The organism is Polynucleobacter sp. 86C-FISCH, from assembly GCF_018882415.1.
In the GTDB taxonomy this organism is placed as follows: domain Bacteria; phylum Pseudomonadota; class Gammaproteobacteria; order Burkholderiales; family Burkholderiaceae; genus Polynucleobacter.
In genome coordinates this window covers 1,825,904-1,882,120 of the sequence record NZ_JACVOL010000001.1, presented here as the reverse complement: position 1 = coordinate 1,882,120, position 56,217 = coordinate 1,825,904, and the positions used below count along the sequence as shown (strand labels likewise).

58 protein-coding genes and 6 tRNA genes (2 of these 64 only partly in view) are annotated in these 56,217 nt (G+C 44.9%); 32 read left to right on the top strand and 32 right to left on the bottom strand.

Annotation, left to right across the window (positions count from 1 at the left end; genetic code table 11):
* The 3 genes in view from carB to ICN10_RS09535 are tightly spaced (at most 56 nt apart) and all read left to right on the top strand, a layout consistent with a single transcriptional unit that may run on beyond the window.
* Window positions 1–2,534, top strand: the 3' portion of a protein-coding gene (carB, locus tag ICN10_RS09545) for a carbamoyl-phosphate synthase large subunit (protein WP_216214931.1). The gene continues 730 nt to the left of window position 1, outside the view; 2,534 of the gene's 3,264 nt are visible here — the last part of the coding sequence; the start codon falls outside the window, past its left edge; it ends in the stop codon at window positions 2,532–2,534.
* Between the two features lie 56 nt (window positions 2,535–2,590).
* The gene (gene greA, locus ICN10_RS09540) at window positions 2,591–3,067 is read left to right on the top strand and encodes a transcription elongation factor GreA (protein ID WP_068322970.1); all 477 of its coding nucleotides are present in this window, start codon (window positions 2,591–2,593) and stop codon (window positions 3,065–3,067) included.
* Window positions 3,067–3,540: a DUF4149 domain-containing protein gene (locus tag ICN10_RS09535; RefSeq protein WP_216214929.1), complete on the top strand. Its 474-nt coding sequence runs from the start codon at window positions 3,067–3,069 to the stop codon at window positions 3,538–3,540. The genes greA and ICN10_RS09535 overlap by 1 nt, the downstream gene beginning before the upstream one ends.
* Window positions 3,541–3,567: 27 nt before the next feature.
* On the opposite strand, the gene ICN10_RS09530 is transcribed toward ICN10_RS09535, so the two are convergent.
* The gene (locus ICN10_RS09530; protein WP_216214927.1) at window positions 3,568–4,194 is read right to left on the bottom strand and encodes a YhbY family RNA-binding protein; all 627 of its coding nucleotides are present in this window, start codon (window positions 4,192–4,194) and stop codon (window positions 3,568–3,570) included.
* A 126-nt stretch (window positions 4,195–4,320) separates the two neighbouring features.
* On the opposite strand from ICN10_RS09530, the gene ICN10_RS09525 reads away from it, so the two are divergent.
* The 7 genes from ICN10_RS09525 (at window position 4,321) to ICN10_RS09495 (ending at window position 11,281) form a co-directional block, all read left to right on the top strand.
* Entirely contained in the window at window positions 4,321–4,995 is a 675-nt protein-coding gene (locus ICN10_RS09525) for an RlmE family RNA methyltransferase (RefSeq protein WP_216214925.1), read from the top strand.
* Window positions 4,996–5,131: 136 nt separating this feature from the next.
* Entirely contained in the window at window positions 5,132–7,009 is a 1,878-nt protein-coding gene (ftsH, locus tag ICN10_RS09520) for an ATP-dependent zinc metalloprotease FtsH (RefSeq protein ID WP_216214924.1), read from the top strand.
* A 22-nt stretch (window positions 7,010–7,031) separates the two neighbouring features.
* Window positions 7,032–7,907 carry a dihydropteroate synthase gene (gene folP / locus ICN10_RS09515; protein WP_216215315.1) on the top strand — a complete coding sequence of 292 codons (876 nt, stop codon included), beginning with the start codon at window positions 7,032–7,034 and terminating at the stop codon, window positions 7,905–7,907.
* A 17-nt stretch (window positions 7,908–7,924) separates the two neighbouring features.
* Window positions 7,925–9,268 (top strand): phosphoglucosamine mutase, encoded by a 1,344-nt coding sequence (gene glmM / locus ICN10_RS09510; RefSeq protein WP_216214922.1) that lies wholly within the window; start codon window positions 7,925–7,927, stop codon window positions 9,266–9,268.
* Between the two features lie 98 nt (window positions 9,269–9,366).
* Window positions 9,367–10,194, top strand: a complete 828-nt coding sequence (locus ICN10_RS09505) for a hypothetical protein (RefSeq protein WP_216214920.1) — start codon at window positions 9,367–9,369, stop codon at window positions 10,192–10,194.
* Complete coding sequence (locus ICN10_RS09500) at window positions 10,191–10,757, top strand: chromate transporter (RefSeq protein WP_216214918.1); 567 nt, start codon at window positions 10,191–10,193, stop codon at window positions 10,755–10,757. The genes ICN10_RS09505 and ICN10_RS09500 overlap by 4 nt, the downstream gene beginning before the upstream one ends.
* A complete protein-coding gene (locus tag ICN10_RS09495) occupies window positions 10,754–11,281 on the top strand; it encodes a chromate transporter (RefSeq protein WP_216214916.1) in 528 nt (175 codons plus the stop codon). Before ICN10_RS09500 ends, ICN10_RS09495 begins: the two co-directional genes overlap by 4 nt.
* Before the next feature lie 8 nt (window positions 11,282–11,289).
* Here the strand turns inward: ICN10_RS09495 and ICN10_RS09490 are convergent, their stop codons facing one another.
* Entirely contained in the window at window positions 11,290–13,353 is a 2,064-nt protein-coding gene (locus ICN10_RS09490; protein WP_255536848.1) for a TonB-dependent receptor, read from the bottom strand.
* Window positions 13,354–13,468: 115 nt separating this feature from the next.
* Window positions 13,469–13,837, bottom strand: a complete 369-nt coding sequence (locus tag ICN10_RS09485; protein ID WP_216214913.1) for a hypothetical protein — start codon at window positions 13,835–13,837, stop codon at window positions 13,469–13,471.
* Window positions 13,838–13,897: 60 nt separating this feature from the next.
* Between ICN10_RS09485 and ICN10_RS09480 the strand changes: the two genes are divergently transcribed.
* The 6 genes from ICN10_RS09480 (at window position 13,898) to ICN10_RS09455 (ending at window position 16,488) form a co-directional block, all read left to right on the top strand.
* Window positions 13,898–13,974, top strand: a tRNA-Pro gene (locus ICN10_RS09480).
* A gap of 38 nt (window positions 13,975–14,012) precedes the next feature.
* A tRNA-Arg gene (locus tag ICN10_RS09475) sits at window positions 14,013–14,089 on the top strand.
* A gap of 77 nt (window positions 14,090–14,166) precedes the next feature.
* Entirely contained in the window at window positions 14,167–14,529 is a 363-nt protein-coding gene (locus ICN10_RS09470) for a hypothetical protein (RefSeq protein WP_216214911.1), read from the top strand.
* A gap of 65 nt (window positions 14,530–14,594) precedes the next feature.
* Window positions 14,595–15,278 carry a DUF3313 domain-containing protein gene (locus tag ICN10_RS09465; RefSeq protein ID WP_216214909.1) on the top strand — a complete coding sequence of 228 codons (684 nt, stop codon included), beginning with the start codon at window positions 14,595–14,597 and terminating at the stop codon, window positions 15,276–15,278.
* Window positions 15,279–15,287: 9 nt separating this feature from the next.
* Window positions 15,288–15,542 carry a hypothetical protein gene (locus tag ICN10_RS09460; RefSeq protein WP_255536847.1) on the top strand — a complete coding sequence of 85 codons (255 nt, stop codon included), beginning with the start codon at window positions 15,288–15,290 and terminating at the stop codon, window positions 15,540–15,542.
* Window positions 15,543–15,594: 52 nt separating this feature from the next.
* Window positions 15,595–16,488 carry an alpha/beta fold hydrolase gene (locus ICN10_RS09455; RefSeq protein ID WP_216215312.1) on the top strand — a complete coding sequence of 298 codons (894 nt, stop codon included), beginning with the start codon at window positions 15,595–15,597 and terminating at the stop codon, window positions 16,486–16,488.
* Between the two features lie 59 nt (window positions 16,489–16,547).
* Here the strand turns inward: ICN10_RS09455 and ICN10_RS09450 are convergent, their stop codons facing one another.
* From ICN10_RS09450 to wrbA, 4 genes are all read right to left on the bottom strand, one after another.
* The gene (locus ICN10_RS09450) at window positions 16,548–16,733 is read right to left on the bottom strand and encodes a hypothetical protein (RefSeq protein ID WP_015420997.1); all 186 of its coding nucleotides are present in this window, start codon (window positions 16,731–16,733) and stop codon (window positions 16,548–16,550) included.
* Between the two features lie 90 nt (window positions 16,734–16,823).
* The gene (locus ICN10_RS09445; protein WP_216214907.1) at window positions 16,824–18,239 is read right to left on the bottom strand and encodes an FAD-binding oxidoreductase; all 1,416 of its coding nucleotides are present in this window, start codon (window positions 18,237–18,239) and stop codon (window positions 16,824–16,826) included.
* A 4-nt stretch (window positions 18,240–18,243) separates the two neighbouring features.
* Window positions 18,244–18,630 carry a DUF2069 domain-containing protein gene (locus ICN10_RS09440; RefSeq protein ID WP_216214904.1) on the bottom strand — a complete coding sequence of 129 codons (387 nt, stop codon included), beginning with the start codon at window positions 18,628–18,630 and terminating at the stop codon, window positions 18,244–18,246.
* Window positions 18,631–18,638: 8 nt separating this feature from the next.
* The gene (gene wrbA / locus ICN10_RS09435) at window positions 18,639–19,256 is read right to left on the bottom strand and encodes an NAD(P)H:quinone oxidoreductase (protein ID WP_216214902.1); all 618 of its coding nucleotides are present in this window, start codon (window positions 19,254–19,256) and stop codon (window positions 18,639–18,641) included.
* A 22-nt stretch (window positions 19,257–19,278) separates the two neighbouring features.
* Between wrbA and ICN10_RS09430 the strand changes: the two genes are divergently transcribed.
* The 4 genes from ICN10_RS09430 (at window position 19,279) to ICN10_RS09415 (ending at window position 22,992) form a co-directional block, all read left to right on the top strand.
* Window positions 19,279–20,127, top strand: a complete 849-nt coding sequence (locus ICN10_RS09430) for a YhjD/YihY/BrkB family envelope integrity protein (protein WP_216214900.1) — start codon at window positions 19,279–19,281, stop codon at window positions 20,125–20,127.
* 79 nt (window positions 20,128–20,206) lie between these two features.
* A complete protein-coding gene (locus tag ICN10_RS09425; RefSeq protein ID WP_216214898.1) occupies window positions 20,207–20,662 on the top strand; it encodes a CBS domain-containing protein in 456 nt (151 codons plus the stop codon).
* Window positions 20,663–20,705: 43 nt separating this feature from the next.
* On the top strand, window positions 20,706–21,821 hold the full coding sequence (aroC, locus tag ICN10_RS09420; RefSeq protein ID WP_216214896.1) for a chorismate synthase: 1,116 nt from the start codon (window positions 20,706–20,708) through the stop codon (window positions 21,819–21,821).
* Window positions 21,822–21,834: 13 nt separating this feature from the next.
* Window positions 21,835–22,992, top strand: a complete 1,158-nt coding sequence (locus ICN10_RS09415) for an MFS transporter (RefSeq protein WP_216214894.1) — start codon at window positions 21,835–21,837, stop codon at window positions 22,990–22,992.
* Window positions 22,993–23,005: 13 nt separating this feature from the next.
* Here ICN10_RS09415 and ICN10_RS09410 read toward each other — a convergent pair whose 3' ends face one another.
* Genes ICN10_RS09410 through ICN10_RS09390 form a run of 5 tightly spaced genes read right to left on the bottom strand, consistent with a single transcriptional unit; the run spans window position 23,006 to window position 26,611 of the window.
* Window positions 23,006–23,800, bottom strand: coding sequence for a peptidylprolyl isomerase (locus tag ICN10_RS09410; RefSeq protein ID WP_216214891.1), 795 nt, complete (start codon window positions 23,798–23,800; stop codon window positions 23,006–23,008).
* A 45-nt stretch (window positions 23,801–23,845) separates the two neighbouring features.
* A complete protein-coding gene (locus tag ICN10_RS09405) occupies window positions 23,846–24,130 on the bottom strand; it encodes a BolA family protein (RefSeq protein ID WP_216214888.1) in 285 nt (94 codons plus the stop codon).
* A complete protein-coding gene (locus ICN10_RS09400) occupies window positions 24,127–24,675 on the bottom strand; it encodes a septation protein A (RefSeq protein WP_216214887.1) in 549 nt (182 codons plus the stop codon). Before ICN10_RS09400 ends, ICN10_RS09405 begins: the two co-directional genes overlap by 4 nt.
* Before the next feature lie 23 nt (window positions 24,676–24,698).
* Window positions 24,699–25,118, bottom strand: a complete 420-nt coding sequence (msrB, locus tag ICN10_RS09395; RefSeq protein WP_216214885.1) for a peptide-methionine (R)-S-oxide reductase MsrB — start codon at window positions 25,116–25,118, stop codon at window positions 24,699–24,701.
* A 26-nt stretch (window positions 25,119–25,144) separates the two neighbouring features.
* Window positions 25,145–26,611, bottom strand: coding sequence for a YdiU family protein (locus tag ICN10_RS09390; protein ID WP_216214883.1), 1,467 nt, complete (start codon window positions 26,609–26,611; stop codon window positions 25,145–25,147).
* A gap of 54 nt (window positions 26,612–26,665) precedes the next feature.
* On the opposite strand from ICN10_RS09390, the gene ICN10_RS09385 reads away from it, so the two are divergent.
* Window positions 26,666–27,148, top strand: a complete 483-nt coding sequence (locus ICN10_RS09385) for a PaaI family thioesterase (RefSeq protein ID WP_216214881.1) — start codon at window positions 26,666–26,668, stop codon at window positions 27,146–27,148.
* Between the two features lie 2 nt (window positions 27,149–27,150).
* Here ICN10_RS09385 and ICN10_RS09380 read toward each other — a convergent pair whose 3' ends face one another.
* Both ICN10_RS09380 and ICN10_RS09375 read right to left on the bottom strand, forming a co-directional pair.
* Entirely contained in the window at window positions 27,151–28,008 is an 858-nt protein-coding gene (locus tag ICN10_RS09380) for an NRDE family protein (RefSeq protein ID WP_216214879.1), read from the bottom strand.
* A 9-nt stretch (window positions 28,009–28,017) separates the two neighbouring features.
* The gene (locus tag ICN10_RS09375) at window positions 28,018–29,025 is read right to left on the bottom strand and encodes a folate-binding protein YgfZ (RefSeq protein WP_216214877.1); all 1,008 of its coding nucleotides are present in this window, start codon (window positions 29,023–29,025) and stop codon (window positions 28,018–28,020) included.
* A 20-nt stretch (window positions 29,026–29,045) separates the two neighbouring features.
* On the opposite strand from ICN10_RS09375, the gene mltG reads away from it, so the two are divergent.
* From mltG to ICN10_RS09345, 6 genes are all read left to right on the top strand, one after another.
* Entirely contained in the window at window positions 29,046–30,119 is a 1,074-nt protein-coding gene (mltG, locus tag ICN10_RS09370) for an endolytic transglycosylase MltG (RefSeq protein WP_216214875.1), read from the top strand.
* A gap of 11 nt (window positions 30,120–30,130) precedes the next feature.
* The gene (gene tmk, locus ICN10_RS09365; protein WP_216214873.1) at window positions 30,131–30,769 is read left to right on the top strand and encodes a dTMP kinase; all 639 of its coding nucleotides are present in this window, start codon (window positions 30,131–30,133) and stop codon (window positions 30,767–30,769) included.
* Complete coding sequence (locus ICN10_RS09360; RefSeq protein ID WP_216214871.1) at window positions 30,770–31,891, top strand: DNA polymerase III subunit delta'; 1,122 nt, start codon at window positions 30,770–30,772, stop codon at window positions 31,889–31,891.
* A 30-nt stretch (window positions 31,892–31,921) separates the two neighbouring features.
* On the top strand, window positions 31,922–32,707 hold the full coding sequence (locus ICN10_RS09355) for a TatD family hydrolase (protein ID WP_216214869.1): 786 nt from the start codon (window positions 31,922–31,924) through the stop codon (window positions 32,705–32,707).
* A gap of 2 nt (window positions 32,708–32,709) precedes the next feature.
* Entirely contained in the window at window positions 32,710–33,420 is a 711-nt protein-coding gene (locus ICN10_RS09350; RefSeq protein WP_216214867.1) for an ankyrin repeat domain-containing protein, read from the top strand.
* A 69-nt stretch (window positions 33,421–33,489) separates the two neighbouring features.
* Window positions 33,490–34,017 carry an ion channel gene (locus ICN10_RS09345; RefSeq protein ID WP_216214866.1) on the top strand — a complete coding sequence of 176 codons (528 nt, stop codon included), beginning with the start codon at window positions 33,490–33,492 and terminating at the stop codon, window positions 34,015–34,017.
* Here the strand turns inward: ICN10_RS09345 and ICN10_RS09340 are convergent.
* The 4 genes from ICN10_RS09340 to hyi all read right to left on the bottom strand — a co-directional run bounded on the left by ICN10_RS09340 (window position 34,014) and on the right by hyi (window position 37,076).
* Window positions 34,014–34,922, bottom strand: a complete 909-nt coding sequence (locus tag ICN10_RS09340) for a DUF3108 domain-containing protein (protein WP_255536846.1) — start codon at window positions 34,920–34,922, stop codon at window positions 34,014–34,016. The genes ICN10_RS09345 and ICN10_RS09340 overlap by 4 nt on opposite strands.
* Before the next feature lie 104 nt (window positions 34,923–35,026).
* On the bottom strand, window positions 35,027–35,596 hold the full coding sequence (locus ICN10_RS09335; RefSeq protein ID WP_370626206.1) for an HNH endonuclease: 570 nt from the start codon (window positions 35,594–35,596) through the stop codon (window positions 35,027–35,029).
* Between the two features lie 82 nt (window positions 35,597–35,678).
* The gene (locus ICN10_RS09330; RefSeq protein WP_216214864.1) at window positions 35,679–36,266 is read right to left on the bottom strand and encodes a YqiA/YcfP family alpha/beta fold hydrolase; all 588 of its coding nucleotides are present in this window, start codon (window positions 36,264–36,266) and stop codon (window positions 35,679–35,681) included.
* Between the two features lie 33 nt (window positions 36,267–36,299).
* Window positions 36,300–37,076, bottom strand: coding sequence for a hydroxypyruvate isomerase (hyi, locus tag ICN10_RS09325; RefSeq protein ID WP_216214862.1), 777 nt, complete (start codon window positions 37,074–37,076; stop codon window positions 36,300–36,302).
* A gap of 151 nt (window positions 37,077–37,227) precedes the next feature.
* On the opposite strand from hyi, the gene ICN10_RS09320 reads away from it, so the two are divergent.
* Window positions 37,228–37,830, top strand: coding sequence for a hypothetical protein (locus ICN10_RS09320; protein ID WP_216214860.1), 603 nt, complete (start codon window positions 37,228–37,230; stop codon window positions 37,828–37,830).
* A gap of 82 nt (window positions 37,831–37,912) precedes the next feature.
* Here the strand turns inward: ICN10_RS09320 and ICN10_RS09315 are convergent.
* The 4 genes from ICN10_RS09315 to gltX form a co-directional block, all read right to left on the bottom strand.
* A tRNA-Asp gene (locus tag ICN10_RS09315) sits at window positions 37,913–37,989 on the bottom strand.
* A 52-nt stretch (window positions 37,990–38,041) separates the two neighbouring features.
* A tRNA-Glu gene (locus tag ICN10_RS09310) sits at window positions 38,042–38,117 on the bottom strand.
* 32 nt (window positions 38,118–38,149) lie between these two features.
* Window positions 38,150–38,225: transfer RNA gene (locus ICN10_RS09305), tRNA-Ala, on the bottom strand.
* 78 nt (window positions 38,226–38,303) lie between these two features.
* A complete protein-coding gene (gene gltX, locus ICN10_RS09300; RefSeq protein WP_216214857.1) occupies window positions 38,304–39,710 on the bottom strand; it encodes a glutamate--tRNA ligase in 1,407 nt (468 codons plus the stop codon).
* A gap of 56 nt (window positions 39,711–39,766) precedes the next feature.
* Between gltX and ICN10_RS09295 the strand changes: the two genes are divergently transcribed.
* Window positions 39,767–40,732 carry an Hsp33 family molecular chaperone HslO gene (locus tag ICN10_RS09295; RefSeq protein ID WP_216214855.1) on the top strand — a complete coding sequence of 322 codons (966 nt, stop codon included), beginning with the start codon at window positions 39,767–39,769 and terminating at the stop codon, window positions 40,730–40,732.
* Between the two features lie 12 nt (window positions 40,733–40,744).
* Here the strand turns inward: ICN10_RS09295 and ftsB are convergent, their stop codons facing one another.
* The 4 genes from ftsB to ICN10_RS09275 are packed head-to-tail and all read right to left on the bottom strand — an operon-like array spanning window position 40,745 to window position 44,941.
* On the bottom strand, window positions 40,745–41,050 hold the full coding sequence (ftsB, locus tag ICN10_RS09290; protein ID WP_216214853.1) for a cell division protein FtsB: 306 nt from the start codon (window positions 41,048–41,050) through the stop codon (window positions 40,745–40,747).
* A gap of 18 nt (window positions 41,051–41,068) precedes the next feature.
* Window positions 41,069–42,355, bottom strand: coding sequence for a phosphopyruvate hydratase (eno, locus tag ICN10_RS09285; protein ID WP_216214851.1), 1,287 nt, complete (start codon window positions 42,353–42,355; stop codon window positions 41,069–41,071).
* Between the two features lie 51 nt (window positions 42,356–42,406).
* Complete coding sequence (gene kdsA / locus ICN10_RS09280; RefSeq protein ID WP_216214849.1) at window positions 42,407–43,270, bottom strand: 3-deoxy-8-phosphooctulonate synthase; 864 nt, start codon at window positions 43,268–43,270, stop codon at window positions 42,407–42,409.
* 9 nt (window positions 43,271–43,279) lie between these two features.
* Window positions 43,280–44,941: a CTP synthase gene (locus tag ICN10_RS09275; protein ID WP_216214847.1), complete on the bottom strand. Its 1,662-nt coding sequence runs from the start codon at window positions 44,939–44,941 to the stop codon at window positions 43,280–43,282.
* A gap of 111 nt (window positions 44,942–45,052) precedes the next feature.
* Here ICN10_RS09275 and ICN10_RS09270 point away from each other — a divergent pair, with 111 nt between their 5' ends.
* Complete coding sequence (locus ICN10_RS09270) at window positions 45,053–45,241, top strand: superinfection immunity protein (protein ID WP_216214845.1); 189 nt, start codon at window positions 45,053–45,055, stop codon at window positions 45,239–45,241.
* Between the two features lie 209 nt (window positions 45,242–45,450).
* On the top strand, window positions 45,451–48,036 hold the full coding sequence (locus ICN10_RS09265) for a bifunctional aconitate hydratase 2/2-methylisocitrate dehydratase (RefSeq protein ID WP_216214843.1): 2,586 nt from the start codon (window positions 45,451–45,453) through the stop codon (window positions 48,034–48,036).
* Between the two features lie 88 nt (window positions 48,037–48,124).
* On the opposite strand, the gene ICN10_RS09260 is transcribed toward ICN10_RS09265, so the two are convergent.
* From ICN10_RS09260 to ICN10_RS09250, 3 genes are read right to left on the bottom strand one after another with little or no spacing between them, the layout of a single operon-like run.
* Entirely contained in the window at window positions 48,125–48,880 is a 756-nt protein-coding gene (locus tag ICN10_RS09260; protein ID WP_216214841.1) for a spermidine synthase, read from the bottom strand.
* 11 nt (window positions 48,881–48,891) lie between these two features.
* Window positions 48,892–52,929 carry a phosphoribosylformylglycinamidine synthase gene (gene purL, locus ICN10_RS09255; protein WP_216214838.1) on the bottom strand — a complete coding sequence of 1,346 codons (4,038 nt, stop codon included), beginning with the start codon at window positions 52,927–52,929 and terminating at the stop codon, window positions 48,892–48,894.
* Window positions 52,930–52,950: 21 nt separating this feature from the next.
* Entirely contained in the window at window positions 52,951–53,625 is a 675-nt protein-coding gene (locus tag ICN10_RS09250; protein ID WP_216214836.1) for an ABC transporter ATP-binding protein, read from the bottom strand.
* Window positions 53,626–53,666: 41 nt separating this feature from the next.
* Between ICN10_RS09250 and ICN10_RS09245 the strand changes: the two genes are divergently transcribed.
* Window positions 53,667–54,299, top strand: a complete 633-nt coding sequence (locus ICN10_RS09245; protein WP_370626205.1) for an arylesterase — start codon at window positions 53,667–53,669, stop codon at window positions 54,297–54,299.
* 1 nt (window position 54,300) lies between these two features.
* Here the strand turns inward: ICN10_RS09245 and ICN10_RS09240 are convergent, their stop codons facing one another.
* From ICN10_RS09240 to lon, 3 genes are all read right to left on the bottom strand, one after another.
* Window positions 54,301–55,764: a peptidylprolyl isomerase gene (locus ICN10_RS09240; protein WP_216214832.1), complete on the bottom strand. Its 1,464-nt coding sequence runs from the start codon at window positions 55,762–55,764 to the stop codon at window positions 54,301–54,303.
* A gap of 107 nt (window positions 55,765–55,871) precedes the next feature.
* Window positions 55,872–55,947: transfer RNA gene (locus ICN10_RS09235), tRNA-Val, on the bottom strand.
* A 107-nt stretch (window positions 55,948–56,054) separates the two neighbouring features.
* On the bottom strand, window positions 56,055–56,217 hold the 3' end of the coding sequence (gene lon / locus ICN10_RS09230) for an endopeptidase La (RefSeq protein ID WP_216214830.1). 2,270 nt of this gene lie beyond the right edge of the window; only the last 163 of its 2,433 coding nucleotides appear in the window; its start codon lies off the right edge, out of view; the stop codon is at window positions 56,055–56,057.

The window sequence follows — 56,217 nt, the reverse complement described above, 5'->3', positions numbered from 1 at the left end:
TAGATCCGATGGGTGTGCACACTGGTGATTCCATTACCGTTGCTCCTGCACAGACCTTAACGGATAAAGAATATCAAATCATGCGTAATGCATCGATTGCAGTCTTGCGAGAAATCGGTGTTGACACTGGTGGATCAAATGTTCAGTTCTCGATCAACCCAGTTGATGGCCGTATGATCGTCATCGAAATGAATCCACGGGTTTCGCGTTCATCTGCATTGGCTTCCAAAGCAACTGGCTTCCCAATTGCAAAGATCGCTGCCAAATTAGCCGTTGGATACACATTAGACGAGCTTAAAAATGACATTACTGGTGGAGCTACACCAGCATCTTTTGAGCCATCAATCGACTATGTAGTAACAAAGATTCCACGCTTCGCGTTCGAGAAGTTCCCGCAAGCAGACTCACGCTTAACTACTCAAATGAAATCTGTTGGTGAAGTGATGGCTATTGGCCGCACTTTCCAGGAGTCATTCCAAAAAGCGTTGCGAGGCTTAGAAGTCGGTGTCGATGGTCTTGATGAAGTTTCTACAGATCTCGATGACATCATTAACGAAATTAATGAGCCGGGCCCAGACCGCATTTGGTATTTGGCTGATGCTTTCCGTATGGGCATGGGTCTTGATGAGATTTATTCTGAAACCAAAGTTGACCCTTGGTTCTTAGAGCAAATTGAAGAGCTCATTACGATTGAAGCTGAGTTAAAGCAACGCAAAATTGACAGTCTTACTGCGCCAGAGCTACGCTTTGTGAAGCAGAAGGGCTTCTCTGATCGTCGTTTAGCAAAGTTACTTGGTATTGATGCTGCCTCAGTTCGAGCTGCACGTCACCGCTTAAAGGTGGTGCCAGTCTATAAACGTGTGGATACTTGCGCTGCTGAGTTCTCAACAAATACTGCGTATTTGTATTCAACCTATGAAGCTGAGCATGGTGAGTGCGAGTCCAACCCAACCAATAAAGACAAGATTATGGTTTTGGGTGGTGGTCCTAACAGAATCGGTCAAGGCATTGAGTTTGACTATTGCTGTGTACATGCGGCCTTAGCAATGCGCGATGATGGTTATGAAACCATTATGGTCAACTGCAATCCTGAAACAGTTTCAACTGATTACGATACGTCTGATCGTTTGTACTTTGAACCATTAACTCTTGAAGATGTTTTAGAGATCGTAGCCAAGGAAAAGCCAAAGGGCGTCATCGTGCAGTACGGTGGCCAAACTCCTTTGAAGCTGGCATTGGATCTTGAGCGTAACGGCGTTCCGATTATCGGAACTTCACCTGACATGATTGATGCTGCAGAAGATCGTGAACGCTTCCAAAAGTTATTGCAAGATCTGGGCTTGCGTCAACCTCCAAACCGCACTGCGCGTGCTGAAGAGGAGGCTCTCAAGCTAGCAGAAGAAATTGGTTATCCATTGGTTGTGCGTCCTTCCTATGTTTTGGGTGGTCGCGCCATGGAGATCGTTCATGACGGTCGTGACCTAGAGCGCTATATGCGCGAAGCAGTCAAAGTCTCCCATGACTCTCCTGTACTGCTAGATCGCTTCTTAAATGATGCGATTGAGTGCGATGTTGACTGTATTAGCGATGGTGAAAAAGTATTCATCGGTGGCGTTATGGAGCATATTGAACAAGCCGGCGTTCACTCTGGCGACTCAGCCTGTTCCTTGCCTCCTTACTCTTTATCCGATAAAACGGTAGAAGAAATTAAGCGTCAAACTGCAGCGATGGCCAAAGGATTGAATGTTATTGGTCTAATGAACGTTCAATTTGCTATACAAAATGTAGATGGCAATGATGTTATCTATGTGCTTGAAGTAAATCCACGAGCTTCCCGCACCGTGCCTTTCGTTTCTAAAGCTACTGGTTTGCAACTAGCTAAGATTGCTGCTCGTTGTATGGTTGGTCAAACACTTGCTCAGCAAGGCATTACTGCTGAAGTGAAGCCTCCATACTTCTCTGTAAAAGAAGCGGTGTTCCCATTTAATAAATTCCCTGGTATCGATCCAATCCTTGGGCCAGAAATGCGCTCAACTGGTGAGGTGATGGGTGTAGGTAAAACCTTTGGCGAGGCTTTGTTCAAGTCTCAATTGGGTGCTGGTATTAAGCTGCCTAAGAGCGGAACCGTTCTTTTGACGGTAAAGGATAGCGATAAACCAAAGGCGATAGAAGTTGCCAAATTATTGCATCAGCTCGGTTTCCCAATGGTCGCTACTAAGGGTACTGCTGCTGCAATTGAAGCGGCTGGCTTGCCTGTAAGAGTGGTAAATAAGGTCAAAGATGGACGTCCTCACATTGTGGATTTCATCAAGAATGGCGAAATTTCTTTGGTATTCACTACTGTGGATGAAACCCGCACTGCCATTGCTGACTCTAGATCTATTCGTACCAGTGCTCAGGCTAATGGCGTGACTTACTACACAACAATTAGTGCGGCACGTGCAGTAATGGATGGTTTATTGGCTTCTCAAAATGGCAAGCTGGAGTCACTCGAGGTCTATTCATTGCAAAACTTACATCGGACGCTTATTTAATCTAAAATCAGCTTTTATGCGTAATTTTGCGCAAGATTTTAAGTTAGGTAAGCAGCATGAGCACAATTCCAATCACTAAACGCGGCGCAGAACTTCTTAAGGAGGAGCTGCACCGCTTAAAGCATGTTGAGCGTCCTGCAGTCATTATTGCTATTTCTGAGGCTCGCGCTCAGGGCGATCTTTCTGAGAATGCAGAATATGATGCCGCCAAAGAAAAGCAGGGCTTTATTGAAGGTCGCATTCAAGAGCTAGAAGGTAAGCTGTCTGCAGCCCAGATTATTGACCCTTCTTCTCTTGACGTTACTGGGCGTGTCGTATTTGGCGCTACCGTTGACCTCGAAGATCTTGAAGATGGCACGAAGTTGACCTATCAAATTGTGGGTGATGACGAGGCTGATATCGCTTTAAATAAGATTTCTATTAGTTCGCCAATTGCGCGCGCATTAATTAGCAAGGAAGAGGGAGACGTTGTTGCCGTTCAAGCCCCGGGTGGTAACCGCGAAGTTGAAATATTGGCCGTTCGCTACGTTTAATGATTCCAACATTTGCCCAGAGAATTTTTAACCTGCTTTCGGGTCTCTGGGTTGGCGGTTTATTATCGATTGGATTTCTTGTTGTACCGACGCTCTTTTCGAGTCTAGGGGATCGCCAGGTCGCTGGAATCGTCGCGGCAAGCTTATTTAAATCAACCGCATACATAAGCGTCCTAACAAGTATTGTTCTGATGGTGCTTGCCAATTACTTTGTACGCTTAGGTAAGTCTCAATATCGATTAGATCGCTGGATATTGCTAGGGATGCTGGCATGCGCAATAGCTGCGGCTTTTATCATTATTCCCTGGATGAATTCTTTGCGAGACCAAGCTTTGTATTTAGGTTTGTCTGTCCGCGAATCCACTCATGCTGTTCTTTTTGGTCGCTTACATGGCGTTTCAAGCGCAATCTACATGCTCCAAACTTTGCTGGGCATCGTCTTAGTGTGGCGCACAACAAAAAACGCCGACTAGCGGCGCTTTAACGAATCAAAAGAAGTCTTACGAGCCCAAAGATTTTTTCTTAGTGCTACTCATACGTACTTTACGTTTCTTAATGGGAGCTGGCGCTGCAGTAGCTTTTCTGTAACCAGGCGAAGACCAGCCAATTTTGGATTCTGCAGCTTCGGAGCGCAAAACTCTCTTCTTTGGCGTGGCGGACTTCACTGCAGCCGCACGTTCAAATGGTGACTTGTTAGATGCGGAGCGACGATCCGATCTTTCGGAAGTGCTAGTACGAACACCAGTTTTAGTTGCAGTGCGATTTGGCTGACGCTTAGTGCGAGGCGCTTGCAAAGTTTTTTTAGTCTGCTTGCTTGATCGACCTAAATTACTAAATGCTTCATCAACAGCATCTTTTGGTTTCCATAGCACTAATAATTTGCCGATATGTTGTACTGGAGCGGCATCTAATTTATCGCAGAGCTCTTCATAGATTGCAGTACGAGCCTCACGGTCATCACCAAAAACGCGAATCTTAATCAAACCATGATGATTGATGGCTAATTTTGCTTCTTTGATAACAGCAGGAGTTAAGCCATCACCGCCGACCATCACCACAGGACTTAAATCATGTGCGTCAGCTTTGAGGGATTTGCGTTGTGCGGGGGTAAGGATGAGTGCAGTCATGGGCTTGATGATAGAGCATTCACCAACAAAATCAGTCGAATAAAGCCAATTTAGCGCTTTTTTTCTAGATTCCTTTTGCTTTAGCTGGAAGAAACTAGGAAAATAGAGGGCGAAAGTGGGTAAGTTGTGGCAAAGAATAAATTTAATAAAAGTTGGTTGCAGGATCATTTAACTGATCCATATGTGAAGATGGCTCAAAAGGAGGGCTATCGCGCTAGAGCGGTTTACAAGCTCAGCGAAATTGACGAGCAAGATCATCTCATCAAAGCAGGCATGACCATTGTCGATTTGGGTAGCGCCCCTGGGAGCTGGTCTCAGTACACCCGCAATCGCCTAACTGAGCTTGGTAAAAGCAATCCGAAAATTGAGTCCGGCAAACCAGATGGTCAAATTATTGCGATTGATATATTGCCCATGGAAGATATTGCGGATGTGAGCTTTATTCAGGGTGATTTTCGTGAGGATGAGGGGCTTGCTGCGCTTGAGGCCTTATTGCCTAAAGAGGCCGAAGGAAAAGTGGATTTAGTCCTTTCGGACATGGCCCCTAATTTATCTGGTGTTGGCGTTGCTGATGCCGCCAGAATGGCCTTTTTGGCTGAAATAGCCTTAGATTTTGCTGTGGCGCATCTTAAGCCTGAGGGTGCTTTATTAATCAAGTGCTTTAACGGTAGTGGCTATAGCCAGATTGTCGAATCCTTTAAAAAGGTGTTTAAAACCGTAGGCCCTCGCAAACCTAAGGCATCAAGAGCCCGTTCTTCAGAGATATTCCTACTTGGAAGAAACCTCAAACCACCCAAATAATGACCAAAAACCCTGAATTTGTAGGGGGTTTATTAAATAAATATGCCATTAGCTCTTGAAAAAGGGTGGTAGTAGAATCAAATACTTAGGAAGCGATTTGCTTTAACTCCTGGATCAATCCAGAAAAGGACTCATTTTGAACAGCAATATGTTCCAAAAAATCGGTGTGTGGCTCATTGTGGGCTTAGTGCTTTTTACTGTTTTCAAGCAGTTTGATAAGCCTAAGGACCAAACTCAGGTCACCTATTCACAGTTCATGGATGACGCTAAAGCCGGAAAAGTAAAGCGCGTTGATGTGCAAGGTCGCACATTACAAGTGACGCCCGCTGATGGTGCTAAATATTCCATCACCTCTCCAGGCGATATCTGGATGGTAGGTGATCTCATGAAGTATGGAGTTCAAGTTACTGGTAAGGCGGACGATGAGCCAAATATGTTGGTCTCTGCTTTGTACTACCTTGGGCCAACTCTCTTAATTATTGGCTTCTGGTTTTTCATGATGCGTCAAATGCAGGGTGGAGGCAAGGGCGGCGCATTCTCATTTGGCAAATCAAAAGCGCGTTTGATTGATGAGAACAGCAATACAGTTACTTTTGCTGATGTTGCTGGTTGCGATGAGGCAAAAGAGGAAGTCTTTGAATTAGTAGATTTCTTAAAAGATCCTCAGAAATTCCAAAAACTGGGTGGTCGCATTCCTCATGGCGTGTTGCTTGTTGGTCCTCCAGGTACCGGCAAAACCCTTTTGGCACGTGCCATTGCTGGCGAAGCAAAAGTTCCGTTCTTTTCGATTTCAGGTTCTGATTTCGTAGAAATGTTTGTTGGTGTTGGTGCTTCACGTGTACGTGACATGTTTGAAAATGCCAAGAAAAATTCTCCTTGCATCATCTTTATTGATGAGATTGATGCAGTTGGTCGTCATCGCGGCGCCGGTATGGGTGGCGGCAACGATGAGCGTGAGCAAACATTGAATCAAATGTTGGTTGAGATGGATGGTTTCGAGAGTAATAGCGGCGTGATCGTTGTTGCTGCAACCAACCGCTCTGATGTATTGGATAAAGCATTACTCCGTCCTGGTCGTTTTGATCGTCAAGTTCATGTTGGCTTGCCTGACATTCGTGGTCGCGAGCAGATCTTGCAAGTGCATATGCGTAAGGTTCCTATCGATCCTGATGTAAATGCGGCTGTATTAGCGCGCGGAACACCTGGCTTCTCTGGTGCCGACTTAGCAAACTTAGTCAATGAAGCTGCATTGTTTGCTGCGCGTCGCAATAAGCGCTCGGTAGATATGAAGGACTTTGAGGACGCTAAAGACAAGATCTATATGGGTCCTGAGCGCAAATCTGCTGTGATGCGTGAAGAAGAGCGCCGCAATACGGCCTATCACGAGTCTGGCCATGCTGTAGTAGCCAAAGTGTTGCCTAAAGCTGATCCTGTGCACAAGGTCACCATCATGCCTCGTGGCATGGCACTGGGTGTTACTTGGCAACTTCCTGAATTCGATCGCGTGAACCTTTATAAAGATCGCATGTTGGAAGAGTTGGCCATTCTGTTTGGCGGCCGTGCTGCTGAAGAGGTTTTCTTGCACTCCATGAGTACAGGAGCATCAAATGACTTTGAGCGTGCAACTAAGATGGCTCGCGATATGGTTACTCGTTATGGCATGAGCGATAGCTTAGGCACGATGGTTTATGTTGATACCGAATCTGAAAGTATTTTTGGTCGCAATAGTACTAAGACCGTCTCTGAATTGACTCAACAAAAAGTGGACGCAGAAATTCGTACGCTGATTGATAGTCAATATGCTTTAGCGAGATCAATCTTGGAGCAAAATCGTGACAAGGTTGAGGCTATGGTTGCCGCATTGCTTGAGTGGGAAACACTTGATGCAGAGCAGATCACTGACATTATGGAAGGTCGTCCACCACGGTCACCTAAGCCCCCGCCAGCAACCCAGTTTGGTAATTCAGCTGGCACGCCTGGTCCCGCTACCGGTAGTGCGCCGGCAACGGCATAAATAGGAATTGCTTTAGCCTTTGATGCTAAATCAAAGCATTCAAACTAAGCCCACAACATGGTGTTGTGGGCGTTTTCTTTTTGATTTTGCTAAACGTAATCGCCCAATAGTCATGGGCATTCTGAATGCCACGCCAGATTCATTTTCAGATGGCGGTAAATTTAGATCCCCTAAAGATGCAATTGCACAAGCTGAACGCATGCTTGCTGATGGTGTTGATCTCATTGATATCGGCGGCGAATCAACCAGACCTGGTGCAGAACCCGTTGGACTCCAAGAAGAGCTTGATAGGGTGCTCCCTGTAATTGAGGCGCTCAAAGATTGCGGAGTTCCGCTTTCAATCGATACCTACAAGTCAGAAACAATGCGGCAAGCACTTCATGCGGGTGTGGATTGCGTCAATGATATTTGGGCACTTAGACAAAGTGGCGCTGTTGACGCTGTATTGGAAAGTCAAAATTGCGGCATTGTATTGATGCATATGCAACGCGATCCTCAAACGATGCAATTTAATCCTGAATACATCAATGTAATTGCCGAAGTAAAACAGTTTCTAAAAGATCGAGCTGACTTCTTAATTTCTTCTGGCATTGCAAGCGATCGCATTGCTATTGATCCAGGCTTTGGATTTGGTAAGAGTCTGGCGCACAACCTCAATATGTTGACTAATTTTGCTGAATTTTCATCATTGGGGCTTCCTGTATTGGCAGGTATCTCTCGCAAATCCATGATTGGCAAAATAACCGGTAAGGACACTAATGACCGAGTGGCCCCCAGCATTGCTGCGGCCATTATGGCGGCAGATCGTGGAGCCACTATTGTTCGGGTTCACGACGTAGCCGAGACGGTTGATGCTCTAAAACTATGGGAAGCCATTCAAGTAGATATGTCTGCCTAAGTTTTATAATTAATCATATGAAAAAACAATACTTTGGCACCGACGGAATCCGAGGAGAGGTAGGCCAATTTCCTATCGTTCCAGAATTTATGACTCGCTTGGGTTATGCGGCTGGCAAGGTGTTGACGCGCAATGCTAAGCCAGGCGAACGTTGCAAGGTTTTGATCGGTAAAGATACCCGCGTTTCTGGATACTTGTTGGAGGCGGCATTGGAGGCAGGATTTGCAGCTGCTGGCGTGGATGTGATGCTTTGCGGCCCCATACCAACACCAGGAGTTGCTTATCTCACTAGAGCCTTACGCTTGTCTGCAGGATTGGTAATTTCTGCCTCTCACAATCCCTATCAAGATAACGGCATTAAATTTTTCTCTGCAGAAGGGGATAAATTTTCAGATGACTTTGAGTTTGCTATCGAAAAAGAGTTAGAAAACCCAATCGGCTGCGTAAGCTCTAAAGATTTGGGTAAGGCTTTTCGCTTAGATGATGCGGCAGGTAGATATATTGAGTTTTGTAAATCAACTGTTCCTGGTCACCTTAATTTAAAGGGATTGAAGATCGTAGTTGATTGCGCTAACGGGGCTGCCTATCATACCGCTCCACATGTTTTCCATGAGTTGGGTGCTGAAGTAATCTCTATAGGCGTTCATCCCAACGGTCGAAACATTAATGATGGTTGCGGTGCTACCGCGCCTGCAGCTTTGATTGCAAAAGTTCAGGAAGTAAAAGCTGATATTGGCATAGCCTTGGATGGAGATGCTGATCGCTTGCAAATGGTTGATTCATCCGGTAGATTGTTCAATGGTGATGAGTTGCTTTATGTGTTGGCAAAAGATCGCGTTGACCGTGGCGACAAGGTTGGTGGTGTCGTTGGCACATTGATGACCAATCTGGCCGTTGAAAATGCCATCAAAGAGCTCGGCATTGGATTTGAGCGTGCCAATGTTGGCGATCGCTATGTTTTAGAGGTTCTCAAAAAGAATGGCTGGCATGTCGGTGGAGAAGGCTCTGGCCATTTACTTTGCTTAGATCGCCATTCAACAGGTGATGGCACCATCGCAGCGCTACAGGTGTTAACTGTAATGAGTCAATCCAAGATGAGCCTTGCGCAGCTGTTGGATGAAGTTAGCATTTTTCCTCAAGTACTCCTAAATGTCAGGTTTAAGCCTGGCTACGACTGGAAGTCTGATGAGGCCCTTAAAAAACAAATTTCTTTGGTTGAGAATAATCTCAAAGATATCGGTAGGGTCTTAATTCGCGCTTCTGGTACCGAACCTTTATTGCGTGTGATGGTGGAGACTAAGGATGGCGCGCTAGCCATGAACGCCGCCAAAAGTATTGCTGATTTAGTGCCAACTGCTTAATAGAATCAATGTTGTAAATTGTTTTCACGATAAATCATAATTTATTAAGATTTAGATGTGACCGGATGGAGATAAGCTCAGGCTTTAGAAAGGTTTTTATGAAAATGCACCCATCTATTACTAATAGAGAATTTAAGCTCCTAATTAAACCCAAGGGTCTTGATCGTCACGCCAGAATATTAGCTCTTAGCCAGCAAATAATTAAATTCTGCAAAAAAAGTAAGGTTAATTTTTTTCATCTTGATAACGCAAATACCGGGTTGCGTAATATTTATTTTTATGACACACCTGGAGAGGATTTGCGTCAAAATAATATTATTTTACGAGTACGTGAATCGCGGCAGAATGTCTGGGTTGATGATTATGCAGAAGTTACCCTCAAGTGTAGAACCCATGATATGGATCATGCATCCAACTTTAATCCGCAGCCTCAAAAGAAAATTAAATCGAGATCACGATTTAAAGAGGAAATTTTACGCGGCGATTCTTTAGGATCTCGTCGCCAAATATTTTCAAATAATGCAATATTAGATGCCATTCCGATTGATGATTTATTTGACAGGACCCTAAGTAGTATTTGTAAATTTTTCCCCGGCATAGCAACTCTATCCATTGATAAGAATACCCCTGTAAATATAGTTGGCGGACCTAGCAATAAGATTCTGGAGGCTTGTTTGCCATTGGGTAATTTAGTTTTTGGTGATGGTGTTCAGGCTCACTGTGAGATTGCTATTTGGATGAAAACAGCTGGAGACCCCATTGTTGGAGAGCTAGCCTTTTCGTACAGAGTAAATGATGAAAATCGCTCCCAACTTAAGGCTCATAAGCGCGCTGATAAGTTTTTTAAAAAGTTACAAATTGAATTAGCTGATTGGCTGGAGATAGGAAGCACTAAAACTGCATTGATTTACGGAAAGCCTGAATGAGCTCTTCGTATTCAGTTGAGTCAAGCAATCCACCCAGTCTTTACGACCTTTTTTTTCAATTTTTAATTATTGGAGCTGTAAGCTTTGGTGGGGGCATTATTGCTTATGAGCGCATTCTTTTAGTAGAAAAGCGCAAGTGGCTTTCACCGGATGAATTCATGGCTTATCTAGCTATTAGCCAAACCATGCCAGGACTTAATTCAGTCAATATGGCTGTCTTATCCGGGGATCATTTGCGCGGCGTCTTAGGTGCCGTTACTGCAACACTGGGTTTAATTTTGCCGGGTGGCTTATTTGTATTGGGCATGGGTGTTCTTTACGCAAATGCCTCTGACCATCCGCTGGCTAATTTGGTTTTGATTGGCATTGCAGCTGCAGCAAGTGGCTTGCTAGCGGCGATTACTTATCGAATCGGCGGTAGTAATTGGCGACATCTCAAATCGCTCTTCATTATTATTGCGACCTTCTTGCTGATGAGCGTTGCTAAGTTATCTTTACCACTGGTTCTCCTCATCATGGCGCCTATTGCTATCTATCTTTATCGACCAGGTAAGGGTGTATGAGTCTTTTAATCAATCTAGCCCTAAGTTTTTCTTTACTATCGCTTTTGGCGGTAGGGGGAGGCACTGCAGTCTTACCAGAAATGCAGTCACTACTATCCCATCGTTTTGGAATAGACCACACCCAATTTGTTCATATCTATAGTTTTGGTCAATTAGCACCTGGACCCAATATGTTGATGGTCTTGGTGATTGGCTACCAAATAGCCGGCCTCTTGGGCGCTGGCATTGTTTTGCTTTCTTTCTTTTTGCCTTCTAGCGTTCTGTGCTTTTACATCGGCAGGCTATGGAATCGGTTTGGTGAGAGCCCTTGGCGACGAACGATTCAGAATGCATTAGAGCCGATTTCTATCGGCTTAATGGCATCCGGAGTCTACGCAGTGGGTAAGGCATCGATCATTAGCCCGATTACCATGACTCTTAGCTTAATCACTTTTTTCCTTATCCTGAGAACCAAGATTAATCCGGTCTGGCTTATTCTTGGTTCTGGAGGGTTTGGAGCATTGCTGATGACTTATTTGAGCTAGCTAAAAACTTAGAAGGTTCCTCGTAGGCCAACCATTAGGCTTCTTCCGGGTTGGGGGGCATAAAGCCTGACAGCCATTGGCGTGGTGGCGTACCGAATTTGCTCATTGAGTAAATTCTTGAGGTTCATATACACAGTCCAATTGACGTCCTTAATTTTCTCCGTATAAGAGATTCCGGCATTCAATAGGTTGTAGCTTGGAGCTGGCCCTTGTTCCCAGCTTGCTAAACGATTTTGTTGATAGCTATAGATGTAGCTAGCATTCGTGAGCCAGCCATCTCTTTGATGAGCAATTTCAGCACCTAGTCGAGGTGCTGGTTGCAATGGAAGGTTTCCTCCGGCATCAAACGTTCCCTGAGAGGCGTCGCCAAAGATCCTGCCTCCAAGACCTGGCTCTCGCCAGTTATAGGTAATTTCACCTTCGATACCTTTAATGGTTGCGGCAGCTTGCTGTGCAGTCACAACGCTAAAACCGTCGCCTTCCTGGCCACCATTATTGATGGCATTTCCTGTGTAGTAGCCGTAAATATAGTTATTAAAACGATTGGCATAGATACTAGCTTTGCTACGAAGAATGCCTAAACTCTTTTGAAAGTTGAACTCCAGATTGTTGGAGACTTCCTTGCTTAAATTAGGGTTGCCAATATCAAATGTTGCCGTTGATTCATGAGCGCCATAAGAGTACAGCTCTTGTGCACTTGGAGCACGTTGGGAAACTGTGTATGCCACACCCAATCCATGACCTTGCATAAAATTCCATAGACCGCCAGCCGAATAAGACATCAAATTGAAATTACGGTCTTGCAAAGTAATTCCCGGTGTAAGGGTGCCAGCAGTTGTGTCTTGAGCCTCTAGGGTTGTGGCTGTGTTGGGATTTTGAGCCACTTTGTTGTATCTCAGGCCAAGACTGCCTTGCAGACTATTCCATTTGCCTTCCTCAATCCAAAATAGGGCATTGGAATTTGTTTTGGTAGGGGGAACAATTGCATAACTTCCAGTGCCTACCTCTGTAGCATTTAAGGACGCAGCTGTTACTTGAGCGCCAAACGTACCTTTCCAGCCAAGTAGGGGGTTATGAGTTAGCTCGAACCGCGCTTCATTTGCTAAATTTTTCCAAAGGGCAGCTGCTTCGCCTGCATTATTAAATTCTGTGTGGTTGTAATTGGAGTTTGCGGCGCTGAATTTAAATGATGAGAATCCGCTAAATGGGTCACGTGTTTGGTGCTGCAAGTCATAACGATTTTGTGACTGGTTTATTGATCCACCTTCGGGCGTTGGAATTCCATAGTTATTATTTAGTCGCTCGACAGAAACGCCGGTGTACCCAGATTTACCAATATATGAAACACCGATACCTAAATTATTTTGATTGCTAAAAGTATTGGGTAATTTCCCAGTGTAATTATTGCCACCATTTCCTTCTGGTGGAACTGTCCAACCACCGACAGGCTCACCTTGTGATTGTGTGGAGCTGCCAGGAATTGAATAATTATTTGCGTTATTGATTGCGGTATCCACGTGAACGGCAACTGATCCAATGGCCCCATCAACTTCAATGGATCCAGCGCGACCATTATTTACAGTTTCATAACTAGTATTGAATGCACCGGTTGGTCGATCGGGTAAATTTGTCAAGATTCGGTCATTGACAACGTTTACAAGACCGCCGCTAGAGCCCGAGCCATAGAGGAGGGCTGCTGCACCACGCAATATCTCTACTTGATGGGTGTTTTGCATATTGTTACCAACAGCATGATCTTGGGAAATATTAGATACATCCCCGACTGATAGTCCGTTTTGCAGAATTTGTACGCGCGAGCCTTCTAGACCTCGAATCACGGGTCGTGATGATCCTGCGCCATAACCAGTTGCTGATACTCCTAACTCATTCGCCAATGTTGCGCCCAGGGTGCCGCCTAATTTGTTTGCTAACTCATCTCCCTGGAGTATCTTTGTTGGCGTCAAAATACTTTGTGTAGCTTCTTGACTGCCAGTTGCAGTAATCTCAAGACTGGGAGTTTGATTTTGTGCAAAGGCATAAGAACTGAACATGCCACCCACTAGCACGCACATAATGCGCCGCTTTAATAATTTCTTACACTTCATTTGAAACCCTTTAATTCTTGCAACCAAATGATGGAAGCAAATAAATCATTAGCTAGATTCTGGATCTAGCCTCTATACCGATTTATGAAAGAAGGGTTGGTGGCGCTCTTGATTGATAGTGCTCAATAAAGGCTTGAGCTATGTAGTAGGTATCGAACCCGCCAGAATGATTGGCATGGTTTTTGTGTACTGCGGGAGTGGCAGTATCAGTTGCAACAAATCCAGCCAAGGTAAGCGCATCGAATAAATGACATACATCTGAATTGTGATTTTGAGATGGTGCGGCATCAACCGCAATCGAGCTTATTTCAGTTTGGGCTTGGAAATTCGCATGAGAAATGCTATGAGATAGGCCTATCCAGCGGGTTCCCAGCAAGCAAAATGCAAGCAAAACAATGCTCAGGGCAACTTGAATTTGCTTCTTAAATTTGCTTGAAAAATAGGCAACCATGGCATGAATCTTACAGGATTTGCCTGCAATAGCGCTCTCGGTGTAGAATATCGATTCCGTCGGAGTGTAGCGCAGCCTGGTAGCGCACCTGCTTTGGGAGCAGGGGGTCCAAGGTTCGAATCCTTGTACTCCGACCACTTTCTCTTTGTTTTACGATTTTCAGTCCCAGTACTCACTGCCTATAGCTCAGCTGGATAGAGCAACGCCCTTCTAAGGCGTAGGTCGCACGTTCGAATCGTGCTGGGCAGGCCACCCCCTCATTTGATCGTATGCTCTAAATTGCGGCCTAAATGCCTTTTATATGGTTTGCAGTGGCATAGAATGCATCGATGAATATTATTTCCTTCAAGATTTGCTCATTGCTGAGCCTTATTTTTTTGCTTTGTGCGTGCTCGGCAGCTAAATTGGAAGCTAGACTTGAAGCCAATCCACAGTGCAAAGATGTTGTTAATCCAAAAACAGGTGCTCTCATGCCGTGCCCCGGATCTGATAAGGCTTTCTATAGAGACGTTGGGTTAGCACCTGCAAAGGCTGTGCCTGTTGCAAATAGCCCAGTCACCACCACTCCTGCAGCAGCTACTCAAGGCATTGCAGCACCAGAACCTAGGACAATTAATCCCACTCAATATGATTGCAAGCCTCAGATTCATAAAAAGACTGGTGGAACATTGCCTTGCCCCGCACCAGAATAATTTGAAGTAGGTATGATCTTCTGTATTAGAACTCTCTAACCAAGCAATAAACCCATGGAAATGCTATGAAAAAAATGAATGTATGGCTGGTCTCTTTTGCAGCAGCATTTGCTTTGGCTGCCTGTAGCAATGCCCCGAAACTAGCGACTGAATCAATGCCGAGATCTGGATTCCTTCCTGATTACAACCTCTTGGTTCCGATGGCGACAAGCGATAGCGACACGCGTGTTTGGAGATATCGTGTTTCTGGTGTAAACCCAGGAGCATATACAGCTGTCATTCTTGATCCAATTTACTTGAATCAAAATGCAACCAAAGATGTCAGTCTTGAGTTGATTAATAAAGCAAAAGCAGCATTACAGGAATCGATGGTTGAGGCTGTAAATTCGCGCGGAAATATTCGCATTGTTACCAAACCCGGTCCAGGAGTGGCGCGTATTTCAGTTGGTATTACTGGCGCAGAAAGCCAAGCAAACAGTTTGCAGCCTTGGAACTTCACTCCTATTGGTTTGGCTATGAATGCCGCTGCTTATGCCGGTGGTGTTAATGCTAAAACACCTGCACTTTTAGTCGAAAGTAAAATTACTGATAGTCAATCTAAACAACTATTGGGCGAGGGTTTAATTACCATTCAAGGCGAGTCCTTCCGCACAAATGCTGGATCCGCAGATTCTTTCATTGCCATGGCGAAAAAGGTAGTTCGCACTGCATTAGAAACATCAGCCAATCCAACTCCAACGGGTAAATAAGTAGCCCACATGAAAATGCCATCCTTTGCCTTAGCCCTCAGTCTTCTGCTGGCAGCGCCTATATTGGCTCATGCAGATGAAGCATCTCGTGACCAGGAAATTGTTGAGCGCTTTGCAAAGTGCGACACTAATAAAGATGGGAAGCTAACCAAGGAAGAGGCAAAAGGTTGTATGCCACGCATCTATAACAACTTTAGTTATATTGATTCCTCTGGCAAGGGTTATGTTACTGTTGCTGAAATTCAGGCAATGGCAAATAGATAATCATGTGAAAACTTAAGAGCCTCTGTCGAGGCTCTTTTTTATTGGGTGAATGATGGCAGTTTCTTTTCCTGGTTTTACAGAAAATAAGATTACCGTTTCATCGGATGACGGTCCAATTGAAATTGCTTATTTAGTTGGTGGTAGCGGTCCACCTTTATTGTTATTGCATGGCTTTCCTCAAACCAAAGCAATTTGGAGTCAAGTTGCTCCTGTGCTGGCGAAACATTTCACTGTTGTCGCTGCTGATCTAAGGGGTTATGGCGCATCTTCAAAGCCTCATGGCAAAACAGACCATTCCACTTATTCAAAACGTTCAATGGCGGCAGATCAACACTCGCTAATGCAAGCGTTGGGATTTGATCAATTCTTTTTGCTTGGGCACGATAGAGGTGGGCGGGTTTCTCATCGTTTGGCTCTAGATTTTCCTGAGAGCGTACTTCGTCTAATGGTTCTGGATATTTCTCCCACATTAACGATGTATGAAGGCTCAACCATGGCGTTTGCAAAAGGCTATTGGCATTGGTTCTTCTTAATTCAATCCGAGCCAGTGCCTGAAACGATGATTGGTGCAAACCCAGAGTATTGGTTAAAAAATCATATGGGTCGCCATGCGGGTACGGGTATATTTTCTGCTGATAGATGGGCTGAGTATTTGGCCGGCGCTAGTAACACTCAATGCATGCATGCAATGTGCGAGGATTATCGCGCTGCAGCCTCAATTGATTTGATTCACGATCGCTCAGATCGAGCTTCGGGCAATCAATTAAAAATGCCTCTAAAGGTGCTTTGGGGGGAGCATGGACTAGTCAATCAGTGCTTTAAGCCACTTGACGACTGGCGAAGCGTAGCAACGAACGTCACAGGTAGAGCCGTTCCCAGCGGTCATTACATCCCAGAGGAAATCCCGGATCTATTAATAGATGAAGCCAGGGACTTTTTCAGGTAAAAACATCGAAGTAAAACAAAAAACCCTAAATAAATCAGTTATTTAGGGTTTTTTAAACATCACTCTGGGTGAAAGTTGTTGCTAGCCATGAAGCTGATAGTGCGTTCAAAGCCTAGGATGCGGATATAACGCCAGGCGATATCGCGATATTTGCTATCTAAATAGCCAATCGCTACTTCAGGCGTCCTTTTGGACAAGTCGATCTGTTGAATTGCACGGGCCCAACGTTTGAGTCTTGTTGACATATTTGTCACCTCCATGACCATACAACGCATGTAAAAGGGGTCGAGATGACATGAATTACAAAATATTTATCAAAAAACTACTTAATTTCCTTAAATGGAGACAACTTTATGGGGATTAAGGATATTTTGGGGGTCTAGAGCGGTTTTGAGGGCTTTCATAAGGTCATGAGCAACCTCGCCCTTGTGAGCCCTTAGGCCATCTAATTTGAGCTGTCCAACCCCGTGTTCCGCAGAGATGGAGCCTTTGCATCTCTCAACCTGGCCATAGACCAGCTCATGTATGAGCTTTTCATTGGTTTCGTTAAAGGTTTTTGGGTCTGCGCCTAAGGGCGGGGCGATGTTGTAGTGCAGATTCCCGTCGCCAAGATGTCCAAAATTGATGATTCTGACACCCAGAAACTTTTCTCTCATTAATTCATCTGTCTCCCGAATAAAGCTATCAAGCGAAGAGAGGGGGATGGTGATGTCATGTTTCAGATTGGCGCCTTCTTCGGCTTGCGCAAGCGTGATGTGTTCACGCATATGCCAAAAAGAATTAGCTTGAGTTAGGTTGCTGGCGATTATCGCATCGCTAATAATTGACTTCTCAAAAGCATCCTCCAGAATGGTTTCAAGAAGTTGCCTGACGTGTTCTTCGCTTTCGTGATCCGACAATTCAATCAAAACTGTATATGGCGGATTTCCTTGCAAAGGATTGGCCATTTGCGGAAAGTGCTTTTCATTCAAATCCAGCGATTCTCGAGTCATCATTTCAAAACCCGTAAGCAAAGAGTTTGCCCGTTTTTGAAAGAGAGTTAGCAAAGCAATAGTCGATGCAATGTTCTCGCAAGCAACTAAGGTTGTCCATTGCGAAACGGGTAGGGGGTAAAGCTTCATAACTGCTGCCGTGATAATGCCAAGAGTACCTTCTGATCCAATGAATAGATCACGCAAGTCATAGCCTGTATTGTCTTTACGCAATCCTTTAATACCGTCCCAAATCTCTCCTTTGGCAGTGACTACTTCAAGCCCCAGGCATAGATCCCGAGTGTTTCCATAGCGCAAAACATTAGTGCCGCCCGCATTGGTTGCGAGGTTGCCGCCAATCATGCAGCTACCCTCAGCACCAAGACTAAGCGGGAAAAGATAGCCATTCTCTACAGCCTTTTCTTGTACGGATTGCAAGATGCAACCAGCCTCGAGGGTAATCGTTTGGTTTGCGATATCAATCTCGCGAATTTGCTTCATTCGCTTGAGACTAAGTATCACTTGCTTGCCACTATTGTCTGGAGTAGCACCACCACAAAAACCAGTATGCCCACCTTGTGGAACCAGTGCAATTTGGTGCTGAGCACATAACTTTACGATTGCTGCAACTTCATTGCTGGTGCTAGGCAATAGAACAGCAAACGCTTTTCCGGTATATCGTTTTCGCCAATCAGTTAAGTAGGGTGCTTTATCTTCATCTTGAGTCAAGATATATTTTGACTCAAGAACCTCGGATAGTTGATTGATGAAGTTTTGCATTGCTTTATTTTTCTGCAGAAATCTTTTTTAAAGCTTTGGCCTCTTTTTTAATTGGCTTTAAATACATTAACAAGCAAACAAAGCCAATGGTTGCGATTAATGTTTCAATCGCGGCAAGCCAGAAGTTAGCGCCAGTTTCTAGGATGCGCACTAAGCCTTCAGTGACATAAAGCAAAATCAACATTGAGGCCCACTGCATGGTGTAGACATTTCCCTTCCATAGGCCGGGAATGGCAAACAACAAAGGAATGCCTTTAAGTATTAGCCAGGATCCACCAGGGCGTAGGGGCGAGATGAACCACTCCCAAGCCACACAAAGAATGAATAAATCCACAAAGGCAGCAGTAGCTATGAGTAGGTAGGGATTCTTATCAAGGATCTTTTTAATCATGATGCGCTTTAAATGCCTTGCTTTTTATTGAGGTACAGCATTAAAGCTGTTTCGGCTAAACGCTTTCCTTGAGCCTTAGCTAAACGCTGTTCTTCAAGACTGATGGGTGCACGACCATCTGCATGGGCAAGATGGGTAACGCCGTAAGGGCTGCCGCCTGTGTTGGATGACATCAGATCCGGTTCGCTATATGGGATACCCATCAACATCATGCCGTGATGAAATAGTGGAATCATCATCGTCAATAGAGTACTTTCTTGTCCGCCATGCATGCTGCCAGTGCTGGTAAAGACGCAGGCAGGCTTACCAATTAAGGCGCCATTCATCCACTCGGATGAGCTGCCATCCCAAAAGTATTTCATGGGGGCTGCCATATTGCCAAAACGGGTAGGGGACCCTAATGCAAGTCCAATGCACTCCTGTAGGTCTGAATACTCCACATAAGGTGCCCCATCTTGAGGCACGGAGGCTTCCGTTGCTTCACAAACGGTAGAGATAGCGGGAACTGTCCTTAGGCGGGCATTTACCCCTTGAACGCTTTCAATGCCCTCGGCTATCAAGCGCGCTAGGTCCTTTGTTGCACCATAACGGGAGTAGTACAAAACTAAAATATCGGGTTGGCTCATATTGATCTCTTATGATACGGCGATGCGCCTCATTCGTAACCCCCAATTATGGCTCTCTCTTGGAAAAGAGATCTGGGAGCGCAATCGTGGTCAAAATTTAAAGCAAATTGCTGCGAGTCTAGCTTTTACAACGACCTTATCAATGGTCCCCATGGTGACTATTGCCACCATGTTAATTGGCTACTTGCCAAGCGTTATTCAAGTCAAAAATGCCTTTAAAACCTGGCTATTGGATACCTATATGCCTGGCGGTATCAATCAACAAGTATTTGTTTACTTGGATCAGTTTTCTTCACAGGCCAAGGGCTTAACATTCGTAGGTTTGGCGGGTCTAATCATCACCACAATTATGACTTTGGCGGTGATTGAGGGTGCCTTTAATCAAATTTTTAAGGTCAACAAAAGTCGACCGCTCTACAAAAAAATTGCTATTTACAGTGCCGCAACAATATTAGGGCCAATACTTCTAGGTATTGGCATCTACCTCAGTGGCGTTTTATTTAGTGCATCAGAAGGTTGGATCAGCGCGGTATCTTTTGGCTTTCAAATGGTTGCGACTATTGCACCCATTTGCTTAGCGATTGTGGTTTATGCAGTTGTCTATAAAGTGCTGCCATATGCAAAAATACTTTGGCGCGATGCCTTCACAGGGGCTTTGGTAGCCGCCCTAGCTTTTGAATTAATGAAATTTGGCTTTGCGATTTTCTTGAGTAATACCGCCTTCTATAAGACGGTTTATGGAGCTTTTGCTATCTTCCCCTTGGGTTTGATGTGGATTTATATGACCTGGTGGATTACCTTGACCGGTGCAGTCCTTGTGGCAAATCTTCCTGAAATCCGCAGTGGCTTCATTAGGGTTATTCGTTACTAAAAGTAATGACTTAACCCTTGATTCAGGGTGGTCTTAAGTCTATATTGAACACATACATGCATTGTTTTTTGGAGATCAAATGAAAGTTCGTGACATATTGCGCGTTAAGGGCAGCACCCTTTTTACGGTAGCTCCAGATACAGCCCTGCAAACGGCGGTTCTGGTGATGAGCGAACACGATATTGGCTCCCTAGTTGTCATGGAATACGACAAGCTGGTTGGCATTCTGACTTTCCGAGAAGTCATTGCCGCATTAGCAAAGCATCATGGCAAGCTTGAGGGATTGCAAGTTAGCTCAGTTATGAATCAAAAGCCTTTGACATGCAATATGGAAACTGAGATTGATGAAGTGCGTCGCATGATGTTGGTTGACCACGCCCGTTATCTGCCGGTAGTCGATCAAAAGATGTTGATGGGCGTAATTTCTTTCTATGACGTTGCAAAATCCGTAGTTGAAGCCCAAGACTTTGAAAATACAATGCTCAAAGCCTATATTCGCGACTGGCCAGAAGATACCGAAAAAACAGCTTCTTAAGCCGTTCTGACCATCATTTTCTGACAAATGACATAATGTCGGTATGTCAGGAAATACATTAGGCCTTCTCTTTACAGTCACCACTTTTGGTGAATCCCATGGTCCGGCTATTGGAGCAGTGGTTGATGGCTGCCCACCGGGTATGGAGCTTTCTGAGGCTGATATTCAGCTCGATTTGGATCGACGTAAGCCAGGCACTTCAAGACACGTTACTCAGCGCAAGGAAGAGGATAAGGTTGAAATTCTTTCTGGTGTGTTTGAAGGTAAAACTACCGGCACTCCGATCGCACTATTAATTCGCAATACTGATCAACGCAGTCAAGACTATGGCGATATTTTGCAGACCTTTAGACCAGGTCATGCAGATTATGCATACCAAACTAAGTATGGCATTCGCGATCCTAGAGGTGGCGGAAGATCTTCTGCGCGCTTAACAGCCCCAGTTGTAGCTGCAGCAGCGATCGCAAAAAAATGGTTGCATGAAAAATATGGCACTGAGTTCTATGGCTACATGAGTCAATTAGGCGAACTGGAAATTCCATTTAAAGACGCAGCAGAAATTGAGAAGAATCCTTTCTTTGCTGCAAATGCAGAAATGATTCCTCAGCTTGAGACATATATGGATGACCTGCGCAAAGCAGGGGACTCTTGTGGCGCGCGTATTGAAGTTCGCGCTCGCAATGTGCCAGTCGGTCTAGGCGAGCCATTATTTGATAAGTTGGATGCTGATATTGCGCATGCCATGATGGGTATTAATGCAGTAAAGGGTGTTGAGATTGGTGCCGGCTTTAAATCTGTTGCTCAGCGTGGTAGCGAGCATGGGGATGAGTTGCACCCAGATGGTTTTGCTACGAACAATTCTGGCGGAACTCTTGGCGGGATTAGTACTGGGCAGGATTTACGCGTATCCATTGCGATCAAGCCTACCTCAAGCATTATGAGTCCTAAACAGTCAGTAGATCTAAATGGCAAACCCATAACCGTTCAAACGAAGGGCCGACACGACCCTTGCGTTGGTATTCGCGCAACCCCGATTGCCGAGGCAATGCTAGCTCTAGTGTTGATGGATCATGCTCTTCGCCATCGTGCTCAATGCGCTGATGTGCTAGCATCTGCTGCATCCATTCCAGCTGCGCAACCTGGATCTTTTCGCGATTGATTTGGCTAATTAAATGACGCCTTCGCTTCGCTGGGCCTTCGGGTCCTTTTTCTTTTTATATTTCGCTTATGTTGGATTGGTATCACCGTACGCAAGCCTCTTCTTTTTAGAGAGGGGGTTTAGCGTCATTGAGATAGCGGCGCTGATGTCCATGCTGCAGATCACCAGAATTGTTGGCCCTTTCTCCTGGGGTTGGTTGTCAGACTATCTATCTAATCGTATTGGCATTATTCGTTTTTGCGCCTGTCTGGCCGCACTCATTTTCTTATGCATTTATTTTTTACAAGACTACATTGGGTTTTTCATTTGGATGTTTGTTCTGCACACCATCTTGAGCAGTTTGATGCCCCTGGGTGAGTCCGCCACTATCCATGCTTTATACAAAGACAATTCTTTTGATAAGCGCTATGGACGCTTGCGCTTATGGGGTTCAATCGGCTTTATAGCCATGGTTCTTGCCGCTGGTGAATTATTTCAGCGCAAAACTATTGAGTTATACCCAATCGTGGGCACGGTCGTTTTATTTGCCTTAGCTCTAATTACCTTTTGCCTGCACGAGCCAAAGATGGAGCGACGCAAAATGGTGAAAGGGGAGTTGTTAATAGTGCTCTTTAATCCTGACGTTCGCTGGTTTCTGTTGTCCGGTTTTTTTATGATTTTTGCGCATGCCGCTTTATATGTTTTCTATTCCCTATACCTGTCAGATCTCGGATACGACAAATTTCAAATAGGGCTTTTCTGGGCTCTTGGGGTTGCTGCAGAAGTTATTTTCTTTTACTTTCAAAGTAAGGTGCTGAGCAAATTAGATGCTGAAGTTATTTTGCAAGCAGCCTTTGGTATTGGCGTTATTCGTTTTATCTTGATCGCCTTCTTGCCCATCACATCGGTCTTAATTGTGGCGCAATTAATGCATGCCGGTACATTTGCCGCTCACCATAGCGCTGCCACTAAATTATTGCAGCGTTGGTTTACGGGGCCAGTACAGGCTAGAGGCCAAGCCTTAATGGCAACTATTTCATATGGTTTGGGTGGAACGCTAGGTGGTCTATGTGCTGGCTGGATATGGGAGGCGTCACAGCCTAGAGATGTTTTTGTAATGTCTGCATTTGCATGCGGACTGGCGGGCATGGCAATCCAAAAACTCAGACCGCGACGTTACCCCGCCAGATAAAACTTTAAGCTTCTTATTGAACCTTAGCCTTGGCGCGTAGTTTTTGCATCATCTCTGCAAATTTGGCTTTTTGCCAATTCTTATCAGACATGATCATTTGCTTAAGCTGATCCTTCATTTCTTCCATACTCGGGGCTTTTACATCACGAGAATCGACCATCTTGATGATGTGCCAACCGAATTGAGATTTAACAGGCTTATCTGTAATTTGACCGTTCTTCAGCTGAACCATTGCCTTGGAAAACTCTGGTACTAGCGCTTTATCGCTTACCCAGCCAAGATCGCCACCATTTTTAGCTGAGCCCGGATCCATTGATTTAGCCTTAGCAATCTCCTCAAAATTAGCGCCGGCCTTCAACTGAGCAATGATTGCTTTTGCATCTGATTCCTTTTCAACCAGGATGTGCTCAACGTGATATTCCTTGCCAGTGTATTGAGCTTTAACAGACTCATAGGCCGCCTTAAGATCAGCCTCGGCAACACCTTCCTTTTCAACAAAATCTTCGAACACAGCAGATACCAGCACACCAATACGTGCTTGCTCCAACTGCTCACGAACAGCTTCTTTTTGAATAACGCCACGTTTGTCGGCCTCTTGCAAAATAAGTTCACGAGTCACAAGCATCTCGCGCGCCTGATCGCGTACTTGAGGGTTGTCCGGTTGGCCCGAACGTTGAACCAATTTATCAAGCTGCGCTTTTGGAATGGATTTGCCGTTCACGATGACTGCATTTTGCGCATACGCACCTGAAGTCAAAAGGGAGGCGCTAAGAAGGCTGATTGAAAGTAATTGATGTTTAGTGAACATAGTATTTGATAGATTAATAAAAGATAGGACTATTTTAAGGCAGCCTTATTTAGAAACTTCATCTGGTGCTAAAGCAACAATGGTTAAAGCATGAATTTCCTTGGGAATATGGCGATTTAGGGCGGCATAAACAGCTCTGTGACGAGCCACTAGGTTTAAACCCTTAAATTCCGGCGCTATTATTTCTAGCTTGAAATGACCGCCACCGCTAGCTGAGCCAGCATGGCCTGCATGAAGATGGCTTTCATCATCAATCACTAAGGACTGAACCTGAAAAGCTTTGCGCAAGTCTTGGTCAAAAGCTGCAATTCTTTGTTGATTCACATTCATTCGCTGGGGTGCTCCATATGTTTTGAGAGCCAAACTCCTTGAATAATGACAAACAGCAGCAATAACCCAGTGCTACCAAATAACTTAAAGTTGACCCAGGTTTCCTCAGAAAATTCAAAGGCGATATAAAGATTGAGGGCGCCCATCACAAAAAAGAATGCAGCCCATGCCATATTGAGCTGATGCCAAACAGAATGAGCACTTTTTTCTTTCAGTGTTACCTGCTTGCCCATCAACACCTGTATCCAGTTTTTTTGAAAAAATTGCGCGCTAATAAAAAGGGCGGCAGAAAAGAGCCAATAAAGCGCGGTTGGCTTAAGTTGAATGAATGTCTTGTCGTGTAAAAAAATAGTCAAGCTACCAAACACAACAATCATCACCAAACTAATCCATTGCATAGCATCAATTTTGCGATGGCGATAATAGACCCAAAGTATCTGGCCAATGGTGGCAATCATCGCAACAATTGTTGCTGTGTAGATATCGCCAAGCTTAAAGGCGACAAAAAATAGGATGATGGGGAAGAGGTCGAATAGAAATTTCATAGATAGATTATCCCGGTATTTAGTTACTTGTCCGTCTTTACCGGAATTGCATTGGAATTTGGCTCAAAACTTAAAGAAGCTGAGTTGATGCAATAGCGCAAGCCAGTTGGCATAGGCCCATCTTCAAATACGTGACCCAAATGAGCATCGCAATGAGCACAGCGGACCTCGGTGCGAATCATGCCATGGCTGGTATCCCGAATTTCCTTGATGGAGGAGGCAGCTTCCGGGGCGTTATAGCTAGGCCAACCGCAGCCGGCATCAAACTTAGTTTCTGATAAAAAAAGTGGCGTATCGCAGCAGACACATTTATAGCGGCCTTTATCCCAGTGATCCCAATACTTCCCGGTAAATGGTCTTTCGGTTGCCGCTTCACGAGTCACTCGATACTCAATGTCACTAAGTGATTGCTTATATTCTTGGTCAGTTTTTTTCATTTTCAATCCAGAGTGGATGTATTGGATTCAATTTAGGATGAGCAGCTTACTTCTACTGCCTGTGCATTAGGAGGTGGGGCCATAGAGTACGATTCATATTCTGACTGCTCATCAAAGGGTTTACTCAAAATTTGGAGAAGCTTGGCGACCTCTGAAAAATCTTTTTCTTGAGCCTTTTCAATTGCAGTCTGAGCCAAATGATTTCGCAGTATGTATTTTGGATTTATTTGATTCATTGCGTCCTGTCGAACCTCATCGGGACAAGATTCAACTTTTAATCGCTCTACATAGTCGCTGAACCACTGATCAATTGATTCTCTATCTATAAATTCATCTCTCAATGAGTTTTGTGAAATTGCTTCACCGATCCTCAGCCTGCCGAGACTTCGAAAGAAGTTGGTGAAATCTACTTTCGAATCATGCATGGCCTGCAATAACCTCTCAATAAGAGCTATATCCCCTTCCTGAGAAGTGGTAAATCCAAGCTTTTTGCGAAATAAGGATTGCCATGTCTGGGCATATATCACTGGAAACTGTTCGAGAGCAGATCGCAACTGATCTTGCGCCAAAGCTTCATCAGATTTATCCGCCATTAAAGGAATCATTGCGCTGGCAAGGCATGCCATATTCCAGTGCATGATCTGAGGTTGGCGATGATATGCATATCTTCCACCTTGATCACTATGATTGCAAATATGATCAATCTGAAATTGATCCAAGAATCCGAATGGTCCATAGTCCATAGTTAGGCCAAGGATGCTGATGTTATCGCTATTAAGTACGCCATGACAAAAACCAACGGCTTGCCACTGGGCTACAAGCCTAGCATTGCGAGCGCAGATTTCTTGAAAGAGGCTTAAATAAGGCTCATCGGCATTTTGAGAATCAGGGTAGTGGTATTGAATTAAATAATCCGCAAACTCCCTCAAGCGATCAACATCATCTAGCGAAGCAAAGTGCTCAAAGTGGCCAATTCTTAAAAAGCTAGGGGCAAGTCGCGCGCAAACTGCGGCTGTTTCCACGGTCTCTCTTCTAACTGGCAAATCGGATCCAACGATTGATAGAGCTCTTGTGGTCGGAATGCCTAGTGCAGACATTGCTTCACTACATAGAAACTCTCTGATTGAAGATCGAATTACTGCTCGCCCATCACCCATTCGTGAAAAACGAGTAATACCAGCGCCTTTGAGTTGCAACTCTTGATCGGCAATATCACCCAATAAAATTGCTCGGCCATCACCCAACTGTCCGGCCCATAAGCCAAATTGGTGGCCACTATAGACGGTTGCTATTGGATTCGAGAAATTGCGATCGCTAGTATTTAATTGGTTTCCAGACAAAACCCCTAGCCATTCCTTGTCCACTGGTAGACCACTTTCATCCAATGCGATACCAATGAGGTTAGCCGATGAAGGTGAAAATGCAACCCAGTAGGGTGCTGGTATTGGTGTTGGTGTGGTTGCTTGGCAAACGTCATCGCCACTAAATATAAAGGCCATGGGCTTATTCTAGGGGGATTTACCAAAACACGTACATGCCTCTAAAATTATTCAATGAATAAACAAGTCCAAATCAATCCACAGACCCAACTGGCCAATCTAGGGGAAGAATTAAATGTTCCTTTTTTAAAGCTCCTTGGGGTTCGCTGCCTAAGCGCAGAAATGGGTAAAGGGGAGATTTTGCTGGCCCTTAAGCCTGAACATAACAATACCTGGGAAGTAGCCCATGGCGGCGTATTGTTAACGTTAATGGATGTGGCTATGGCAGTTGCCGCTCGCTCTGGTGATCCCGGCGACCGCAGTGTTGTCACCATTGAAATGAAGAATAATTTCATGCAGGCCGCAACTGGGGTGTTGCGTGTTAAAGCGGATACAGTTCGAAGAACTGCAACTATGGCTTTCTGTGAAGCCAAGCTCTATAACGATCAAGGTGAAATATGTTGCATGGCCACCGGGACATTTAAGTTTTTAAAGCGCTTGGCAACTCGTAATGCCGATGGTGCACGTGTTGTGAACGACGATGGTCGCTATGACTAACGCTATACAGATAAATTAGAGTCAGAGGACGAGCTAAGCGCTCCCGTCACAACGTCATGCCCAACCGTTCCAGATGAATCAAAGCGGCGCTCGACTAATTCAAACTGACCATCTTTTCTTATTCTAAGAACGGTGCTGGAGCGCGTTCCGTAAGCAGGCGTTTTAATAAAAGCAGGGGAGAGTGCTTTTTCCCATTCCTTACTAACACCTGTATTAGGGAGCTCATGATCGCTTGCATGACGGGTGTCAGCCAACAGTTTTAAATACTGATCTGCATTCTTGAGGCTGCCCTGGTCCATTGCCAATGTCTGGGCAAATGCCGCAACGCGATGATTTACCTTGGGCCAAGGTGTATCAAGCATTGCATTGGATAGTCCGTAGACTCCTGGCTCGAGGGGTTGAGGCGGAAATACTTTACGGGGACGAACGTTTTGACCCATCATCATTCGATTACTAACCCAATGCATTTCTGCTTTTGCTGGATCGCTAAGATCAGCCATGAGCAAATTAAAGCCGTTGTATTGTGAAAATCGTTTTGAATTTCCTTGAACAAATTCTGTTGGGCGATCGTTGCTGGTCAAATACATTAATGACAGTTCGCCACGAGTTCTAGCATCTGGATTTTTTTCGCTTGGAGCCCTTACATTGGTTAAGGCGGCGAATTTACCTGTCTTAGTAAAGCCGAGCCAGGTCCCTGGACTCCCCACAACATCTGCACGATCTCTCCCTGCAAGAACGTGTGGGTGTTCTGGCCACCAAGAAACACCCTCTGTATCCCTCTCATAAAACTCATCGCGGTTGGCCGCAACCACCAGAGAGTAGTCTGGATGAGAGTTCCATGCGAAAAGAATGAGGCACATAAAAAAGAATTAAATTTCTATCAAAGGATATGGCAATGAATCTATTTTTAACACAGGTCCAGTAGCGCTACCTAGATGAATTTCACCACCCTCAAGCGCTTCTAGCTTGCACTCAATTTGCAGATCTATGCGCCCAGAATCGGCGGGGTGCTTGGTTGATAAAACAACCATTCCAGCTGGCTGTCCAGGGTCATTGCTGTGAAAAAGTTCAGAACCAGGCAATGCATATTGTTCATCCTGCTCTGAAGCAATTACGTGCGCCAGCTGAAGTCTTCGCTTAATTGCGCCACGATATTGACTGCGCGCAACAATTTCTTGTCCTGGATAACAGCCTTTTTTAAAGTCTACGCCGGCGACGGATTCAAAATTAATCATTTGCGGTACAAACTGCTCTTGCGTAGCCTCAACAATACGTGGAATAGCACTTAATACTTCAAGCTCATTCCACGAGAGCAATGATTCCTCGGAGTCTGGGACAACAATATTGGCTTGATTCGAATATGCCAACAAAAGACGTGTAACCGAATGAGACCCAACTAGAACATCCGGCAGCTTTAGCGCTAGACACTGATCAATCAAGTTCACGGTATTTGTGATTTCAGCAGGACCATAAAGACCTGCAACTGACCAGCTTGCAGAAAGATCAGTTACTTTGACTTTTGAACGCAGAACATACATAGACAAACGTTTAGCAGTGCTTGCCGCAATATCTCTTGAGATAAATAAAGCAAATCGGTCTTCTCCATCAGGTGTAGATGGAAATAAGCCAAGCCAAGCACTTGCCAACAAACGACCCTTTGGATTGCAATAACCTACGAGACGACTTCCTGAGTAGTCCTGAGCTATTGATCCCGGTAGTGTTCGGTTGAGCCCCAAGACAGAGTTTGTTAATTGATTTTGCAAAAAGCTTGCAGCATCAGAGCCCTCTACTAAGATAAGACCCCACTGAGTCAGGTTGCAGGGTAGGGATGGGCTGTTTTCTAGCCAGTTTTGCTGGATTTGGGCGGAATATGTCATGACCCTTTTATCATAGCCTGATGAGTAGAAAAATTCAGAAGAGGGGCTTTTTTATGAAGAGAAGGCCCTCATACCGAGATCTTAAAAAATGGCTTACCCTCGCTGCGGTTCTATTGGGCCTTCTTTATGGGACTATTTTTTTATTCCCAGTTGTCCCTAATCAGTCAAATACTGTTGATGGCTCTAGTTATAGAGTGAAGATTAACCCCAATTCTGGGTTAACAAGCATTTCTGATCAGTTAGGCGCGCAAGGATTGGCTATTAATTCAGTTGCCCTGCATTTAGGCGCTAGAAGCTTATTTCTTGCCTCTAAGCTAAAACCGGGAACATATTTATTACCAAACGGTGCGAGCCTTGGAAAAGTGCTTTTTCAAATTGCCCGCGGTGATCGCGTTAGAGAAGCAGTTGCCATTATCCCTGGAATGACGATTTGGCAATTGAGAGCTTTAATGGATTCGCAGTCGGCAATGATCCATCGAACCAAGGGTATGAGCAATAAGGAGCTGCTCCAACAGTTAAATTTGAACTATCCAAGCGATGAGGGTCTTTTTCTACCCGATACATATGTTTTTGATCCAGACGAGCTTGATCTCAATATTTATCGTCGAGCAGCGCAAGCTATGCAAAAACAGCTTATGCAAATCTGGGAGCAAAAAGAGTCGGGATTGCCTCTTAAAACACCTTATGAGCTATTGATATTGGCATCAATCGTAGAGAAAGAAACTGGCCGTCTAAGCGATAGGAATCTAGTTTCGGCTGTCTTTATCAACCGACTTAATAAAGGGATGCCACTTCAAACTGATCCTACGGTTATCTATGGAATAGGGCCTAAATTTGACGGAAATTTAAAGAAAGCGGATTTACGTAGAGACACTCCCTACAATACCTATATGCATAAAGGTCTGCCTCCAACCCCTATCGCCATGCCTAGCAAAGAGTCAATTCTGGCCGCAGCACACCCTGCAAAAAGCAATGTTTTATTCTTTGTTGCTAAAGGGGATGGAAGTAGTCATTTTTCACAAAACTTAAAAGAGCATGAAGCTGCGGTTGATCGATATCAACGCAAGATAATGCCTAAAAATAACAGTAACTAAATTCACTTCATATGACATCAACGCATACAGGATATTTCATCAGCTTCGAAGGAATCGATGGGGCAGGCAAGAGTACGCATGTCGATGCTTTTCGAAATTTGATGCAAGAACGTTATCCTGATAAAGAGGTAGTGATGACGCGTGAGCCTGGGGGGACTGCTTTAGGTGAGCAGCTTCGTAACTTGCTTTTAGATGCTCCAATGAATTTAGAGACGGAGGCTTTGCTCATGTTTGCGGCGCGTCGTGAGCATCTTGCTCAAGTCATCGAGCCAGCTCTTGCAGCGGGCAAGATAGTAATATCCGATCGCTTTACCGATGCCAGCTTTGCATATCAAGGCGGTGGTCGTGGATTGAGTTTAGAAAAATTGAACACATTAGAGCGCTGGGTTCAAGGTCAACCTGACGGCTCACTCCTGCAGCCCAACTTAACTATTTTGTTTGATTTACCGGGTGAGGTTGCCGAGGCTCGCCGCTCAAAAGCTCGCGCACCAGATAAATTTGAAAAAATGGACTTATCTTTTTTTGAAAGAGTTCGTCAAGAATATCTACGCCGAGCAAAGGAAGACTCCAAGCGCTTTCATCTGGTGGATGCAACACAAACGCCTGAAGCAATTTGGAATGGTTTAAAACAGATTCAGATTGCTATTTAAGTGAATCATAAGACTCAAATAGCGCCTTGGCTTCAGCCTCTTTGGGAGGGTCTGGACTTTAATCAATTCCCCAATTCTATCTTGCTCCATGGCCAGTCCGGCATTGGCAAGTTCGCTTTTTCGATTGAGCTAGCTAAAGCACTACTTTGCGAAAACAATGATCAATCTGTAAAACCATGTAATCACTGTGAAGCCTGTCATTGGTTTGACACTGGCAATCACCCAGACTTTATTTCTCTCGTTCCCGAGACCCATCGCAAACTCTTGCCGCATGCTGACTATGAGGGCGAGGATACGCCCAAGAGAGGCAAGGCTGCGCGTGATGATGATAGTGAATCAAGCGAAAAGAAAGAGAAGAAAAATATCTCGATTGAAGAAACGCGACATGCGATTGAGAATTTGTCCATTGGCTCGCATCGCGGCGGAAATCGCGTGATATTAATTTATCCACTTGAAATGCTTCGCTCCGATTCCGCCAATACATTGCTGAAGTCTTTGGAAGAGCCGCCAAAGAATACTATTTTTATATTACTTGCCGATCGAGTGGATCGTGTATTGCCAACCATTCGTTCTCGTTGCCGCCTCTTAACAGCCCCGCGGCCAAATCGGGAGCAAGGCATTTCCTGGCTAAAAACACAACTCAATGTAATCGCAGGGTTGAAGGCGGCTGATGCAGATGTCGAGACTATCTATGACGAGCAGGGTGGGGCGCCATATTCGGTTCTGAGCTCCCTTATTGCGAGACACAATAAAGACGATAAGGATGAGCTAACAATATCAATCCAAGCCTCCCGCTATCTACTCCAGTCCATGGCCCAGGGAGCTAGACTTAACTGGCTGGATGCGGCCGAAAAAACACATAAGGCGCAATATGGCTTCCTTTTAGCTAGTATGCAACGTTGGGTTTCTGATCTGCAGTCTGTGGCGCAGGGTGGAGAGCCTCGTTATTACCCCAAGCATTTAGTCGTGCTTCAAGGCCTGTCCAAACTGGCCAATGTTCAAAGGTTGCATAACTTTTGGAAATCTCTTGTACAGGCGCGTCGACATGAGAATCACCCCCTTGCAAATAAAATTCAACTAGAGTCGCTCCTTTCTCAATATCAGCAGATATTTGGACCTTAAATTGTTCTAGGGCGGACTAAAATAGGCGCTATGTTTATTGACTCCCACTGCCACCTCGATTTCCCAGAATTTCAAACGCGATTGCCAGAAGTTCTGGCCAATATGCAGTCGGCCAAAGTTATTCATGCTTTGTGCGTATCCGTAGATCTTCCTGATTTTCCAAATGTATTAAAGCTAGCCCAGGATCATCCACATCTTTATGCATCCGTTGGTGTGCACCCAGATTACGAGGATACGCCTGAGCCAAGCTTGGAATTTTTAGTGGATACAGCTTTAAAGTACCCAAAGATAGTTGCCATTGGTGAAACTGGCCTTGACTACTATCGCATGGGAGAGCGCAGCTATGAATCCATGGAATGGCAGCGTGACCGCTTTCGGACGCATATAAGGGCATCAATTGCATCTAAAAAGCCTTTGATTATTCATACCCGCTCAGCTTCTGAGGACACTATCAAAATCCTCAAAGAAGAGGGTGCTCAGAGAATCGGTGGGGTAATGCACTGTTTTACAGAGTCCTATGAAGTGGCGAAGGCTGCAATGGAGATGGGTTTTTACATCTCCTTCTCAGGAATTGTGACCTTCAAAAGTGCCAAAGATCTGCAAGAAACATGTAAGCAAGTTCCTCTTGAGAGAATGCTCATTGAGACAGACTCACCTTATTTAGCGCCAATTCCATATCGCGGCAAGACGAATGAGCCTGCCTGGGTCTCTAAGGTTGGTGAATTTATCGCGGATTTAAAGGGGGTGCCTATTGAAGTATTGGCAAACCAGACTTCAAGTAATTTTTATGATTGTTTTCAGATAGATAGATCGTAATTATGAGATTAAAGTTTAATATTTATGCTACTTTTTTTATCACTTCCACATTGTTTTTTGGGGCTGTACACGCCCAAACAGATGATCAAATTGCAGAATTTGCAAAGGCGGCCAAGTTTAACGATGTAGCCACAGCCAAAAGCTTGATTTCAAAAGGCATTAGCCCAAATACAACCGACCCCAAGGGCGAACCGATGCTCAATTTAGCCATTAAGGATAAGTCTACAGACGTTATTAATCTGTTAATTGCTAATAAGGCTACAGACGTAGATCTCTCGAATAAGTCTGGGGAAACACCTTTAATGATTGCATCTATAAATGGTGATTTACCAGTCGTAAAGAGCCTTGTTTTGCAGCGCAAAGCTCAGATTGACCATGTTGGCTGGACTCCATTGCATTATGCGTGTGCTAGAGGTCATCTTGACGTCGCTCAGTTTCTTATTGCCAATGGAGCCGCTATAGACTCTTTAAGCCAAGGAAATACAACGCCATTAATGATGGCTGTCCAATCAGGCAATGAGGTCTTGGTAAAGCTATTGCTTGATAAGGGTGCAGACTTGCAATTGAGAAATTCTCAAGGTCTTAGCGCAATTGATATAGCCGTTATTTATGAGAAACCATGGATTGCAGAAGGCTTGTTATCGCGCTGGCAAAAGCTTTATAAGCAGCCTTATAAGTGGCCTAAAGGTGTTGAATCTCTTAAGACCCAATAATAATATTTGCGTATAATCATTATTATGTCAAATAAGATATTTCTGTAATCCTTCACACTAACAACAACTATGTTTAGCCTATTTCATAACACTGACCTACCTAGCTTTTCCACTCTCTTTGGTGAGATTAATGCCGATATGGGCAATGGTCAGATCTGGGTCGTCGTTGTTTGTGCATGCCTAATGTTGGCGGTTCATGCTGTTGCCGTTCTGGGGATTGCGGGAGCATTTCATGCAATTGATAACTTCATGTCTAGACGTCGAATCTTTGGCGCCAGCTTCCTTTCTTATTTCATCGCCATTCTTTTGGTGATTTCCATTCATTTTGCTGAAATTATTATTTGGGCATATATTTGCGTCGCCTTAAAGGTTTTCCCAACCAATCCTCAAACTTTCTACTTTGCTGGAGAAATGTATACAACCGTTGGTTATGGCGATTACAAGCTAACTGAACAATGGCGCATTCTTCCTATCATCATCTCCTTCTCAGGAATATTTGCCGTATCAATGTCAGGTGCAGCGCTTTACACCATGATGGGGGCGTTACTAGGCCATAACGGGCAAAACCAAAACCCTAAAACAGGATCAGACTTCTAGTTATAGAGCTTAGTGGTTGAGGGCAATGGGTTCTTTTGCTTAAAAACAAGCTCTAGCACCCTGCCATTCGACTCTAGGGAGCGAATACGGCCTGGGAGCCATTCCAAGTCCTTCGCAAGCCAGATGTCTACCTGGCGCTTATAAGGATCATTTTCACGTTGCATAAGAGCATAGTGACGATTGGTTGTCTTACCCATACTTGGGATGTCATCAGACTGGGACTCACCGTAACTCTTAAAATTCCACATCTCAAGAGTGTTGTAGTCGACTACTGGAATGGATCGAATAGTGCCAGCCTCATCCATCTTGCTATCACCATTCAAAAGCGAGGCAAGCTGAAACATAAGACTAAAACGATCTTGAGTACCAGGCAGAATTGCTGGGGTAAATTCAGGCTTTTCTGAAAAGAACATCTGCCCTTCCCCTTTGTCGTTTCGATCAAACCGAGAGTAGCGTGGTGCTTTCGTGCCACGTTGTGTCCAATAAATACTTGGCGCAATCCCATAGGAGTCTACCGATCCACGAGATTCAAAAACAAACGGGCCAACAAATGCGTAAGGAATATTGATATGTAGACGATAGCTATTGCCTTCAACAATCCAATCAATCTCGCCGGTTTGATATTGCTGACCATCGACATATGTGTCGTAATAAATAATTCCTGATTCTGGCAATTTAAATGCAACTCCAGACTGATCGCCATTTGCACCTAGGTTTCCGTTGCCGCTTGAATTGGCTTCAGCTTGAGAATTCGAAGATAAGTTTTGTTTATCAACCTTCTTTTTAGGGGCCCTAGTCATCTGAATCTTCTTGGGCGGCTCTGTTTTTAGCTCCGTTCTAATGATGAGATCTTCCGAAATAGGCTGGGGATCTTTGAATGAGAAAAACGGTAAGCCAAAAAACAATACAAAATGCCCAACTATCGAGAGCAGCAGGGCAGCAAGAAATATTCGTAATGATTTAATTTTGGGAAAGTGAAGATCACTACCCCACCACCCTCTTTTTAAACTCAGGACAAGCCCTCCAAAAGGCGGCTAGTTTTAGGGAGGTTAGCCGCTAAAAAATCCATTTGATCGGCCAAAATATTGCGCCCCTTAAGAATCATGTCTTCATAGAGGCTTGGTAAATAGGGTGTGTACAACAAGCCCATTCCGGCTTGCTCTGGGGTTCGATTGCCTTTACGTTGATTGCATGGCCTGCAGGAAATTACTAAATTCATCCAGCTATATTTACCGCCACGACTATTGGGGATGATGTGCTCTGCTTCTGCATGATTCTCATGTATCGCATCACCGCAATACGCGCATAAACCTTTATCCCGTTTATAGAGCTTATGTTTGGTGATGACGGGCACCACATCAAAGAGATTAATTTTGGCACTACCTTTTACTGCGATGATGGAGTGAAGTTCAATGACCGATTGCTGTCCAGTTGCGCGAGAAATGCCACCACGCATTTTGAATATGGGATCACCTAGAGTCCATAAGACACTACTATCGGCATATTGCTTCGTAGCTTCTTCAGGATTTACCCAGCCCTGGGGAATTCCACCTGCGTCTAATTTCAAGATGCTCAGCACAAACTCTCCTTTCTAGACCGCATCGAGTGGATAACGGTCGTTTGGATCATCTTACAGAAGAAGATGGCTGCAATCAATCAACCTATTTGGCAATGAACTTTAATACCTTTGGCAAATGTTCTGGGTAATCTGCAATTCCATGGTCACTACCCTCAAGCACTAGTTGCTCGGCACCCTTATAAAAATCGACCATCTCGCGCCAATCAAGAAGCTCATCTCCTTTAGCTGCCATCAAAAAATAGCGGGAAGGATCGGTAATTGACTCTACCTGCAGTGCTTTTAATTCATCAATATATTCTGGCCGAAAATCGTATGGCTCATCAGTATCGTAGGAGGTAAGCATGCCTACATGTGCTGCCAACTCTCTTGGGGCTCTAACAGCGGGATTAAGCGCGACAGCCTTACATCCATACTTTTCTGCCAAGTAATTTGCATAGTAGCCACCCAAAGAAGATCCAATAACCACCAGACGATCATGCTGAGATCTTTTAATGTGCGCGATAACCAAGTCCATGCTTGCTTTAGGAGAAGCTACAAGCTGAGGGCAATACCACTCAATGGGGTTTTCTGAAGTGGACAATGCTTTAATTGCGTCGCCCGTCATTACCGCCTTGCTTGAGCGCGGTGAAGAGCGAAAACCGTGAAGGTAAACGATTAAGGTTGAAGACATGTGTAAGCCCTAGAGTGCATTGATTTATTTCAATTAATTGAGCGCTTTTATCCAGCCCAATCCAGACTCAGTCTGATTAGCTGGTTTGTATTCGCAACCTATCCATCCTGTATAGCCAATACTATCGATCAACTTAAATAAGTGTGCGTAATTAATTTCGCCTGTACCAGGCTCATTTCGACCTGGATTATCAGCCAGCTGAATATGAGCAATCTTAGAAATATTATTCTCTAGCGTTTTACTAAGCTCGCCCTCCATGCGTTGTGCATGATAGATGTCATATTGGATATATAAATTATCAGAACCAACTTCATTAAGGATATCTAGTGCCTGCTCAGTCTTTGATAAATAAAACCCAGGAATATCAAACGTATTAATTGGCTCAATAAGTAATTTGATATTGGCTTTTTTAAGCTCGGCTGTAGCGTACTTTAAATTGGCAATAAATGTTTTTCGCAGCAATCCCGGATCAATTCCCCCTGGGATTTTTCCTGCTAAACAATTCAATTGGTTTACACCAAGCACTGTTGCATATTCGATTGCCTTTGTAATGCTCGCCCGGAATTCCTCTACGCGATCCGGTAAACAAGCAATCCCACGCTCTCCTGCATCCCAGTCTCCTGCCGGTAGATTATGAAGAACCAAACGAAGATTATTTTGATCTAACTGTTGGCGAATATCATTCGCCGAGAATGCATAAGGAAAGAGAAATTCCACTGCCTGAAATCCCGATTTAGCAGCTTTCTCAAAGCGCTCCATAAAAGGATACTCATTAAATAGCATGGTCAGATTGGCTGCAAACTGGGGCATTTCATATCCTTTGGGGTAAGCCTATGTAATCAACGATCTTAACAAACCTAGGGTGGATATGCCTTGCAAAGAAATACCCTGCTTTATATGTCTATTTGAGTATAAAAATAGGCTAAGATTGGTTTTAGTAGTTATTTATATAAGGAAGAAAATGAATAAGAAATTTGCACCGATAGCTTTGATGCTTGCAGCATTATTCGGCACAACGGTTGCCATTGCCCAATCCGCCCCTGCAGCTGGAGCAGCAAAACCAACCATTATTGATGCCGCCGTTACAGATAACGTCTATCAGTTATATGAAGGTGAAGTTGTTAAGGTTGATAAGAAAACACGTACTATTACCTTCAAAAATAAAGAGGGTGAGTCTAAATTTGTAGCTGGTCCGGATATTAAGAATTTTGATCAGATCAAAAAAGGTGACCGCGTTAATGTTAACTACGAGTTGGCGGTTGCTATTGAGTTGATCAAAACCAAGAGCGATGGCGTTCGCACAAAAGTAGAAACAAACACAGTTACGAAATCAAAGGCGAATGAAAAGCCTTCTGAAACGATCACTAACCAGACAACTATTGTTGCCGATATTGTTGAGGTAAATCGCGAGAAGAAGCTGGTTTCCGTTAAGGGGCCTAGTGGCAAGATCACCACCGTTACCGTAAAGAACCCTGCCCTATTGGCTGACGTTAAAGTTGGCGAGCAAGTAAAGGTGATTTACTTTGATGCAATGGCTGCGTCAATCACTACACCTAAGAAGTAAGCTCGGGATCTCATTCTTTGGGTTAATCATAGAATTGAAGTAATAAAAAAAGCCCCCTGAATAGGGGGCTTTTTAATTGTCTTGGCGGAACGGACGGGACTCGAACCCGCGACCCTCGGCGTGACAGGCCGATATTCTAACCAACTGAACTACCGCTCCAAAATACATCGAGTAACGCAACATCATACATCTTTACAGCTACCAGAAGATCTGGCGTCCCCAGGGGGATTCGAACCCCCGTACTCACCGTGAAAGGGTGATGTCCTAGGCCTCTAGACGATGGGGACCTGGACTACAACAAACTTCTATTTTAAATGCTTGGTGGAGATAAGCGGGATCGAACCGCTGACCTCTTGCATGCCATGCAAGCGCTCTCCCAGCTGAGCTATACCCCCGAATTCTCGCGATAAAACTACAAGACACTCAAAACAATCCAAGATTTTATCCTATTTTTGTGCAGGTGCGCAAATTCTCTAGTGGATCACCTTGGAGAGCCTTTGGATAGCCTCTTCTTTACCCAATACAACCAGCACAGAATCAATCGCCGGGGTTTGGGTGGTAGCAAATAAAGCGTATCTAACTGGCATTGCCAAAGCCGGCATTTTGAGTTGATGCTGGGCTAAAACCTGCTTAAATGCAGCGGCATATCCCTCTTTTGTTGGCTCTGCGGATGTAATGGCGCTGACCAAATCTTTTAATGCTGGGAGCACTGAATCAGAGATATTTTCTTTTATTTGATCTGCACTTAAATCAGGGGCTGGCAAGTAAAACAGCTTTGCCCCTTCTGCAATTTCAATCAAAGTATTCGCGCGGTCTTTTAGTAAGCCCACTACTTTTACAAAATCTGGTCCTGATTCGGTATCGATACCTAAGTCATGAGCAAAAGGCTTTGTGGCTGCCGCTAATTTCTCAGGATCTGCATTCTGAATGTATTGATGATTAAGCCAAAGTAATTTTTCCGGGTTATGTTGTGTCGGAGAGCGCCCTAAACTTTCCAAATCAAACCAGCCAACAAATTGCTCTTTAGTGAAGACTTCAGCATCGCCATGGGACCATCCGAGGCGCGCTAAATAATTCAGAATAGCTTCAGGCAGGTAGCCTGCTTTCTGGTAATCGCGAACGCTCATTGCACCATTGCGTTTACTCATCTTCTCGCCTGAATCATTCAGAACTGTTGGCAAATGAGCGTAAACAGGCGGCGTGCCACCTAGCGCCTTCATGATATTGATCTGCCTAGGGGTGTTATTGACGTGATCATCGCCGCGAATAACGTGAGTAATTTTCATATCCATGTCATCAATCACAACACAGAAATTGTAGGTTGGCGTTCCATCAGGCCTTGCAATAACTAAGTCGTCTAACTCATCATTGCTAATCTCAATTTGCCCCTTAACTGCATCATTCCAGATAACTGAGCCGCCAATAGGATTTTTAAAGCGTATAACGGGTTTCACACCCTCTGGAACTGGAGGCAATGTTTTGCCGGGCTCAGGCCTCCACAGACCGTTGTAACGTGGCTTTTCTTTATTAGCCATCTGTTGGTCGCGCAATTGGTTGAGCTCTTCCTCGCTCATGTAGCATGGGTAAGCTAATCCAGATTCGAGCATCTGCTTTACAACTTCGCGATACCGATCAATCCTCTGCATCTGATAAATCGGACCCTCATCTAAATCTAGGCCCAACCAGGCCATGCCTTCGATAATGACATCTACAGCCTCTTGAGTGGAGCGCTCAAGGTCGGTGTCTTCAATGCGAAGAATGAAGTTTCCTTTATTGTGGCGCGCAAACGCCCATGGGTAGAGCGCGCTACGAAGATTTCCCAGATGAATAAAGCCCGTGGGACTAGGGGCGAAACGTGTACGAATATGCATAAATAACATTATCTCAGGTCGTGCTTCATATGACTAAATCCCAAAAAACGTGGATACTTTGTCCTATGAATGAATTACTTGTATTTATGTGTGATGGCGCCCCAGTTAGGGGTGAAATAGTCTCTATTGGTAGTGCTTGGCAGGCTGTTTTAGAGCGCCGCAATGACCCACCAGCTGTCCGTCGAATTTTAGGGGATTTCGTGGGCGCTGCCACCTTGTTAAGCGCCAGCCTTAAGTTTGATGGCACCCTCATTATTCAAGCCCAAAGCAAGGGCCCTATCCAGCTTTTAGTCGTTGAATGTAAATCCGATTTATCCATGAGGGCTACAGTGAAATTGTCTGTAGATCCTTCCGAAATTGCACCTGATGCAACGCTGGCAGATCTTTTGGACGTCAGTCAGAGCGGCAGACTCGTAATTACTCTAGACCCCTCTGATCGTGAGCCTGGTCAAGCCCCCTACCAAGGTATCGTGGCCTTACAGGACCATCAAGGCGCAGTTATAAAGCCAGTTTCTAGCGCTGCGGAAGCGATATCACTCTACATGCAAAATTCCGAGCAGCTGGATACGAAGATTTGGCTTGCATCAAGCGATACCCAGGTTGGCGGATTACTACTTCAGCGCCTACCGAATTCAGGTGGACATGCTCACCTGGATCCCCAGGTTGCTGCTGAAGGATGGTCGCGCATTCAAACTCTTGGTGAAACAATTACCAATGAAGAGTTACTAACACTTCCGCCAGAGACTATTTTAAGACGTCTATTTTTGGAGGAGTCTGCTGAAAACGGTGTGCGTAGCTTCCCTGCCCGCCCTATTCGCTTTTCATGCAGATGCTCGCGCAGTAAGGTTGCAGATATTTTGCGTATGCTTGGTGAAGAAGAAGTTCAGAGCATTCTTGAGGAACAAGGCGCTGTTGAAACTGTGTGTGATTTTTGCGCAAAGCCCTATCGCTTTGATGCAGTTGATTGTCTGCAGGTATTTAAAACGGATTTATTGAGTGATGCCACAAGACCGCCTTCTAGCGGCCACTAAGAATACTTCGACTTACTGTTTTGTAGCTTTAGCGTCGCCTGATTTATCTGCAGGCAGAATTTGCACAAAGAACTCGCCTTCTTTGATGAGACCATGCTCAACACGGGCACGCTCTTCAATGGCACGGGTGCCGTCCTTTAAATCCTTTACATCGCCAGCTAACTTGGCATTGCGCAGAGCCAAGAGGCTATTTTTAGCCTCTTGAAGCTCTACTTGCCGCTCCATCTCATATACCTTGAGCCATCCACCCTTACCCAACCAAAGCGGGTACTGGATTGCAATTAGCAATACCAGCATGGAGTAGATAACAATACGCATCGATATTAAATCTTAAGATTAGCGCTTGAGGTTATAAAAGACTGACTTACCTGGATAGCTTGCTACATCACCCAAATCTTCTTCAATACGCAAGAGTTGGTTGTATTTCGCAATGCGATCTGAGCGAGATAATGAGCCAGTCTTAATCTGACCAGCATTTGTTCCCACTGCAATGTCAGCAATAGTGCTGTCTTCAGTTTCGCCAGAACGATGCGAAATCACTGCAGTGTAATTTGCACGTTTAGCCATTTCGATAGCTGCAAATGTTTCTGTCAACGTACCAATTTGGTTAATCTTGATCAAGATTGAATTCGCAATACCCTTCTCAATGCCTTCTTTCAAGATGCGTGTATTGGTAACAAACAAATCATCACCAACCAGCTGAATCTTCTTGCCGAGTTTTTTGGTGATATCCGCCCAGCCATCCCAATCGCTCTCATGCATACCATCTTCAATCGAAACGATTGGGAACTGATCTGCCAAGTTACCAAGATAGTCTGAGAACTCGCTTGAGCTAAGCTGCAAGCCTTCGCCAGCCAAATGATATTTACCATCTTTATAGAATTCGCTAGCAGCACAATCAAGGGCCAACAGAACATCTTCTCCCGCTTGATAGCCAGCACCTTCAATAGCTTTCATAATCGTTTGCAAGCACTCATGATTGCTCTTAAAGTTAGGAGCAAAGCCGCCTTCATCACCAACAGTGGTTGGCATACCCTGTGCACCCAAAATCTTTTTGAGCTCATGGAAAATCTCAGCGCCACAGCGCAAAGCATCACGGAAATTTTCAGCGCCAACTGGCATTACCATGAATTCTTGAATATCTAAACTGTTATTAGCATGAGCGCCCCCATTGACGATATTCATCATTGGAACTGGCAACTGCATACCACCTGAACCACCAAAATAGCGATACAAAGGCAATCCAGCCTCTTCTGCAGCGGCTCTAGCAACTGCCATTGATACGGCCAAGGTTGCATTAGCACCTAAGCGTGCTTTGTTGTGTGTGCCATCCAACTCAATCAGGGTGCGATCTAAGAAAGCCTGCTCGCTTGCATCTAAACCTAGAATGGACTCAGCAATTTCTATATTGATGTTTTGAACAGCCTTCAGAACACCTTTGCCTAAGTAACGGGACTTATCGCCATCACGCAACTCAATTGCTTCACGTGAACCTGTGGATGCTCCAGATGGGACGGCTGCGCGACCCATAACACCAGATTCAAGCAAAACGTCGCACTCAACCGTTGGGTTGCCGCGGGAATCTAGAACTTCTCTACCGATGATGTCAACAATGGCGCTCATGCACCTTCTCCTTAAAACAATATGAAATGGGTTTAACGAATTTACTAAAAGTTACTTAAAGCTATCTTCTAAAAAAGATCCAGTCGATTTAACAATGTCATCAATCGCAACCAATGATGCAAGCAACTCTTTCATACGATCGAGCGGTACGGCGTTGGGACCGTCAGATAAAGCCTTGGCAGGATCTGGATGTGTTTCCATAAAAAGGCCGCTGATACCAACAGCAACAGCAGCACGAGCTAAAACTGGTACGAATTCTCGTTGACCGCCGCTAGAACTACCTTGGCCTCCAGGCAACTGAACTGAATGTGTTGCATCAAAAACTACTGGCGCCTTAGATTCGCGCAAAATTGCTAAGCTGCGCATATCAGAAACGAGGTTGTTATATCCAAAAGAGGCGCCACGCTCACAAACCATAAATTGGTCTGGCAGGTTTTTTTCTAATGCTGCAGCACGAGCCTTTTCAATCACGTTCAGCATCTCGTGCGGAGAAAGGAATTGTCCTTTTTTGAAATTCACTGGCTTGCCACTCTGAGCACAGGCGCGAATGAAATCAGTTTGTCTGCAAAGAAACGCCGGTGTCTGCAATACATCTACAACACTAGCAACAACTTCGATTTCGCTGATGTCATGAACATCTGTCAGAACTGATACACCAACCTGTTTCTTTACCTTAGCCAGAATCTCAAGTCCCTTTTCCATACCCAAACCGCGGAACGAGGTGCCGGATGAACGGTTAGCTTTATCAAATGAAGATTTATAGATAAATGGAATCTTTAAAGCAGCAGTGATTTCTTTCAATTGGCCAGCAATATCAATGGCAGATTGTTCTGACTCAATTACACAAGGTCCAGCAATTAAAAAGAAGCGACTATCTAAACCCACGTCATAGCCGCATAGCTTAAATGTGCTCATATTTTTCCTTTATGCCGCCTGCTTTGCAGTGAGCTCTTGATGCACTAATGCAGCGTTGATGAAGGCTGAAAATAATGGATGTCCATCACGTGGAGTCGAGGTAAATTCTGGATGGAACTGCACCCCAAAGAACCAAGGGTGAATTGATGCTGGTAATTCCATCATTTCCGGCAACTCTTCATTTGGTGTTCTGGCAGAAATAATTAAGCCAGACTTCTCCAATTGGGGAACGTAGGTATTGTTAACTTCATAGCGATGACGATGACGCTCATTTACTTCAGCTCCATAAATACGATGAGCCAAAGTTCCAGCCTTTACTGGGCAACGTTGCGAACCAAGACGCATGGTGCCACCTAGATCAGAATCATTCGTGCGCTTTTCAACACGTCCTTCCCTATCAAGCCACTCAGTAATGAGGGCCACAACGGGCTGGTCAGATTGCGGATCAAATTCAGTGCTGTTTGCCTTAGTCAAATTAGCAACATGACGAGCAAATTCAATCACAGCCAGTTGCATTCCAAGGCAAATACCTAAATAAGGAACATTGTTTTCACGGGCATAACGAATGGCAGCAATCTTACCTTCTGTGCCACGCTTACCAAAACCACCTGGAACCAATATGGCATCTAGATCTCGCAAACAATCAACACCATCTTTTTCGATATCTTCAGAATCAATGTAATTAATATTGACGCGTGTATGAGTATGAATGCCAGCATGACGCAATGCTTCAATCAGAGACTTGTAGGACTCCGTTAATTCCACATACTTACCGACCATGCCGATAGTGACTTCGTGTTGTGGGTTGGCCATTTCATAAACCAAGTTAGCCCATACAGAAAGATCTGCTGGTTTGGCCTTTAATTCAAGCTCGCGGCAAATCAAATCATCCATACCCTGTGCATGTAGCATTTCAGGAATTTTATAGATCGTATCTACATCCCATACCGAAATAACTGCCTCTTCACGAACGTTTGAGAATAGTGAAATCTTCGCGCGTTCATCTTCTGGAATCGGGCGATCAGCACGACAGAGCAATACGGTTGGCATGATGCCAATCTCACGTAACTTTTGTACTGAGTGTTGTGTAGGCTTGGTTTTTAACTCGCCAGCGCTATTGATATATGGCACCAGAGTCAAATGCACAAAGGCGCAATCATGAAGAGGCAAACGCAAACTCATCTGTCTTGCGGCCTCTAAAAACGGGAGAGACTCAATGTCACCAACAGTTCCACCAATTTCACAAATGGCAACATCTGCTTTACCGTCATGACTTGCTTTAGCGCCACGCTCTACAAATGCTTGAATCTCATTAGTAATGTGCGGAATAACTTGAACTGTTTTTCCCAAGTACTCACCGCGACGCTCTTTGCTAATCACGGACTCGTAAATCTGTCCGGTAGTGAAGTTATTGCTTTTACGCATCTTTGCAGATACGAAGCGCTCATAGTGACCTAAATCCAAGTCAGTTTCTGCACCATCTTCGGTAACAAAAACTTCACCGTGTTGGAGTGGGCTCATAGTGCCCGGGTCAACGTTGATATAGGGGTCTAATTTTAGGAGGGTGACTTTCAGGCCGCGGGATTCGAGAATCGCGGCAAGCGAGGCAGCTGCGATTCCTTTCCCTAAAGAAGAAACCACACCACCAGTGACAAAAACGTATTTGGTCATCGCTTAAGCTCTGTTGGAAAAAGTAATTATAACGACAGAGGGTCGCCCAAGACAAAAACGAACATCTGTAATATGGGGTTTCTTGTAAAAATTAGCCCATTTTTAGATCCCATGCGCCTTCCATTCGCCGTACTGCTTACCCTACTCTCCCTTTTCTATTTTTTGCCTTTTGCGATCGCATTTAACAAGAAAAGAGCGAATTCTGGCGCCATCTTTGCCTTGAATCTATTCCTAGGCTGGTCGCTTATTGGCTGGGTAGTTGCCTTAGTTTGGGCTATGAAGGAAGAGAAGGTCCTGTAAGGCAGGTCTGAATATCCCTAATTCACTCCTATGTAATATAGGAATTCTTGCGTAAAAACCCTAATATTTTCAATAATTTAGCGTTTTCGCGGCAATTAAGCCATTTAAAGTCTTATATAAGACTTAAATAAGTAACTATAATTACCTTAATCGGGAGAAAATTCCCTTTTGGCCTTTCTATTGACCACTTTTACCTCATAGGAAACACAATGTTAGAAGCCTATAACGCCCAAGTTGCTGAACGTGCCGCCCTTGGCATCCCCGCCCTACCTTTAACTAAAGATCAGACTGCTGAATTAGTTAAATTGCTAAAAAATCCACCAGCTGGCAAAGAGGCTGAGCTTGTAGAGTTAATTACAAACCGCGTTCCTGCTGGCGTTGACGAAGCTGCAAAAGTAAAAGCTGAGTTTTTAGATACGATCGCTAAAGGAACAGATAAATCCCCTTTAATTTCACGAGTAAAAGCTACTGAATTGTTGGGCACCATGCTCGGCGGTTACAACATTAAACCGCTAGTTGAGTTATTGAGCGATGCTGAATGTGGTGCTGCTGCAGCTGCTGCACTCAAGAAAACATTGTTGATGTTTGACTACTTCCATGACGTTCAAGAGATGGCTGAAAAAGGCAATGCCAACGCTAAGTCAGTATTGCAAAGCTGGGCTGATGCCGAGTGGTTTACTAGCCGTCCAGCCGTTCCAGAAAGCATGAAGCTCACAGTATTTAAAGTGACTGGCGAAACAAATACTGATGATCTATCCCCTGCTCCTGATGCGTGGAGTCGTCCCGATATTCCTTTGCATGCAACAGTGATGTTGAAGAACCCACGTCCAGGTATTGAGCCTGATGAAACTGGGGTGCGCGGTCCGATGAAGCAAATTGCTGAGTTGCAGAAAAAAGGCAATCAAATTGCTTACGTTGGTGACGTTGTTGGTACTGGCTCATCACGTAAATCTGCTACTAACTCTGTGTTGTGGTGGACTGGTGTAGATATTCCTTTTGTTCCAAATAAACGCTTTGGTGGTGTTTGCTTGGGAACAAAAATTGCTCCAATCTTCTTCAACACCATGGAAGATGCTGGCGCATTGCCGATTGAGCTTGATGTTTCAGATATGAATATGGGCGACGAGATTGAGCTTCGCCCTTATGAAGGTAAAGCCTTTAAAAATGGTAAAGAAATCGCTGCTTTCTCACTCAAGTCACCAGTGATTTTGGATGAGGTTCGTGCAGGTGGACGCATTCCTTTAATCGTAGGTCGCGGTCTAACAGCCAAAGCACGTGCAGCACTTGGTTTGCCAGCTTCTACTGAATTCCGCATTCCTGTTAGCCCCCCTGACAACAAAAAAGGTTTCAGCTTGGCTCAGAAGATGGTTGGCCGTGCTTGTGGATTGCCAGAAGGTCAAGGCGTTCGCCCAGATACATACTGCGAACCACATATGACTACAGTAGGCTCACAAGATACTACTGGTCCAATGACCCGTGATGAATTGAAAGACTTGGCTTGCTTAGGATTCTCTGCTGACTTGGTAATGCAATCCTTCTGTCATACATCCGCTTATCCAAAACCAGTAGACATTCGCACGCACCATGAGTTACCAGCATTCATGACTAACCGCGGTGGTGTTGCATTGCGTCCGGGCGATGGCGTAATTCACAGCTGGTTAAACCGTTTACTCTTGCCTGATACCTGCGGTACTGGTGGTGATAGTCATACTCGCTTCCCAATTGGTATCTCCTTCCCTGCCGGCTCAGGACTGGTTGCATTTGCTGCCGCTACTGGCGTTATGCCTTTGGATATGCCTGAGTCTGTATTGGTTCGCTTCAAAGGAAAAATGCAGCCCGGCATAACATTACGTGACTTGGTTAATGCGATTCCTTTGTATGCCATCAAAAAAGGTTTGTTAACTGTTGAAAAACAGAACAAGAAGAACGTTTTCTCTGGCCGCATCCTGGAAATTGAAGGTCTACCTGACCTAAAAGTTGAGCAAGCGTTTGAATTATCTGACGCTTCTGCTGAGCGTTCTGCAGCTGGTTGTGCGATTCAATTAAGCAAAGAGCCAATCATCGAGTACATGCGTTCTAACATCACATTGATGAAGTGGATGATCGCAAATGGCTACGAAGATAAGCGCACTTTAGGTCGTCGCATTAAAGCAATGGAAGCTTGGATCGCTAAGCCGGACTTACTCAAGGCCGATGCAAATGCAGACTATGCTGAAGTAATTGAAATCGACATGAGCGAAATCAAAGAGCCAATCCTGGCCTGCCCTAACGATCCAGACGATGTTAAATTCCTGTCTGAAGTTTCTGGCGAGAAAATCGATGAGGTGTTTATCGGCTCTTGTATGACTAACATTGGACACTTCCGCGCAGCAGGTCAAGTTCTTCAAGGCAAAAAGGATATGCCTACTCGTTTATGGGTAGCCCCTCCGACCAAGATGGACCAAATGATTCTGACCGAAGAAGGCTATTACGGCATTCTGGGTGCTACAGGTGCTCGCATGGAAACTCCAGGCTGCTCGCTCTGTATGGGTAACCAGGCTCAGATCCGTAAAGGCTCTACTGCAGTCTCCACTTCAACACGTAACTTCCCGAATCGTTTGGGTATCGATACTCGCGTGTATCTGGCTTCTGCTGAGCTTTCTGCTGTTGCAGCACTCTTGGGTCGTTTACCAACGCCACAAGAATATTTCGAGCAAGTTGAATCCTTGAATGCTAAATCTGGGGAAGTTTATCGCTACATGAACTTTGACAAGATCAAATCATTTAGTGATGTTGCAGATACAGTAACTGTATAAGTTGGTATTTCAGCGCTTCTTTGGGAGCGCTGAATATAAAAAGGCGATCTGATGATCGCCTTTTTTGTTGCCTTAGATTTACGAACGTTTAAATAGAAAGCTTTGATTCTTGACGTGCATTCTCGCGGCTGATGCCGGAAACCCACTTATTAGTAGGCAATCCAGTCTTCTCAAGAATCAATTTAGCTCGCTTGGAGACATCTTTCCATTCAGCCTCAAGCTTAGGACCCTTGAAAGCGATGGCAACAACATTGCAATCATGAGACTCAGGAAATAACAGCACCCGATTATCAAATGCTTCGCAGATGTTCTTTAGATTCACTTCAAAACTTTTATGACGTGAAAATAAATTCACAGTCATTACGCCTGGCCCCTTAAGGATATTGAAGCAACCTTTATAAAATTCTAAGGAACTCGCCGCTGGGCCATCACATATTGCATCATATAAATCGACTTGAACAGCATCAAACAAGCCTTGATATTTTTTATCCTTAACGAACTGCTTCGCATCAGTTTGAAGGGTTTCTAATTTACGATCGTCATCCGGCGTAAAAAACATCGATCTAGCAGATACGATTACAGCAGGATTTAGCTCTACAACCGTGGTCTTCACTGCTGGGCAATAACGATGTTGAAATTTGGTCAATGCACCAGTACCCAAACCTAATTGAGCAATCCGCATCCCAGGTTTAGTTTCCAAAAACAATAACCAGGCCATCATTTGCTGGTTGTACTCAAGGTAAATCTCATCGGGGTCGCGCAAGCGCATTGCCCCTTGAATCAATTCGGTGCCAAAGTGAAGATAGCGTATGCCACCGCTTTCAGAAAATGTAACCGGTTCCATCTATAGAAAGATTATTTAGCCCAACGACGTGCGTTGCGGAAAAGGCGTAACCATGGGCTAGCGCCATCGGGGGTATCTAACCACTCTGGTGGACACCAACTCATCTGCGCAGCCCTAAAGACACGCTCTGGATGAGGCATCATGACCATGAAGCGTCCATCTGCTGTCGTAACGCCCGTTAAACCTCCAGGAGATCCATTGGGATTCATCGGATAAGTTTCCGTAGGAATACCTTGATGATCTACAAACCGGAAAGAAGCTAATCCTTGCTTTTGAATTTGCTCAAGATTACCTTGTTGGTTAAAGTTTGCATAACCTTCACCATGAGCAATCGCAATTGGAATTTGACTGCCTTCCATGCCTTGAGTAAAGATCGATGGAGAAGACATGACTTCCGCCATCACCAAGCGAGCTTCATACTGTTCGGATTGGTTGCGAGTAAATTTGGGCCATGCTTCAGCACCTGGAATAATTCCGGAGAGATTACTCATCATCTGGCAACCATTACAGACGCCTAACGCAAAACTATCCTGGCGATTAAAAAATGTAGAGAACTGATCGCGTAGCCGTTGATTAAAGAGAATGGTTTTCGCCCAACCTTCGCCAGCGCCCAGCACATCACCATAACTAAAGCCACCGCAAGCAATCAAACCCCTAAAGTCCTCAAGCTTTGCTTTGCCGTTAAGCAAGTCGGACATATGGACGTCATAGCTATCAAATCCAGCCCAGTTAACCGAGTAAGCCATTTCTACATGAGAATTCACACCCTGCTCTCGCAAAATGGCGACCTTAGGACGCGCATTTTTAGCAATAAAAGGTGCTGCGATATCTTCAGATGTATCGAACGTGAGTTTAGGGCTCATGCCTGGATCTGCGATATTGTCTAAGAGCGCAAATTCGCTATCAGCACATGCTGGATTGTCGCGTAAGCGTGCAATCTGGTAGCTGGTGTTAGTCCACATCTTTTGCAGTACTTCACGTGGCTCGGCAAAAATATTTTTGGCATCACGCCAGACTTCAATGCGTCCATTGGTATTTGGCTTACCAATGACATGACTGTAAGCGCTAAGACCTAATTTTCTGAGGGTGGCAAATACAGCGTCACGATTTTCCTTTCGAACTTGAATAACAGCACCAAGTTCCTCATTGAATAAAGCACACATAGTTTGCTCATGACGGCGACCTGAAACCTGTTGAGCCCAGTTCTTAGCATCACCGTAATCTGGCTCCTGCCCTGCATCCATGGCAATCATGTCCACGTTAATGGAGATGCCGCAATGTGAAGCAAAAGCCATCTCTGCAACGCAAGCAAGCAATCCGCCATCAGAGCGGTCGTGATATGCCAACAACTTGCCTTCTTTGCGGAGCTCAATGATTGCTGAAGCTAAAGATTTAAGGTCTTCTGGGTGATCAACATCCGGAGCCGTTTTTCCTGACTGATCCAGGACTTGAGCCAAGATACTGCCGGCCATGCGATTTTTGCCGCGACCTAAGTCAATCAAAATAAGCTCTGTCTCCAAAGGAGACCCGGCTTGATCTTTTAATTGCAGAAGTGGAGTTGATGTCTTGCGTACATCCTGCACTGATGAAAATGCGGAAATAATTAAGGAGACTGGAGCAACTACTTTTTTAGTCTCGTTACCATCCTGCCATGCAGTGGACATCGATAAAGAATCTTTTCCTACTGGAATGGAGATTCCAAGAGCGGGACACAACTCCATGCCAATGGCTTTAACTGAGTCATAAAGCTTGGCATCTTCACCCGGGGCTCCACATGCTGCCATCCAGTTTGCCGAGAGTTTTACGCCCTGAAGATTTGCAATGTCTGCAGCCAAAAGATTAGTAACGGCCTCACCAACAGCCATACGGGCTGCTGCAGGGGCATCGATAACTGCCAATGGAGTTCTCTCACCCATGGACATCGCTTCGCCACGATAACCCTTGTAATCCATCATGGTGACGGCACAGTCAGCAACAGGAACTTGCCATGGACCGACAAACTGATCACGAGCATTAAGACCGCCAACAGTTCGATCGCCAATCGTAATTAAGAAAGATTTACTAGCAACCGTTGGTTGCTGCAAGACCCAAGCAATAGATTGAGCTAAATCAGCATCGGTTACGTCTAGCTCTTTAAATTCTTGCGCAACGCGTTTGACGTCTCGATGCATCTTCGGAGGCTTACCTAGCAATACCTCCATCGGCATATCAATTGGTGAAGCAGCGTCTGCGCCGGCAGCCTGCTTAGAATCACTTAGCGTTAACTGACGCTCAGTGGTAGCTTCTCCAACAACCGCAAAAGGGCAGCGCTCACGTTCACAAAAAGATTTAAATAAATCTAAATCTTTTGCTTCTATTGCCAAAACATAACGTTCTTGAGACTCGTTACACCAAATCTCCGCAGGACTCATGCCACTTTCTTCAAGGGGCACGTTACGAAGTTTAAAAGCAGCACCTAAGCCAGCGCCATCGGCTAATTCTGGGAAGGCGTTTGATAATCCGCCTGCGCCGACATCATGAATGGAAACAATCGGATTGCGGTCACCGAGCGCACGACAAGCATTGATCACTTCTTGCGCTCTACGTTCCATTTCTGGATTACCGCGCTGCACTGAATCAAAATCCAGATCTGCAGTATTTGTGCCTGTTGAAACAGAGCTACCAGTAGCGCCGCCCATGCCAATACGCATGCCTGGGCCGCCAAGTTGAATGAGTAAATGCCCTGCTTGAATTGCTTTTTTATCAGTGTGAATTGAATCAATGCTGCCAATACCACCAGCAATCATGATGGGCTTGTGATAACCGCGGCGGGTTCCATCTAAGGTCTGCTCAAATACGCGGAAATATCCACCCAAAATCGGTCTACCAAACTCATTATTAAATGCAGCACCGCCTAAGGGGCCATCAATCATAATTTGCAATGGTGTGGCAATACGCTCTGGCTTGCCGTATTTCTCAGCTTCCCACGGAAGATCTGTGCCTGGAATATTTAAATTGGAAACAGAGAACCCAGTAAGACCTGCTTTAGGACGACCACCAACACCGGTTGCACCCTCATCGCGAATCTCTCCGCCAGCACCAGTAGAAGCACCAGGAAATGGCGCAATCGCTGTGGGGTGGTTATGTGTTTCAACCTTCATTAAGGTATGAACTAAGCGCGTATCTTTTTGATAGCGATGATCTGAACCTTGGGGGGCCCAAGTCTCCGCCTCACATCCAGCCATCACTGCAGAGTTATCAGAGTAGGCAACAATCGTACCCTCAGGGTGCAACTGATGAGTATTGCGAATCATGGCGAACAATGAGCGCTCTTGATCATCGCCATCGATTGTCCAGCTTGAATTAAAAATCTTATGACGACAATGCTCGCTATTTGCCTGAGCAAACATAATCAACTCAACATCTGATGGGTTGCGTTGAAGACGAGTAAAACTTTCTGCAAGGTAAACAACTTCATCATCCGATAAGGCAAGACCTAATTCTTGATTAGCCTTATCAAGAGCTGCCCTGCCCTCGGTCATTACTGGAATGCGTGCTAAAGGCTTGTCTTCTAAAGATTGATATAAAGCATTAGCCGCATCGGTTGAATCGATAACCGCTTCAGTCATTCTGTCGTGGACCGCAGCTAACACCAATTGTTTTTGTTCTGGAGTTAGCGCCTTTTTGCTCTTCCATGAAAACTGAACACCGCGCTCAAGTCGCAGAACATCCAATCCACATTGACGAGCAATATCAGTTGCCTTACTAGCCCAAGGTGAAACAGTTCCAAACCTAGGGATAACAATTGCAGATTGATCCTCTGCTTTACCTTTTCCAAACCAGGATTTACCTGGATTTATTTTGGATTGAAATGGCTGACCGTAGGTCAATAGACTTGCCATGACTTCCTGGTTCTTAGAGGCTAACTCTGCCTCAGACCAAATAAAATGAAGGTATTGGGCCTCTATAGACTCAAGATCAACCCCTTGGGCAGCCAAAGACGCTAATAGTCGCCGTTGGCGGAAGGGGGAAAGCGCATCAGCGCCGGGCAAAAAGTGGAAAAAAGACATCCCTAGATTATAAGGTTTTGCCTACAGCAAGCGACCGCCCTGAAGGTGCAGTTGCCGCTGGCACCGGTCAGCCAAGGCTTGGTCGTGGGTAACCAAAATAAGGGTCGAATTATTGGCCTGATTTAGCTCAAAAAGGAGCTCAATCACCCTATTTCCGCTGGCCTCGTCCAGACTGCCAGTCGGCTCATCCGCAAATAGTATGGCGGGCCTCATGATGAAAGCCCTGGCCAGTGCAACACGCTGCTGCTCACCGCCCGAAAGGGTCTTAGGGAAATGGTTGGCGCGCTCCCTTAAGCCTACTTGCCCTAGCCAATGCAGAGCATTTTCCTTGGGCATATCCAAGCCATTAAGCTCGGCAGGCAGCATTACATTTTCAAGTGCCGTTAGATGCGGAAGCAATTGAAATGATTGAAATACAAACCCTACTTTTTGCCCCCTCAAAAGCGCCCTACCATCCTCATCCAATTCACCGAGGTTTTGCGAGACTAGCTCAACACAACCACTAGAAGGAATATCTAATCCAGCCAAAAGACTAAGTAATGTGCTCTTACCAGAACCCGATGCTCCCGTAATGGCAACACTCTCGCCTTGAAAGACATCGAAGCTAATGTCGTGCAAAATAGTTAACGATCCGTCGCTAGATAAAACTTGTTTACCTAGATGTATCGCACTAAGGACCTTTACTGGATTACTCATAAATGAATCGATATATTAGGTTGAGCTTCTTGAGTAAAAAAATGAAAGCCCTAACGTCGGCTATTGCTCTATTTTGCCTGTTTATTTCATTTGGCACCTTAGCTCAGACAAACCAGACCATTTTGGTGATGGGTGACAGCCTATCCGCCGAATACGGTCTCATACGCGGATCTGGCTGGGTCAAGCTATTGGAAGAGCAGCTTCAAAAACAAGGTAGCCCATGGAATGTATTTAATGCCAGCATCAGTGGGGAAACGAGCTCCGGAGGTCTTTCCCGACTTCCCAGGCTGCTAGAGCAAAAAAAGCCTGGCATTGTATTTCTTGAGCTTGGCGCAAACGACGCCTTGCGCGGTTTGTCCATCCAAGAATCCAATAAGAATTTGCGCAAGATGATTCAAATGAGTAAGCAAGCTGGGGCAAAAGTACTTCTATTCGGAATGCAGATTCCACCAAACTATGGTCAAGAGTACACCCGGGAATTTAAGGATCTTTATGCAAAACTAGCAACTCAAGAGAATGTGCAATTACTCCCTTTTTTCTTAAGTGGAGTTGCATCCGATATCAGCCTATTCCAAGCTGACCGCATTCATCCCAATGAAAAAGCACAAATCGTTCTCTTTAAAAACGTATGGGGCGCTATGGCCCCATATCAAACAATACTTAAAGGTAACTAGCCTAGCTTCCGGAACCAGATGACATTGGCTTCAGTGGATTAATAACTTTCACTCCAGCAACATCACGCCAGTAAGCCATGAATCCTGCAAACTCAGACTGGGCTGCCAAAGCCTGGATTTGTTGGGCCTGTGCTTTATGAACTTTGGCATCGACAGCTGTTGGTTGACGAACTTGATCAACACGGTACAGAGTGGTTCCAACGCCAGGGTTGCTGACCGATACGAGGGCCGGGAATTTATCTGGGCTAATGGACATTATCTGATCAAGCGCACCACCAACTAAATTGGCTGGTTTATTTCTGGAAACCCAAACTGGGCTAGCAAAACCTGATGCGCTTTTAGGATCTTTTTCTAATGCAGCATAACGATCAGCTGCAGCATTAATCGCTAGCTTCTCAGCCAAACGCTGACTCACTTGACGCTTCACTTCCGCAGAAACATCTTTGTATGGAAGCGTTTGCGCAGGATGAAAAGTGACTACGCGAGCAGAAACAAATACGCCTGGGGATGTTTGCACTGCTTCAGTATTGCGCTTGTTCTTAACGGCCTCATCACCAAAGAGAGATTGAACAACCTTTGGATTGGCTAGCGGATGATCTTTTGCGACACCAGATGCGCCAGAGCGAGTTACGCCCTTTTGAGTCTGAACATTCAGCTTCAATTTATCTGCGGCCGGCTTAAGACTATCTGACTGGTCATAAGTCATGTTGGCAAACTGATCAGCCTTTTCACTAAATACCTTGGCATCCTCTTTTGGATCAGCTTTAAGAACAATATACTCAACATCAACATACTCAGGACTCTCAAATAGCTTGGCATTTGCTGTGTAGAAGGCCTGCAACTCCTCTTGTGAAGGATTTACCTTAGATAAGTAGTCCTTGGCATCAAAAGATATCGCTTGCACTTGTCGCTCTGTCTCATACAGAGTTGAAATAATCTCAGATAATTTAGGGCTACCGATTTCAGTACGCGCCACTGAGTTCACCAGTTGACCAATCTTTAAATCAAAAGCTTGGCTAGCATAAAACTGCTCTTCATTCATTCCATTGCTTGCTAGCAATTGCTTGAAACGAGCATCATCAAAACTACCATCTTGTTTGTAGAGTGCGCGGATCTGTGGAATGTTTTGCAAGCTTTTAACCAAAGCCTCTTTACCAACTTGCAATCGAAGATCGCCAACAGCAAAACCTAAAATTCGTTGTTGCAGCAACTCATTCAATATGGCTTGTTTAAATTGCAGACTTTGTGCAATTTGGGCATTACCACCTACTCGCTCAGCTTGGCGTTTTGCTGCCGAATCTACTTCTTGTGCAGTAATCGGTTTGCCATTAATTTTGACCAGGTCTGTTTCTTTATCAAGAAAGCTGGAATAGCTTGAGATGCCAAAAAATGCAAATGACGGAACAATCAAAAGCATTAATACAAATTGCAGAATTCGCTGGTGTTTACGGACGGTATCAAACATGAAAAAGTTCGCTAGTAAAAAATATGAATACCAGGAGTGTACTAGGGTAATGAGCTTGGTATTGAAACGCCTGAGCAGGCTTAGAGGGGGTAATGCTGGTAATAATTTGGTGGGCGCTGAGAGGCTCGAACTCCCGACATTCTGCGTGTAAGGCAGACGCTCTACCAACTGAGCTAAGCGCCCCAAAATATTACAAGGTGAGATTGTAACCTAAGCGTGGATTTCGGGGGAAATTTCCGCTAAATCAACCTCAAACGATGGGATCAATTTAACGGAAAACCGCCCTATTTTCAGTGCTTAAGAACGTCTGCAGCTGCGCCCTTGTCGTTTGCCTTGCTGGCCTCTGCTGCCTTTTTAGCAAGCTCTTCCGGCGTAGGATCTGGCAATGCTTCTGGCATACGCTCTAGTGCCAACTCCAGCACCTTATCGATCCAGCGAACGGGAACTATCTCA

Excerpts from the sequence above, each read along its gene's own strand:
- greA (WP_068322970.1), top strand. The coding sequence starts at position 2,591 with ATGAGCACAATTCCAATCACTAAACGCGGCGCAGAACTTCTTAAGGAG.
- ICN10_RS09535 (WP_216214929.1), top strand. The coding sequence starts at position 3,067 with ATGATTCCAACATTTGCCCAGAGAATTTTTAACCTGCTTTCGGGTCTC.
- ICN10_RS09530 (WP_216214927.1), bottom strand. The coding sequence starts at position 4,194 with ATGACTGCACTCATCCTTACCCCCGCACAACGCAAATCCCTCAAAGCT.
- folP (WP_216215315.1), top strand. The coding sequence starts at position 7,032 with ATGCTAAATCAAAGCATTCAAACTAAGCCCACAACATGGTGTTGTGGG.
- glmM (WP_216214922.1), top strand. The coding sequence starts at position 7,925 with ATGAAAAAACAATACTTTGGCACCGACGGAATCCGAGGAGAGGTAGGC.
- ICN10_RS09505 (WP_216214920.1), top strand. The coding sequence starts at position 9,367 with ATGAAAATGCACCCATCTATTACTAATAGAGAATTTAAGCTCCTAATT.
- ICN10_RS09500 (WP_216214918.1), top strand. The coding sequence starts at position 10,191 with ATGAGCTCTTCGTATTCAGTTGAGTCAAGCAATCCACCCAGTCTTTAC.
- ICN10_RS09495 (WP_216214916.1), top strand. The coding sequence starts at position 10,754 with ATGAGTCTTTTAATCAATCTAGCCCTAAGTTTTTCTTTACTATCGCTT.
- ICN10_RS09490 (WP_255536848.1), bottom strand. The coding sequence starts at position 13,353 with ATGTGCGTGCTAGTGGGTGGCATGTTCAGTTCTTATGCCTTTGCACAA.
- ICN10_RS09485 (WP_216214913.1), bottom strand. The coding sequence starts at position 13,837 with ATGGTTGCCTATTTTTCAAGCAAATTTAAGAAGCAAATTCAAGTTGCC.
- ICN10_RS09470 (WP_216214911.1), top strand. The coding sequence starts at position 14,167 with ATGAATATTATTTCCTTCAAGATTTGCTCATTGCTGAGCCTTATTTTT.
- ICN10_RS09465 (WP_216214909.1), top strand. The coding sequence starts at position 14,595 with ATGAAAAAAATGAATGTATGGCTGGTCTCTTTTGCAGCAGCATTTGCT.
- ICN10_RS09460 (WP_255536847.1), top strand. The coding sequence starts at position 15,288 with ATGAAAATGCCATCCTTTGCCTTAGCCCTCAGTCTTCTGCTGGCAGCG.
- ICN10_RS09455 (WP_216215312.1), top strand. The coding sequence starts at position 15,595 with ATGGCAGTTTCTTTTCCTGGTTTTACAGAAAATAAGATTACCGTTTCA.
- ICN10_RS09450 (WP_015420997.1), bottom strand. The coding sequence starts at position 16,733 with ATGTCAACAAGACTCAAACGTTGGGCCCGTGCAATTCAACAGATCGAC.
- ICN10_RS09445 (WP_216214907.1), bottom strand. The coding sequence starts at position 18,239 with ATGCAAAACTTCATCAATCAACTATCCGAGGTTCTTGAGTCAAAATAT.
- ICN10_RS09440 (WP_216214904.1), bottom strand. The coding sequence starts at position 18,630 with ATGATTAAAAAGATCCTTGATAAGAATCCCTACCTACTCATAGCTACT.
- wrbA (WP_216214902.1), bottom strand. The coding sequence starts at position 19,256 with ATGAGCCAACCCGATATTTTAGTTTTGTACTACTCCCGTTATGGTGCA.
- ICN10_RS09430 (WP_216214900.1), top strand. The coding sequence starts at position 19,279 with ATGCGCCTCATTCGTAACCCCCAATTATGGCTCTCTCTTGGAAAAGAG.
- ICN10_RS09425 (WP_216214898.1), top strand. The coding sequence starts at position 20,207 with ATGAAAGTTCGTGACATATTGCGCGTTAAGGGCAGCACCCTTTTTACG.
- aroC (WP_216214896.1), top strand. The coding sequence starts at position 20,706 with ATGTCAGGAAATACATTAGGCCTTCTCTTTACAGTCACCACTTTTGGT.
- ICN10_RS09415 (WP_216214894.1), top strand. The coding sequence starts at position 21,835 with ATGACGCCTTCGCTTCGCTGGGCCTTCGGGTCCTTTTTCTTTTTATAT.
- ICN10_RS09410 (WP_216214891.1), bottom strand. The coding sequence starts at position 23,800 with ATGTTCACTAAACATCAATTACTTTCAATCAGCCTTCTTAGCGCCTCC.
- ICN10_RS09405 (WP_216214888.1), bottom strand. The coding sequence starts at position 24,130 with ATGAATGTGAATCAACAAAGAATTGCAGCTTTTGACCAAGACTTGCGC.
- ICN10_RS09400 (WP_216214887.1), bottom strand. The coding sequence starts at position 24,675 with ATGAAATTTCTATTCGACCTCTTCCCCATCATCCTATTTTTTGTCGCC.
- ICN10_RS09390 (WP_216214883.1), bottom strand. The coding sequence starts at position 26,611 with ATGGCCTTTATATTTAGTGGCGATGACGTTTGCCAAGCAACCACACCA.
- ICN10_RS09385 (WP_216214881.1), top strand. The coding sequence starts at position 26,666 with ATGAATAAACAAGTCCAAATCAATCCACAGACCCAACTGGCCAATCTA.
- ICN10_RS09380 (WP_216214879.1), bottom strand. The coding sequence starts at position 28,008 with ATGTGCCTCATTCTTTTCGCATGGAACTCTCATCCAGACTACTCTCTG.
- ICN10_RS09375 (WP_216214877.1), bottom strand. The coding sequence starts at position 29,025 with ATGACATATTCCGCCCAAATCCAGCAAAACTGGCTAGAAAACAGCCCA.
- mltG (WP_216214875.1), top strand. The coding sequence starts at position 29,046 with ATGAGTAGAAAAATTCAGAAGAGGGGCTTTTTTATGAAGAGAAGGCCC.
- tmk (WP_216214873.1), top strand. The coding sequence starts at position 30,131 with ATGACATCAACGCATACAGGATATTTCATCAGCTTCGAAGGAATCGAT.
- ICN10_RS09355 (WP_216214869.1), top strand. The coding sequence starts at position 31,922 with ATGTTTATTGACTCCCACTGCCACCTCGATTTCCCAGAATTTCAAACG.
- ICN10_RS09350 (WP_216214867.1), top strand. The coding sequence starts at position 32,710 with ATGAGATTAAAGTTTAATATTTATGCTACTTTTTTTATCACTTCCACA.
- ICN10_RS09345 (WP_216214866.1), top strand. The coding sequence starts at position 33,490 with ATGTTTAGCCTATTTCATAACACTGACCTACCTAGCTTTTCCACTCTC.
- ICN10_RS09330 (WP_216214864.1), bottom strand. The coding sequence starts at position 36,266 with ATGTCTTCAACCTTAATCGTTTACCTTCACGGTTTTCGCTCTTCACCG.
- hyi (WP_216214862.1), bottom strand. The coding sequence starts at position 37,076 with ATGCCCCAGTTTGCAGCCAATCTGACCATGCTATTTAATGAGTATCCT.
- ICN10_RS09320 (WP_216214860.1), top strand. The coding sequence starts at position 37,228 with ATGAATAAGAAATTTGCACCGATAGCTTTGATGCTTGCAGCATTATTC.
- gltX (WP_216214857.1), bottom strand. The coding sequence starts at position 39,710 with ATGTTATTTATGCATATTCGTACACGTTTCGCCCCTAGTCCCACGGGC.
- ICN10_RS09295 (WP_216214855.1), top strand. The coding sequence starts at position 39,767 with ATGAATGAATTACTTGTATTTATGTGTGATGGCGCCCCAGTTAGGGGT.
- ftsB (WP_216214853.1), bottom strand. The coding sequence starts at position 41,050 with ATGCGTATTGTTATCTACTCCATGCTGGTATTGCTAATTGCAATCCAG.
- eno (WP_216214851.1), bottom strand. The coding sequence starts at position 42,355 with ATGAGCGCCATTGTTGACATCATCGGTAGAGAAGTTCTAGATTCCCGC.
- kdsA (WP_216214849.1), bottom strand. The coding sequence starts at position 43,270 with ATGAGCACATTTAAGCTATGCGGCTATGACGTGGGTTTAGATAGTCGC.
- ICN10_RS09275 (WP_216214847.1), bottom strand. The coding sequence starts at position 44,941 with ATGACCAAATACGTTTTTGTCACTGGTGGTGTGGTTTCTTCTTTAGGG.
- ICN10_RS09270 (WP_216214845.1), top strand. The coding sequence starts at position 45,053 with ATGCGCCTTCCATTCGCCGTACTGCTTACCCTACTCTCCCTTTTCTAT.
- ICN10_RS09265 (WP_216214843.1), top strand. The coding sequence starts at position 45,451 with ATGTTAGAAGCCTATAACGCCCAAGTTGCTGAACGTGCCGCCCTTGGC.
- ICN10_RS09260 (WP_216214841.1), bottom strand. The coding sequence starts at position 48,880 with ATGGAACCGGTTACATTTTCTGAAAGCGGTGGCATACGCTATCTTCAC.
- purL (WP_216214838.1), bottom strand. The coding sequence starts at position 52,929 with ATGTCTTTTTTCCACTTTTTGCCCGGCGCTGATGCGCTTTCCCCCTTC.
- ICN10_RS09250 (WP_216214836.1), bottom strand. The coding sequence starts at position 53,625 with ATGAGTAATCCAGTAAAGGTCCTTAGTGCGATACATCTAGGTAAACAA.
- ICN10_RS09245 (WP_370626205.1), top strand. The coding sequence starts at position 53,667 with ATGAAAGCCCTAACGTCGGCTATTGCTCTATTTTGCCTGTTTATTTCA.
- ICN10_RS09240 (WP_216214832.1), bottom strand. The coding sequence starts at position 55,764 with ATGTTTGATACCGTCCGTAAACACCAGCGAATTCTGCAATTTGTATTA.